Source organism: Nocardioides solisilvae, from assembly GCF_003194625.1.
GTDB lineage: Bacteria > Actinomycetota > Actinomycetes > Propionibacteriales > Nocardioidaceae > Nocardioides > Nocardioides solisilvae.
Genome location: NZ_QHKX01000004.1, coordinates 336,005 through 391,004, shown reverse-complemented (window position 1 = coordinate 391,004; position 55,000 = coordinate 336,005). Strand labels below are relative to the sequence as shown.

At 74.0% G+C, this 55,000-nt stretch carries 56 protein-coding genes, 1 tRNA gene, 3 pseudogenes and 4 riboswitches (1 of these 64 only partly in view); of the genes and pseudogenes, 38 read left to right on the top strand and 22 right to left on the bottom strand.

Annotated features, from left to right (window positions below; genetic code table 11):
- The first annotated feature begins 51 nt into the window (after window positions 1-51).
- The 9 genes and pseudogenes from DNK53_RS17155 to bluB all read left to right on the top strand — a co-directional run bounded on the left by DNK53_RS17155 (window position 52) and on the right by bluB (window position 6,157).
- Window positions 52-125, top strand: a tRNA-Pro gene (locus DNK53_RS17155).
- A 225-nt stretch (window positions 126-350) separates the two neighbouring features.
- Window positions 351-581 (top strand): helix-turn-helix transcriptional regulator, encoded by a 231-nt coding sequence (locus DNK53_RS17150; protein WP_239456616.1) that lies wholly within the window; start codon window positions 351-353, stop codon window positions 579-581.
- Window positions 582-587: 6 nt separating this feature from the next.
- On the top strand, window positions 588-962 hold the full coding sequence (locus DNK53_RS17145) for a hypothetical protein (RefSeq protein ID WP_110183518.1): 375 nt from the start codon (window positions 588-590) through the stop codon (window positions 960-962).
- Window positions 963-1,049: 87 nt separating this feature from the next.
- Window positions 1,050-1,292, top strand: a pseudogene (locus DNK53_RS17140) (transposase); the annotation flags it as partial.
- A 171-nt stretch (window positions 1,293-1,463) separates the two neighbouring features.
- A riboswitch (cobalamin riboswitch) is annotated at window positions 1,464-1,660 on the top strand.
- A gap of 61 nt (window positions 1,661-1,721) precedes the next feature.
- Entirely contained in the window at window positions 1,722-2,567 is an 846-nt protein-coding gene (locus DNK53_RS17135) for a nitrite reductase (RefSeq protein WP_110183517.1), read from the top strand.
- Window positions 2,564-3,244, top strand: coding sequence for a precorrin-8X methylmutase (locus DNK53_RS17130; protein WP_110183516.1), 681 nt, complete (start codon window positions 2,564-2,566; stop codon window positions 3,242-3,244). The genes DNK53_RS17135 and DNK53_RS17130 overlap by 4 nt, the downstream gene beginning before the upstream one ends.
- The gene (locus tag DNK53_RS17125; RefSeq protein ID WP_239456614.1) at window positions 3,241-4,770 is read left to right on the top strand and encodes a precorrin-2 C(20)-methyltransferase; all 1,530 of its coding nucleotides are present in this window, start codon (window positions 3,241-3,243) and stop codon (window positions 4,768-4,770) included. The genes DNK53_RS17130 and DNK53_RS17125 overlap by 4 nt, the downstream gene beginning before the upstream one ends.
- A complete protein-coding gene (locus DNK53_RS17120; RefSeq protein WP_204163991.1) occupies window positions 4,767-5,537 on the top strand; it encodes a cobalt-precorrin-4/precorrin-4 C(11)-methyltransferase in 771 nt (256 codons plus the stop codon). The genes DNK53_RS17125 and DNK53_RS17120 overlap by 4 nt, the downstream gene beginning before the upstream one ends.
- Window positions 5,537-6,157 (top strand): 5,6-dimethylbenzimidazole synthase, encoded by a 621-nt coding sequence (gene bluB / locus DNK53_RS17115; RefSeq protein WP_110183515.1) that lies wholly within the window; start codon window positions 5,537-5,539, stop codon window positions 6,155-6,157. The genes DNK53_RS17120 and bluB overlap by 1 nt, the downstream gene beginning before the upstream one ends.
- A 36-nt stretch (window positions 6,158-6,193) precedes the next feature.
- On the opposite strand, the gene cbiE is transcribed toward bluB, so the two are convergent.
- On the bottom strand, window positions 6,194-7,426 hold the full coding sequence (gene cbiE / locus DNK53_RS17110) for a precorrin-6y C5,15-methyltransferase (decarboxylating) subunit CbiE (RefSeq protein WP_239456613.1): 1,233 nt from the start codon (window positions 7,424-7,426) through the stop codon (window positions 6,194-6,196).
- 53 nt (window positions 7,427-7,479) lie between these two features.
- A riboswitch (cobalamin riboswitch) is annotated at window positions 7,480-7,618 on the top strand.
- Window positions 7,619-7,642: 24 nt separating this feature from the next.
- On the opposite strand from cbiE, the gene DNK53_RS17105 reads away from it, so the two are divergent.
- From DNK53_RS17105 to cbiB, 5 genes are read left to right on the top strand one after another with little or no spacing between them, the layout of a single operon-like run.
- Window positions 7,643-9,772: a VWA domain-containing protein gene (locus DNK53_RS17105; RefSeq protein WP_338041061.1), complete on the top strand. Its 2,130-nt coding sequence runs from the start codon at window positions 7,643-7,645 to the stop codon at window positions 9,770-9,772.
- Window positions 9,772-10,539, top strand: coding sequence for a uroporphyrinogen-III C-methyltransferase (gene cobA, locus DNK53_RS17100; protein WP_110183513.1), 768 nt, complete (start codon window positions 9,772-9,774; stop codon window positions 10,537-10,539). The genes DNK53_RS17105 and cobA overlap by 1 nt, the downstream gene beginning before the upstream one ends.
- Window positions 10,539-11,153, top strand: coding sequence for a cob(I)yrinic acid a,c-diamide adenosyltransferase (gene cobO / locus DNK53_RS17095; protein ID WP_110183512.1), 615 nt, complete (start codon window positions 10,539-10,541; stop codon window positions 11,151-11,153). Before cobA ends, cobO begins: the two co-directional genes overlap by 1 nt.
- Window positions 11,154-11,163: 10 nt before the next feature.
- A complete protein-coding gene (locus tag DNK53_RS17090; protein ID WP_110183511.1) occupies window positions 11,164-13,641 on the top strand; it encodes a bifunctional hydrogenobyrinic acid a,c-diamide synthase/histidinol phosphate aminotransferase CobBC in 2,478 nt (825 codons plus the stop codon).
- On the top strand, window positions 13,638-14,573 hold the full coding sequence (gene cbiB, locus DNK53_RS17085) for an adenosylcobinamide-phosphate synthase CbiB (protein ID WP_110183510.1): 936 nt from the start codon (window positions 13,638-13,640) through the stop codon (window positions 14,571-14,573). The genes DNK53_RS17090 and cbiB overlap by 4 nt, the downstream gene beginning before the upstream one ends.
- On the opposite strand, the gene DNK53_RS17080 is transcribed toward cbiB, so the two are convergent.
- Genes DNK53_RS17080 through DNK53_RS17065 form a run of 4 tightly spaced genes read right to left on the bottom strand, consistent with a single transcriptional unit; the run spans window position 14,547 to window position 18,074 of the window.
- Window positions 14,547-15,239, bottom strand: coding sequence for a (2Fe-2S) ferredoxin domain-containing protein (locus DNK53_RS17080; protein WP_110183509.1), 693 nt, complete (start codon window positions 15,237-15,239; stop codon window positions 14,547-14,549). The genes cbiB and DNK53_RS17080 overlap by 27 nt on opposite strands.
- A complete protein-coding gene (locus DNK53_RS17075) occupies window positions 15,236-16,054 on the bottom strand; it encodes an ABC transporter ATP-binding protein (protein ID WP_110183508.1) in 819 nt (272 codons plus the stop codon). The genes DNK53_RS17080 and DNK53_RS17075 overlap by 4 nt, the downstream gene beginning before the upstream one ends.
- Complete coding sequence (locus tag DNK53_RS17070; protein WP_110183507.1) at window positions 16,051-17,097, bottom strand: FecCD family ABC transporter permease; 1,047 nt, start codon at window positions 17,095-17,097, stop codon at window positions 16,051-16,053. Before DNK53_RS17070 ends, DNK53_RS17075 begins: the two co-directional genes overlap by 4 nt.
- Window positions 17,094-18,074: an ABC transporter substrate-binding protein gene (locus DNK53_RS17065; protein WP_420846512.1), complete on the bottom strand. Its 981-nt coding sequence runs from the start codon at window positions 18,072-18,074 to the stop codon at window positions 17,094-17,096. Before DNK53_RS17065 ends, DNK53_RS17070 begins: the two co-directional genes overlap by 4 nt.
- 43 nt (window positions 18,075-18,117) lie before the next feature.
- A riboswitch (cobalamin riboswitch) is annotated at window positions 18,118-18,305 on the bottom strand.
- Window positions 18,306-18,346: 41 nt separating this feature from the next.
- Between DNK53_RS17065 and DNK53_RS17060 the strand changes: the two genes are divergently transcribed.
- Both DNK53_RS17060 and DNK53_RS17055 read left to right on the top strand, forming a co-directional pair.
- Window positions 18,347-18,574 (top strand): CbtB domain-containing protein, encoded by a 228-nt coding sequence (locus DNK53_RS17060; RefSeq protein ID WP_110183505.1) that lies wholly within the window; start codon window positions 18,347-18,349, stop codon window positions 18,572-18,574.
- A 14-nt stretch (window positions 18,575-18,588) separates the two neighbouring features.
- Entirely contained in the window at window positions 18,589-19,362 is a 774-nt protein-coding gene (locus DNK53_RS17055; RefSeq protein WP_110183504.1) for a CbtA family protein, read from the top strand.
- On the opposite strand, the gene DNK53_RS17050 is transcribed toward DNK53_RS17055, so the two are convergent.
- From DNK53_RS17050 to cobN, 4 genes are read right to left on the bottom strand one after another with little or no spacing between them, the layout of a single operon-like run.
- Window positions 19,363-20,088 carry a cobalt-precorrin-6A reductase gene (locus DNK53_RS17050; RefSeq protein WP_110183503.1) on the bottom strand — a complete coding sequence of 242 codons (726 nt, stop codon included), beginning with the start codon at window positions 20,086-20,088 and terminating at the stop codon, window positions 19,363-19,365. It abuts the gene before it with no gap.
- On the bottom strand, window positions 20,085-21,581 hold the full coding sequence (locus DNK53_RS17045; RefSeq protein ID WP_110183502.1) for a cobyric acid synthase: 1,497 nt from the start codon (window positions 21,579-21,581) through the stop codon (window positions 20,085-20,087). The genes DNK53_RS17050 and DNK53_RS17045 overlap by 4 nt, the downstream gene beginning before the upstream one ends.
- Window positions 21,578-22,330 (bottom strand): precorrin-6A synthase (deacetylating), encoded by a 753-nt coding sequence (cobF, locus tag DNK53_RS17040; RefSeq protein WP_239456612.1) that lies wholly within the window; start codon window positions 22,328-22,330, stop codon window positions 21,578-21,580. The genes DNK53_RS17045 and cobF overlap by 4 nt, the downstream gene beginning before the upstream one ends.
- A complete protein-coding gene (gene cobN, locus DNK53_RS17035; protein ID WP_110183501.1) occupies window positions 22,327-25,953 on the bottom strand; it encodes a cobaltochelatase subunit CobN in 3,627 nt (1,208 codons plus the stop codon). The genes cobF and cobN overlap by 4 nt, the downstream gene beginning before the upstream one ends.
- Before the next feature lie 37 nt (window positions 25,954-25,990).
- Window positions 25,991-26,102, bottom strand: a riboswitch (cobalamin riboswitch).
- An 80-nt stretch (window positions 26,103-26,182) separates the two neighbouring features.
- On the opposite strand from cobN, the gene DNK53_RS17030 reads away from it, so the two are divergent.
- Window positions 26,183-26,779, top strand: coding sequence for a histidine phosphatase family protein (locus DNK53_RS17030; RefSeq protein ID WP_110183500.1), 597 nt, complete (start codon window positions 26,183-26,185; stop codon window positions 26,777-26,779).
- A gap of 314 nt (window positions 26,780-27,093) precedes the next feature.
- On the opposite strand, the gene DNK53_RS17630 is transcribed toward DNK53_RS17030, so the two are convergent.
- Both DNK53_RS17630 and DNK53_RS18450 read right to left on the bottom strand, forming a co-directional pair.
- A complete protein-coding gene (locus DNK53_RS17630) occupies window positions 27,094-27,867 on the bottom strand; it encodes a glycosyltransferase (protein ID WP_162599994.1) in 774 nt (257 codons plus the stop codon).
- Window positions 27,868-27,944: 77 nt separating this feature from the next.
- A complete protein-coding gene (locus DNK53_RS18450; protein ID WP_275425770.1) occupies window positions 27,945-28,076 on the bottom strand; it encodes a hypothetical protein in 132 nt (43 codons plus the stop codon).
- Between the two features lie 46 nt (window positions 28,077-28,122).
- Between DNK53_RS18450 and DNK53_RS17625 the strand changes: the two genes are divergently transcribed.
- From DNK53_RS17625 to DNK53_RS18555, 3 genes are all read left to right on the top strand, one after another.
- A complete protein-coding gene (locus DNK53_RS17625) occupies window positions 28,123-28,290 on the top strand; it encodes a hypothetical protein (protein ID WP_162599993.1) in 168 nt (55 codons plus the stop codon).
- A 73-nt stretch (window positions 28,291-28,363) separates the two neighbouring features.
- A complete protein-coding gene (gene lysS, locus DNK53_RS17020; protein ID WP_110183498.1) occupies window positions 28,364-29,866 on the top strand; it encodes a lysine--tRNA ligase in 1,503 nt (500 codons plus the stop codon).
- A gap of 182 nt (window positions 29,867-30,048) precedes the next feature.
- A complete protein-coding gene (locus tag DNK53_RS18555) occupies window positions 30,049-30,144 on the top strand; it encodes a heavy metal-binding domain-containing protein (RefSeq protein ID WP_338041060.1) in 96 nt (31 codons plus the stop codon).
- Window positions 30,145-30,365: 221 nt separating this feature from the next.
- Here DNK53_RS18555 and DNK53_RS18445 read toward each other — a convergent pair whose 3' ends face one another.
- Window positions 30,366-30,512 carry a hypothetical protein gene (locus DNK53_RS18445; protein WP_275425769.1) on the bottom strand — a complete coding sequence of 49 codons (147 nt, stop codon included), beginning with the start codon at window positions 30,510-30,512 and terminating at the stop codon, window positions 30,366-30,368.
- Between DNK53_RS18445 and DNK53_RS18440 the strand changes: the two are divergent.
- The 4 genes and pseudogenes from DNK53_RS18440 to DNK53_RS18530 form a co-directional block, all read left to right on the top strand.
- Window positions 30,487-30,837 (top strand): annotated as a pseudogene (locus tag DNK53_RS18440) (P-type ATPase actuator domain-containing protein); the annotation flags it as partial. The gene DNK53_RS18445 and the pseudogene DNK53_RS18440 sit on opposite strands and share 26 nt — an antisense overlap.
- A gap of 124 nt (window positions 30,838-30,961) precedes the next feature.
- Window positions 30,962-31,330, top strand: a complete 369-nt coding sequence (locus DNK53_RS18245; RefSeq protein WP_239456611.1) for an MBL fold metallo-hydrolase RNA specificity domain-containing protein — start codon at window positions 30,962-30,964, stop codon at window positions 31,328-31,330.
- Between the two features lie 63 nt (window positions 31,331-31,393).
- Entirely contained in the window at window positions 31,394-32,314 is a 921-nt protein-coding gene (locus DNK53_RS17005; RefSeq protein ID WP_110183496.1) for a carbamate kinase, read from the top strand.
- A 166-nt stretch (window positions 32,315-32,480) separates the two neighbouring features.
- Window positions 32,481-32,813: pseudogene (locus DNK53_RS18530) on the top strand (DUF2254 family protein); the annotation flags it as partial.
- A gap of 111 nt (window positions 32,814-32,924) precedes the next feature.
- On the opposite strand, the gene DNK53_RS16995 reads toward DNK53_RS18530, so the two are convergent.
- Entirely contained in the window at window positions 32,925-33,809 is an 885-nt protein-coding gene (locus DNK53_RS16995; RefSeq protein WP_110183495.1) for a phosphatase PAP2 family protein, read from the bottom strand.
- Window positions 33,810-33,874: 65 nt separating this feature from the next.
- On the opposite strand from DNK53_RS16995, the gene DNK53_RS16990 reads away from it, so the two are divergent.
- Entirely contained in the window at window positions 33,875-34,807 is a 933-nt protein-coding gene (locus DNK53_RS16990) for an NAD-dependent epimerase/dehydratase family protein (protein ID WP_110183494.1), read from the top strand.
- A 21-nt stretch (window positions 34,808-34,828) separates the two neighbouring features.
- Here the strand turns inward: DNK53_RS16990 and DNK53_RS16985 are convergent, their stop codons facing one another.
- Both DNK53_RS16985 and DNK53_RS16980 read right to left on the bottom strand, forming a co-directional pair.
- Window positions 34,829-35,305, bottom strand: coding sequence for a hypothetical protein (locus DNK53_RS16985; RefSeq protein WP_110183493.1), 477 nt, complete (start codon window positions 35,303-35,305; stop codon window positions 34,829-34,831).
- Window positions 35,306-35,377: 72 nt separating this feature from the next.
- The gene (locus DNK53_RS16980; protein WP_110183492.1) at window positions 35,378-36,274 is read right to left on the bottom strand and encodes a class I SAM-dependent methyltransferase; all 897 of its coding nucleotides are present in this window, start codon (window positions 36,272-36,274) and stop codon (window positions 35,378-35,380) included.
- 202 nt (window positions 36,275-36,476) lie between these two features.
- Here DNK53_RS16980 and DNK53_RS16975 point away from each other — a divergent pair, with 202 nt between their 5' ends.
- Entirely contained in the window at window positions 36,477-37,154 is a 678-nt protein-coding gene (locus DNK53_RS16975) for a winged helix-turn-helix transcriptional regulator (protein WP_110183491.1), read from the top strand.
- Between the two features lie 16 nt (window positions 37,155-37,170).
- Here the strand turns inward: DNK53_RS16975 and DNK53_RS16970 are convergent, their stop codons facing one another.
- Window positions 37,171-38,214 carry a DNA polymerase IV gene (locus tag DNK53_RS16970; protein ID WP_204163989.1) on the bottom strand — a complete coding sequence of 348 codons (1,044 nt, stop codon included), beginning with the start codon at window positions 38,212-38,214 and terminating at the stop codon, window positions 37,171-37,173.
- A 34-nt stretch (window positions 38,215-38,248) separates the two neighbouring features.
- Between DNK53_RS16970 and DNK53_RS16965 the strand changes: the two genes are divergently transcribed.
- Window positions 38,249-40,252 carry an endonuclease/exonuclease/phosphatase family protein gene (locus DNK53_RS16965; RefSeq protein WP_110183490.1) on the top strand — a complete coding sequence of 668 codons (2,004 nt, stop codon included), beginning with the start codon at window positions 38,249-38,251 and terminating at the stop codon, window positions 40,250-40,252.
- A gap of 14 nt (window positions 40,253-40,266) precedes the next feature.
- Here the strand turns inward: DNK53_RS16965 and DNK53_RS16960 are convergent, their stop codons facing one another.
- The 4 genes from DNK53_RS16960 to DNK53_RS16945 form a co-directional block, all read right to left on the bottom strand.
- Window positions 40,267-40,926 carry a methionine ABC transporter permease gene (locus tag DNK53_RS16960; RefSeq protein ID WP_110183489.1) on the bottom strand — a complete coding sequence of 220 codons (660 nt, stop codon included), beginning with the start codon at window positions 40,924-40,926 and terminating at the stop codon, window positions 40,267-40,269.
- Window positions 40,926-42,017, bottom strand: coding sequence for a methionine ABC transporter ATP-binding protein (locus tag DNK53_RS16955; protein ID WP_110183488.1), 1,092 nt, complete (start codon window positions 42,015-42,017; stop codon window positions 40,926-40,928). Before DNK53_RS16955 ends, DNK53_RS16960 begins: the two co-directional genes overlap by 1 nt.
- Window positions 42,018-42,022: 5 nt before the next feature.
- On the bottom strand, window positions 42,023-42,973 hold the full coding sequence (locus DNK53_RS16950) for a MetQ/NlpA family ABC transporter substrate-binding protein (protein ID WP_110183487.1): 951 nt from the start codon (window positions 42,971-42,973) through the stop codon (window positions 42,023-42,025).
- A 125-nt stretch (window positions 42,974-43,098) separates the two neighbouring features.
- Entirely contained in the window at window positions 43,099-43,737 is a 639-nt protein-coding gene (locus DNK53_RS16945; protein ID WP_239456610.1) for a trimeric intracellular cation channel family protein, read from the bottom strand.
- 92 nt (window positions 43,738-43,829) lie between these two features.
- On the opposite strand from DNK53_RS16945, the gene DNK53_RS16940 reads away from it, so the two are divergent.
- On the top strand, window positions 43,830-44,507 hold the full coding sequence (locus DNK53_RS16940; RefSeq protein WP_110183485.1) for a DUF2238 domain-containing protein: 678 nt from the start codon (window positions 43,830-43,832) through the stop codon (window positions 44,505-44,507).
- Between the two features lie 10 nt (window positions 44,508-44,517).
- The gene (locus DNK53_RS18435) at window positions 44,518-45,264 is read left to right on the top strand and encodes an acyltransferase (RefSeq protein ID WP_275425768.1); all 747 of its coding nucleotides are present in this window, start codon (window positions 44,518-44,520) and stop codon (window positions 45,262-45,264) included.
- 67 nt (window positions 45,265-45,331) lie between these two features.
- Here DNK53_RS18435 and DNK53_RS16930 read toward each other — a convergent pair whose 3' ends face one another.
- Window positions 45,332-46,822 (bottom strand): gamma-glutamyltransferase, encoded by a 1,491-nt coding sequence (locus tag DNK53_RS16930; protein ID WP_110183484.1) that lies wholly within the window; start codon window positions 46,820-46,822, stop codon window positions 45,332-45,334.
- A gap of 10 nt (window positions 46,823-46,832) precedes the next feature.
- Entirely contained in the window at window positions 46,833-48,344 is a 1,512-nt protein-coding gene (locus DNK53_RS16925) for a sulfatase family protein (RefSeq protein ID WP_110183483.1), read from the bottom strand.
- Between the two features lie 204 nt (window positions 48,345-48,548).
- On the opposite strand from DNK53_RS16925, the gene DNK53_RS16920 reads away from it, so the two are divergent.
- The 9 genes from DNK53_RS16920 to ftsR form a co-directional block, all read left to right on the top strand.
- Complete coding sequence (locus DNK53_RS16920; protein WP_110183482.1) at window positions 48,549-49,940, top strand: hemolysin family protein; 1,392 nt, start codon at window positions 48,549-48,551, stop codon at window positions 49,938-49,940.
- Window positions 49,937-50,983, top strand: coding sequence for a hemolysin family protein (locus DNK53_RS16915; RefSeq protein ID WP_110183481.1), 1,047 nt, complete (start codon window positions 49,937-49,939; stop codon window positions 50,981-50,983). The genes DNK53_RS16920 and DNK53_RS16915 overlap by 4 nt, the downstream gene beginning before the upstream one ends.
- 83 nt (window positions 50,984-51,066) lie before the next feature.
- Complete coding sequence (clsA, locus tag DNK53_RS16910) at window positions 51,067-51,672, top strand: cardiolipin synthase ClsA (protein WP_110183480.1); 606 nt, start codon at window positions 51,067-51,069, stop codon at window positions 51,670-51,672.
- Complete coding sequence (locus DNK53_RS16905; protein WP_110183479.1) at window positions 51,669-52,574, top strand: DUF881 domain-containing protein; 906 nt, start codon at window positions 51,669-51,671, stop codon at window positions 52,572-52,574. Before clsA ends, DNK53_RS16905 begins: the two co-directional genes overlap by 4 nt.
- Window positions 52,571-52,903, top strand: coding sequence for a small basic family protein (locus tag DNK53_RS16900; RefSeq protein WP_110183478.1), 333 nt, complete (start codon window positions 52,571-52,573; stop codon window positions 52,901-52,903). The genes DNK53_RS16905 and DNK53_RS16900 overlap by 4 nt, the downstream gene beginning before the upstream one ends.
- Window positions 52,896-53,630, top strand: a complete 735-nt coding sequence (locus DNK53_RS16895) for a DUF881 domain-containing protein (RefSeq protein WP_110183477.1) — start codon at window positions 52,896-52,898, stop codon at window positions 53,628-53,630. The genes DNK53_RS16900 and DNK53_RS16895 overlap by 8 nt, the downstream gene beginning before the upstream one ends.
- Window positions 53,631-53,685: 55 nt before the next feature.
- A complete protein-coding gene (gene gcvH / locus DNK53_RS16890) occupies window positions 53,686-54,066 on the top strand; it encodes a glycine cleavage system protein GcvH (RefSeq protein ID WP_110183476.1) in 381 nt (126 codons plus the stop codon).
- Between the two features lie 108 nt (window positions 54,067-54,174).
- Window positions 54,175-54,690: an FHA domain-containing protein gene (locus tag DNK53_RS16885; protein ID WP_110183475.1), complete on the top strand. Its 516-nt coding sequence runs from the start codon at window positions 54,175-54,177 to the stop codon at window positions 54,688-54,690.
- A gap of 14 nt (window positions 54,691-54,704) precedes the next feature.
- A protein-coding gene (gene ftsR / locus DNK53_RS16880; protein ID WP_338041059.1) for a transcriptional regulator FtsR crosses the window boundary here: on the top strand, window positions 54,705-55,000 show its start. 448 nt of this gene lie beyond the right edge of the window; only the first 296 of its 744 coding nucleotides appear in the window; its start codon is at window positions 54,705-54,707; its stop codon lies off the right edge, out of view.

The window sequence follows — 55,000 nt, the reverse complement described above, 5'->3', positions numbered from 1 at the left end:
CCCCGCCGCCGCCTGGGGTAAGGTTCCTCCCGGTCCTCCTCGGAGGGCCATCGGGCTGTAGCGCAGCTTGGTAGCGCACTTGACTGGGGGTCAAGGGGTCGCAGGTTCAAATCCTGTCAGCCCGACCGATCAAATCCGGCTCTGACCAGCAAACATGCTGGTCAGAGCGGGTTCGGGTCTCGGAGAGTCGCGGGTTTCCGCTCAGGAAAGACTCGAAGATTTGAACCCCTCTCCACAAACTCTCCATCAACCCCGTCCCTGGGCCTCTCGTCCGGCTGACCCGGGTGCCTGCTGCGGACCGCTCACGGACCCCTCCGGTCGTCTTGGACGGCTCTGCCCACCTGAGGGGTATGACCACCGAGACCTCTACCGGACGCGGCCTGGAGCCGCTGATGAACATCGAAGAGCTCGCCGAGTACCTCGGTGTGCCCGTTGCCACGATCTACGACTGGCGAGTCGCAGGCAAAGGCCCGTGCGCCATCCGGGTAGGCCGGTCGCTGAAGTTCGCTGTCGGCGACGTCCGCGCCTGGCTGACCGACCATCGCGAAGAATCGCCGGGGCACCCGCCCGCGGATCGGTAGCGACCCGTGGCTAGGCCCCGAACGCCGATCGGCACCTTCGGGGAGATCGACTTCAGGTCCAATCCGAACGGCAGCGTGCGGGCCCGGACCCGTTTTCGCGACGACGATGGACAGCTGCGCCCCGTCGAAGCCACCGCGGCCACGCGCAAGGCCGCGGAACGGAAGCTCAAGGAGAAGATCGCTCGACGCGGCCGTTATGCGAGCGGGATGGGCGAACTCACTCCCGACACCACATTCGGCAAGTTGGTCGAGGTCTGGCTCGAGGACCTCGAGCTCGAGGACCGGGTAGCGGCCAGCACCCGTGAACTCTATGAGCGTGACATGCGCACCCTCGTGTTGCCGGCCCTTCGAGGTACGTCCCGTGGAGTGGTGGGGAATTGAGGTCCGGCGAGGCTGCGTGAAGTAGGCGGTCATCGGCGGGATCTTCGGTGTGAAACGACCAAGTGACACACTGAAGGAGACCCGCCGATGACCTTGTCCCAGTCTGCCCTGTCCGAGCTGCTCGACGCGTTTCGTGCTGGTGACGGCGTGGATCTGATCCGTGAATCGGTCCGCCTGGTTCTTCAGGAGCTGATCGAGGCCGAGGCCGCCGAGGTCATCGGTGCGGGTCGCTACGAACGCACAGACAAGCGGGTCGCCGAGCGCAACGGATCACGCCCGCGTCTGGTCGCCACCCAGGCCGGCGACGTCGGGTTGCGGATCCCGAAGGTTGGCCCGTGAAGAGTATGCGAGTGGCTGCAGGTTCTACGAGTCCGGCACTTCGGTGCCCCGACGGATCTCCTCCCGTCTGGCGACGTCCACTGGCGCCAGGACGGTCGACTGGACAAGACGGCAGTGCTTGCCCTGGGCCGGGGGGTGTCATGTGGACGACGGGGGTGCGCGGTAGCCTCGCTCCCAGCCAGTCGTGCTCCGCCACAACGGAGTCAGGGAATCCGGTGCGAATCCGGAACTGACGCGCAGCGGTGAGGGGACGGGAAGGACACGCCGGCAACGGCAGCCACTGGGGTCTTCGGACCCTGGGAAGGCGTCCTCTCCCGGATGATCCGAGTCCGAAGACCTGCTGGCCCTGACGACACCCGTCGTCGGGTCAAGGTGGGTCCCGCGTACGGGCCCGGACTCAGAACAAGGTGAACGACTCCCGTGAACCGGCATCGACCAGACCGTTGCCCCGGCGCCCTGCGCCCCTGGCCCGCCGACGACGGGCTCCTCGTGCGGCTGCGGCTCCCAGGGGGCAGGGTGGCCACGTCCGCGCTGGCGCGGCTCGTCGGCGTGGCTCAGGAGCACGGCGACGGGAAGGTGCACGTCACCACCCGCACCAACCTCCAGGTCCGGGCGATGCCCGCCCTTCCAGGCACAAAGGTGCTGCCCGACGAGGTGTTGTCCGCCCTCGAGGGCACCGGCCTGCTCCCCAGCCGCGCCCACGAACTGGCCCGCAACATCATGGCCTCGCCCCGCACCGGAGTGGCGGGTGGGCGCGCGGACCTGCGGCCGGTCGTCGACGCCCTGGACGCGACGATCTGTGCCGACCCGCACCTGGGACGGCTCCCGGGTCGCTTCCTGTTCGTCCTGGACGACGGCAGCGGGGACCTGCGGAACCGGTCCTGCGACCTCGGCCTCGTCGCCCTGGACCCCGACCGAGCGCAGCTCCGGGTGGGGGAGGGGTGGGGTCAGGTCGTCCCCCTGGTCGAGGCCCACCTGCACCTCGCTGGTCTTGCCCGCCGGTTCCTCCAGCTTCGTGGCCGAGGCCGCGAGGCGCCGTGGCACGTCCGGGAGCTCGACATCCCCCTCGTCGAGGAGCGCCTCCCGCACCGTGACCTACCGCCGCCGTCGCCGGCACCGCCGTACGGGTCCGTCACCGGCGGGCGTCACCTGCCCGTCCCGCCCGAGGGCCTGGACCACGCAGCGGTGGCCGGCCTGCTCGATGCCGCCCCCACCGTCGTCGTCACGCCCTGGCGTGGCGTGTTCGTCCCCGAGGAGACCCCATGACCCAGACCACCACCGCCGGTCCCCGGCGCCCGCGACGACACTACGACTACGTCGACCGCGGTGCCGCCATCTACCTCGACTCGTTCGCCACCATCAGGCGCGAGTCCGACCTCCGCGACGTACCGGCGCAGGCTGAGAAGCTCGCCGTGCGGATGATCCACGGGAGCGGGCAGGTGGACCTCGTCCGGGACCTCGTCGTCGACCCGCGCCTGGTCCCGGCCGCCCGCGCCGCCCTCGAGGCGGGCGCGCCGATCCTGTGCGACGCCACCATGGTCGTCAAGGGCGTCACCCGCAGCCGGCTGCCCGCCGACAACGACGTGGTGTGCACGCTCAACGAACCCGAGGTCCCGAGCCTGGCCGAGGAGTGGGGGACCACGCGGACCGCCGCCGCCGTCTCGCTCTGGGAGCCGCGCCTGGAGGGTGCCGTGGTCGCGATCGGCAACGCGCCCACCGCCCTCTTCCACCTGCTGGAGATGCTCGTCGACGGGGCGCCGCGACCCGCGGCGATCGTCGGGTGCCCGGTCGGCTTCATCGGGGCGGAGGAGTCCAAGGAGGCGCTGGTCGCCTTCCGGGACGACCACGGCATCGACGTCCCCTTCGTGACGGTCCGGGGCCGTCGCGGCGGGTCGGCCATGACGTCGTCCGCGCTCAACGCGATCGCCCAGGAGGCGGAGTGAGCACGGCGGCGGTGTCCCGGCTCACCGGACGCTTCTCCGGCGTGGGCGTCGGACCCGGTGACCCTGAGCTCATCACGCTGAAGGCGGCCCGGCTGATCGAGACCGCCGACGTGGTCGCCTACCACTGCGCCCGCGGCAAGGAGTCCAACGCCCGGCGGACCGCGGCCGGCCTGTTCCCCGCCGGCGTCCTCGAGGAGCGGCTGGTCTACCCGGTGACGACGGGGACCACCGACCACCCCGGCGGCTACACCGGCGTCCTGGCGGAGTTCTACGAAGAGGCGGCCTCGCGGCTCGCCGCTCACCTGGAAGCCGGCCGGGACGTGGTGCTGCTGGCCGAGGGCGACCCGCTGTTCTACGGGTCCTACATGTACATGCACGACCGGCTCTCCGACCGGTTCCCCACGGAGGTCGTGCCCGGCGTCCCGGCCTTCCTCGCCGCCACCGCCACCACCGCCAGCCCGCTGGTCCGGCAGACCGACGTCCTCACCGTGCTGCCCGGGACCCTGCCCGAACCGGAGCTCGCGCGACGCCTCGCCGACACCGACGGGGCGGTGATCATGAAGCTCGGCCGCACGTTCCCCGCCGTACGGCGTGCGCTCGCTGCCGCGGGAAGGCTGGACCACGCCCTCTACGTGGAGCGCGCCTCGATGCCGGAGGAGCAGTGGCGACCGGTCGCCGAGGTGGACGAGACCTCGGTGCCCTACTTCTCGCTGATCGTGGTGACGGGGGACAGCCTGAACGGGCGCCGTTCGCGCACCGGCTCTGAGTCGATCGTCTCGGCCGCCCCGGCGTCCGAGCAGGCCGAGGTGCTGGTCGTGGGCCTCGGTCCCGGACCGGAGCACTGGCTCACCCCTGAGGTGAGCGCGGCGCTGGAGCAGGTGGACCACGTCGTCGGCTACGGGCCCTACGTCAACCGGGTCCCGCAGCGGGAAGGTCTGACCCGGCACGCCTCGGGCAACACCGTGGAGGTGGACCGGGCCGCGTACGCCCTCGACCTCGCCCGACGCGGCGAGCGCGTCGCCGTGGTCTCCGGGGGCGACGCCGGCGTCTTCGGCATGGCCGCCGCGGTCTTCGAGGCTGCGGAGGACCCGCGCTTCGCCGACGTCTCCATCCGCGTGCTGCCGGGGGTCAGCGCCGTCCAGGCGGTCGCTGCCCGCGCGGGGGCACCGATCGGCGCGGACTTCGCGGTGATGAGCCTCTCGGACCGGCTCAAGCCGTGGGAGGTGGTCGAGAAGCGGCTCCGCGCCGTCGCCGAGGCCGACCTCGTCGTGGCCCTCTACAACCCGGCCTCCCGCAGCCGCACCGAGCAGGTCGCCTGGGCCCGCAAGACCCTGCTGGAGCACCGCGACCCCGGCACCGTCGTCGTGGTGGGTCGGGACGTCGGTCGTGCCGAGGAGTCGCTCACCGTGACCACCCTGGGCGCCCTCGACCCGGCAAGCATTGACATGAAGTGCCTGCTCATCGTGGGGGCGACGTCGACACGCGTGTCGGCGGCGGGGGTCTGGACCCCGAGGTTCGTGCGGTGACGGTGCACTTCGTCGGGGCTGGTCCCGGTGCCGCCGACCTGCTCACCGTGCGGGCCACCCGGCTGCTCGCCGAGGCCGACCTGGTGCTGTTCCCCGGCACCTACCTCGACCCTGACGTCCTGTCCCACTGCGGCCCGCGCGCCCGGCTCGTCGACACCCAGCACCTGGACCTGGACCAGATCACCGGCCACCTGGTCGAGGGTTCCCGGGCGGGGGGGCAGGTCGTCCGGCTCACCTCGGGTGACCCGTCGCTCTACTCTGCCCTGCACGAGCAGACCAGGCGGCTCGAGGCGGCCGGGGTCGCGTGGCGGGTCGTGCCCGGTGTTCCGGCGTACGCCGCCGCGGCCGCGGTCGTGGGCAGCGAGCTGACGGTGCCGCTCGTCGCGCAGTCGGTGGTGCTCACCCGCACCAGGGCCCGCTCGACCCCGATGGGCCAGGGGGAGTCGCTGACCGACTTCGCGGCGACGGGGGCGACCCTGGTGCTCCACCTGGCGATCACCCGGACCAGGGAGCTGATGGCCGAGGTCGCAACCGAAGTCGGCGGGGACTGCCCGGTGGTCGTGGTGCACCGCGCCAGCCAGCCGGACGAGCTGGTGCTGCGCGGCACGGTCGCCGACATCGCCGACCGCGTGGAGGAGGCCGGGCTGCGTCAGGCAGCGGTGATCCTGGTGGGGAGGGCGCTCGCCCCGGTGGGACTGCGCGAGGGCGGTGAGTCCTACCTCTACAGCGCCGACCGGGACCGGTCCACCAAGCGGTGGGCACGTTGATGGACCTCTACGAGGCGATTGCCAGGCGGCGCGACACCCGGGCGGAGTTCACCGGGGAGCCCGTCCCCGAGGAGGTGCTTTGGCGCGTCCTCGAGGCCGCCCACCGCGCTCCGAGCGTCGGCATGTCCCAGCCGTGGGTCTTCGTCACCGTGCGCGACCCGGACGTGCTCGCGACGTTCCGGGACCACGTGGCGACGGAGCGGCAGGTCTTCGCCGGCTCGTTGTCCGGGGAGCGCGCCGAGACGTTCGCCCGGATCAAGGTGGAGGGGATCGTCGAGTCGGGCCTCGGGGTCGTGGTCGGCCACGACCCGACCACCGCCGGGTCGCAGGTGCTGGGGCGACACGCGATCGCGGACACCGGCCTGTACTCGGTGTGCCTGGCGATCCAGAACCTGTGGCTGGCCGCGACGGCCGAGGGGATCGGCGTGGGCTGGGTGAGCTTCTACCGTGAGGAGTTCCTGCGGGACCTGGTCGGCTTCCCCGCGCACGTCCGCCCGGTCGCCTGGTTGTGCGTCGGTCCGGTCGCGGACGTGCCGGAGGTTCCCGACCTGGAACGCCTCGGGTGGCGCGGCCGGGCCCCGTTGGGATCGGTGCTTCACGAGGAGCGCTTCGACGGCTGAGGGTTGCCGGCCGCCCGCCCGGCGCCGGGGGAGAGGTCAGCGGGTGAGGCTCCACTGGGTGACGGTGCGCGCCGGGGTCCAGCCGGTGAAGGTGCCGACCGGGGCCGTCGTCTCCACGGCCAGGCGGGTCAGCTCCCCGCCGTGGGTCCGGTAGGCGTCGGCGAGCAGGGCCTCGGTCTCCAGGGTTACCCCGTGCACCACTAGACGCCCGCCCTCGCGCAGGGCGTCGAGGCAGGCGTCGAGCACGCCGGGACGGGTGGCGCCGCCGCCGAGGAAGACGGCGTCCGGCGGCGTCAGCCCAGCGAGCGCCGCGGGCGCGCGGCCCTCGACCACGCGCAGGTCCGGGACGCCGAGCCGGGCGGCGTTCCGGCTGATTCTCGCGGCCCGCTCGGGGTGGGCCTCGACGGACGTCGTCCGGCAGGTGGGGTGCGCGCGCATCCACTCGATGCCGACCGACCCCGCTCCTGCGCCGACGTCCCAGAGGTGCTGCCCGGGCGCTGGGGACAGGCGGGCCAGGGCGGAGGCGCGGAGGTCGCGCCTGGTCAGCTGGCCGTCGTGCTCGAAGGCGTCGTCGGGGAGGCCGGCGGTCCAGGCCGACCGCCAGGGCCCGGCGACCGGGACTTCGACGGCCAGCACGTGCAGGGGTGGCACCTCGGCGGCCGGGACAGCGAGCCACTCGCGCGCCGGACGCGTCACCCGGGACTCGTCCTGACCCCCGAGCTCTCCCAGCACCGTCATGGGAGCGTCGCCGTGCCCGGCGGCGCCGAGGAGGTCGGCGACCACCGCGGGGGTGCCGGACCCGGAGGTCAGGAGCAGGAGCCGCCGGCCGGGCGCGAGCTCGCGCAGCAGCCGGGCCTCGTGCCGCCCCACGAGCGTGACCACCACCGACTCCTCGGCCGACCAGCCCATCCGCGCCCTGGCCAGCGCGACGGACGAGACGGCCGGGACGATGCGCACGGCGTCGGCGCCCAGCGCCCTGACCAAGGTCGTCCCGACCCCCGAGAGCGTCGGGTCCCCGGAGGCGAGTGCCACGACTCGGCGCCCGTGCACCTCGGCCAGGAGCCGGTCCAGGTTCTCGGCCAGGGGTGAGGGCCACACGACCTTCCGCTGCCCTTTCACCTCCGGGACGAGGGCGAGGTGGCGGCGGCCTCCGAGCAGCACCTCCGCGTCGCGGACGAGCTCGGCCACCGCGGGGTCCAGGACACCGTCGGCGTCGACTCCCACGACCGTCAGGACGTGTCCAGCACTGGGGTCAGTCGCGTCGGCCACGGGACGGGAGGCTATCGTGCGGTCCAGCGTGAGGTGCCCTCGCGCCCCAGCCATCGGAGACGGTGGGGACGGGCAACGGGGAGAATCTGGGAAGCCGGTGAGAGTCCGGCACAGGCCCGCTGCGGTGAGTCGAGCACTCCACCAGGAGTGACCCGACGAAGTCCGAAGACCGGCCTCGCGCAGCCACTGCAATGGCCTAGCGAGCGGGAGCCTCACGTGCCAACGAAGTACCCCTTTTCTGCCGTCGTCGGCTGCGACTACGACCCCACGACGGGCTCGGGACTCGACGACATGGGTCTGGCCCTCGTCCTGACCGCCCTCAGCCCCGAGATCGGCGGCGTCCTGGTCCGCGGGGAGAAGGGCACCGCGAAGTCGACCACCGTCCGTGGGCTGGCCGAGGTGCTGCCCCGGATCGAGGTGCACGAGGGCGACCGGTTCTCGGTCGACCCCCGCGACCCGGCCGCGCAGTCGCCGGACGGTCCGTTCGCGGGCGAGGCGGTGACTCGGCCGGTGCGGCTGGTCGAGCTGCCGGTCGGCGCCACCGAGGACCGGGTCCTCGGCTCCCTGCACCTGGAGAAGGCGCTCACCACCGGAGCCGTCGAGTTCGAGCCGGGACTCCTCGCCCGCGCCCACCGCGGCGTGCTCTACGTCGACGAGGTCAACCTGCTCCACGACCACCTGGTCGACCTGCTGCTCGACGCCGCTGCCACCGGCCAGGTCAGCGTCGAGCGCGACGGGGTGTCGCTCGGTCACGCCGCGAGGTTCGTGCTGATCGGCACGATGAACCCGGAGGAGGGCGAGCTCCGGCCGCAGCTGCTCGACCGGTTCGGTCTCACCGTCGAGGTGGCCGCGTCCCGCGACCCCGCGTCGCGGGTCGAGGTCGTGCGCCGACGCCTGGCGTTCGACCGCGACCCTGCCACGTTCGCCGCCGCCTACGCGTCGCGTCAGGCGGCCCTGACCCGGCGTATCGCGGAGGCCCGTGGCCGGGTCGCGGAGGTGCTGCTCGGGGACGGCGCGCTGCTCAAGATCGCCGAGGTCTGCGCCGCTTTCGAGGTCGACGGCCTGCGCGCCGACATCGTCACCGCCCGGGCGGCCGTCGCCCACGCGGCATGGGCGGGACGCCGGCACGTCACCCGCGCCGACATCCGCGCGGCGGCGCTGCTGGCCCTCCCGCACCGGCGCCGGCGCAACCCGTTCGACGCCCCCGGGCTGGACGAGGACCTCCTCGACCGGGTGCTGGGCGACGACGAGCTGCCCGAGCCCCCGCCTGACCCGTCCGGCGGGGAGGACGACGGCGACGAGGCTGGCCACGACGAGGCTACCGACGCCGGCCATGACGCGTCCGGACCGCCCGCGGACGACCCGAGCGGACCGAGCGGCGAGGACGTCGAGGAACCGGCGGCCCGGTCGGAGGAGGCCGATGGCCAGCCCGAGACGGATGGCGAGGGCGGGACCGGGAGTGAGGATCCCGAACCCGAGCTGGGGCACGAGCCGAGACCCGCCCACGGAGCCCCGCCTGCCGGCGAGGGGACCGTCCACCGTGCCGCGACGCCGTACCGTCCGAGGCTGCTCACCGTCGACGGGGTGGGACAGGGAAGCCCCGGGCGTCGCAGCCGCGCCCTGGGGTCCTCCGGACGCCGGGTGGGCAGCGGAACCGGCACCGGCTCCCTCCACCTCGTGCAGACGCTGATGGCCGCCGCGGAGCGCCACGCGTCCAGCGGGAGGGCTGATCGCACGGGCCAGCGGGTGGTGCTCGAGGCCGGTGACCTGCGCACGGCGGTCCGGGAGGGGCGGGAGTCCAACCTCCTGGTCTTCTGCGTGGACGCCTCCGGGTCGATGGCGGCGCGCCGCCGCATGGTGCAGGTGAAGACGGCGGTGCTGTCCCTGCTCACCGACGCCTATCGACGTCGCGACCGGGTGGCGCTGGTGAGCTTCCGGGGCGGGGCCGCGGAGCTCGTCCTGCCTCCGACCGGGTCGGTCGAGATCGCCGCGCGGCTGCTCGACGAGCTTCCTGCCGGGGGACGCACCCCGCTGGCCGAGGGGTTGCTCGAGGCCGACCGGGTGTTGCGCCGCGAGCGGCTGCGCGACCCGCGGGTCCGACCGCTGCTCCTCCTCGTCACCGACGGCCGCGCCACCTCCGGTCCCGATGCGGTGGAGCGATCCAGGTCCGCGGCGGCGCACGTGGCGGCACTCGGTGTCCCGTCGGTGGTGGTGGACTGCGAGCAGGGCCCCCTGCGGATGGGCCTGGCCAGGACCCTGGCCGGTCACCTCCGCGCCGAGCACCTGCCGGTCGGTGAGGTGAGCGCCGACGGACTCGTCGACGTCGTCTCCGGGCGGGTGGCGTGATGGGGACCCTCGCCGAGCTGCGGCCCGGCACGGTGGTCCTGGTGGGCGGGGGGCCCGGGGACGCCGGGTTGATGACGGTCGCGGGCCGGGCCGCGGTCGAGCAGGCCGACGTCCTCCTGGTCGACCACCTCGCCCCGGCCGACGCGCTGGCGTGGGCGCGCCCCGAGGCGGAGGTGGTGGACGTCGCCAAGCTGCCACGGGGAGCCTTCACCCCCCAGGAGCGGATCAACGAGCTCCTTGTCGAGCACGCTCGCGCGGGCCGCCGTGTCGTCCGCCTCAAGGGTGGCGACGGGTTCGTCTTCGGTCGCGGCATGGAGGAGCTGCAGGCCTGCGCGGCGGCCGGCGTCGACGTGCGGGTGGTGCCGGGCGTCAGCGCTTCGGTGGCTGTCCCCGCGCTCGCCGGCATCCCGGTCACCCACCGGGGCCTGGTCCAGGGGTTCACCGTGCTCTCCGGCCACGTGCCCCCCGACCACCCGGCGTCCACCCTCGACTACGCCGCCCTCGTCGCCTCGCGCACCACCCTCGTCGTGCTGATGGGGGTCGCCAACCTGCACGACATCGCGGACCGCCTCCTTGCCCACGGCATGGCCGCCGACACGCCGGCCGCCGTGGTGGCGCGCGGGGGCCACCCCGACCAGGAGGTCATCAGCGCCCCCTTGCGCGACATCGCCCAGCGCGCGGCGGGGATCGCCCCGCCCGCCGTCACCGTCATCGGGGAGGTGGCCCGATTCGCCGCCTCCCACCCACTGATCGAGGAGACCGTCTGATGCCCCAGGGACAGCCGCTGACCGTGCCCGACGACGGGCTCACCACCCGCCAGCGCCGCAACCGTCCCCTGCTGATGGTCCACACCGGCGACGGCAAGGGGAAGTCGACCGCCGCGTTCGGCCTGGCCCTCCGCGGGTGGAACCAGGGGTGGAACGTCGGGGTCTTCCAGTTCGTGAAGTCCGCCAAGTGGCGCATCGGCGAGCAGACCGTGCTCGAGCGCCTGGGGCGGCTGCACGAGGAGACCGGCGAGGGCGGCCCAGTCGAGTGGCACAAGATGGGAGCCGGGTGGTCGTGGACCAAGAAGCAGGGCGACACCGAGGACCACGCCCGCGCCGCGGCCGAGGGCTGGCAGGAGATCAAGCGCCGCCTCGCCGCCGAGACCCACGACCTCTACGTGCTGGACGAGTTCACCTACCCCATCGCCTGGGGATGGGTGGACCTCGAGGACGTCGTGTCCACGCTGCGTGACCGTCCCGGCCGCCAGCACGTCGTCGTCACCGGCCGCCGGGCCGCGCCCGAGCTGCTCCAGGTGGCCGACCTGGTGACCGAGATGGGCAAGGTGAAGCACCCGATGGACGCCGGCCAGAAGGGCCAGCGGGGCATCGAGTGGTGAGGACGTGCCGATGAGGCTGCCGAGGGTGGTCGTCGCGGCCCCGTCCACCGGGCAGGGGAAGACGACGATCGCGACCGGGTTGATGGCCGCGCTGCGCGACCGGGGGTTGGCGGTGTCGGGCCACAAGGTCGGTCCCGACTACATCGACCCCGGCTACCACGCCCTGGCCACCGGGAGGCCGGGCCGCAATCTCGACCCGCACCTGGTGGGTGAGGACCGGGTCGTCCCCCTGCTGCTCCACGGTGCCCGGGCGGCGGACGTCGCGGTCGTCGAGGGCGTGATGGGGCTGCACGACGGACGGATCGGCGCGAACGGCTTCGCCTCGACCGCCCACGTGGCCCGCCTGACCCGCACCCCAGTGATCCTGGTGGTCGACATCGCCCGGATGTCGCGGTCCGTGGGTGCCCTCGTGGCCGGGATGGCCGTCTACGACCCGGGGGTCGAGGTGGTCGGTGTCGTGCTCAACCGAGCCGGCTCCCCTCGCAACGTCGCCGAGGTGAAGCGCTCCCTGCGTGTCCCGGTGCTCGGGGTGGTGCCGCGCGACGAGTCGATCTCCGCCCCCTCCCGGCACCTCGGGCTCGTCCCCGCAGCCGAGCGGGACGGTGCCGCCGAGGTGGTGGCCCGGTTGGGCGAGCTGGTGGCCCGGCACGTCGACCTCGACGCGGTGCTGGAGGTGGCGGCCAGCGCCCCCGACCTGGACGCCGAGCCGTGGGACCCTCGCCGGGAGGTCGGCGTCGTCGCCGAGGGGGCCCCGGTGGTCGCCGTGGCCGCCGGACGGGCGTTCACGTTCTCGTACGCCGAGACCACCGAACTGCTGACCGCCGCCGGGTGTGCCGTGGCCACTTTCGACCCCCTCCGCGACCCGGCGCTGCCGTCGGGCACCCGGGCGCTCCTGCTCGGCGGTGGCTTCCCCGAGGTCCATGCCGCGGAGCTGGCCGCCAACACGAGGCTGCTCGCCCAGGTGGGCGACGCCGTCCGCGACGGTCTGCCCACCGTGGCCGAGTGCGCGGGTCTGCTCTACCTGCTCGACTCGCTCGACGGCACGCGGATGGCGGGGGTGATCGGAGCCGAGGCGGCGATGTCCGAGCGGCTCACGCTGCGCTACCCGGTCGCCCGGTCGGCAAGCGACAACCTCCTCACCCGACAGGGGGAGGAGGTGCGCGGGCACGAGTTCCACCGCACCGCGCTGACCCGGCCCGCCCGCGGCTGGGCGCCCGCCTGGGACCTGGACGGGGAGCTGATCGGCGCCACCTCGGCCACGCTGCACGCCTCCTACCTGCACCTGCACTGGGCGGGACACCCCGTCATGGCCGAGCGGTTCGCCCGCGCGGCCGCCGCGGCGCGACCGCTCGTCGACCCACCCACGCCCGTCCCCGGCACGGACCTCGTCGTCACCGACCCGGATCCCGTCCCGGTGGCACCCCTGCTCCACCACGGCGACCGAGAGGTCGGACCCGGGCTGCTGGACCTCGCGGTCAACGTCCACCCGGAGCCCCGGCCGGCGTGGCTCGAGTCCGCCCTGGAGGCCGGCCTCCGGGAGTCGATCGCCTACCCCGACGTCGCGCCCGCCCGGGAGGCCATCGCCGACCTCCACCACCGGCGTACCGAGGAGGTGCTGGTGACGGCCGGGGCGGCCGAGGCCTTCGACCTCGTCGCCCGCTACAAGCCGTGGCGCCACGTCGTGGTCGTCCATCCCCAGTTCACCGAGCCCCACGCCGCCCTCGAACGGGCCGGTCACCGGGTCACGGTCGTCCACTGTCGACCCGAGGACGGCTACCGGCTGGACCCGGACTCCGTGCCAGAGGACGCGGACCTGGTCATGCTGGGCAACCCCACGAACCCCACCGGGGTCCTCCACCCCGCGGCCGACATCCTTCGCCTCCGCCGGCCCAAGCGGGTAGTGGTCGTGGACGAGGCCTTCATGGACACGGTGGAGGACGAGCGCGAGTCCCTCGCCCGCGACCGCCGCCGAGGACTCCTGGTGGTGCGCAGCCTCACCAAGCAGTGGTCGATGCCCGGCGTCCGACTCGGCTACCTGCTCGGCAACGACCGCAGCATCGCCGGATTGGCGGCCCAGCAGGTGCCGTGGTCGGTCTCGACCCTCGCCGTGCGCGCCGCGGTCGCGTGTGCCACCCCCCGGGCCGTCGCCGAGTCGGCCCGCCGCGCCGCCCGGGTGGTGCAGTGGCGCGCCGTCCTGGTCGAGGGGCTCACCGCCCGCGGCGTCGACGTGGTCGGCTCGGAGGCCTCCTTCGTGCTCGCCCGCCTGGGCCCCGGGGTGCGCACCCGGCTCCGTGAGCGTGGCATCGCGGTGCGGCGGGGGGACACGTTCCCGGGCCTGACCGCCGACATGGTCCGGATCGCGGTGCGCCCGCCGGAGACGACCGTGAGGCTGCTCGACGCGCTCGACGCGCTCGACGCGCTCGACACGCTGCCCGCCGGGACGGCCGGTGCCGGCCGCTGCTCCTCCGGTCGGGTGAGTCCCCGATGAGCCGCGCCCGGGCGCTGGGCTTGCTGGTCGGGTTCGCGGCCGACCGGGCGTGGGGCGACCCCCGCCGGGGGCACCCGGTCGCGCTCTTCGGCAGCCTCGCACGCCACGTGGAGAACGGGTTGCACGGTGACTCGGTGCCGCGTGGCGTCCTGCACGCCGCCACGCTCGTGGGCGGCGCGGCGCTGCTCGGGGTGGGCGTGGAGAGGGCGACGTGGAACCGGCCGGTGCTGCAGGCGGCGAGCACGGCAGTGGCCACGTGGACGGTGCTGGGTGGGCGGAGCCTGGAGCGCGAGGCGCTCGCCGTGCACCGGTACCTCGCGGCGGACGACCTGCCGGGAGCCCGTCACCGTCTCACGCACCTCGTCGGCCGGGAGACGTCGTCGCTGTCGTCGGAGGAGGTGGCGCGTGCAGTCGTTGAATCCGTGGCCGAGAACACCTCCGACGCCGTCACCGCCGCGCTGTTCTGGGGTGCGGTCGCGGGGGTGCCCGGTCTGCTCGCGCACCGGGCAGCGAACACCCTCGACGCGATGGTGGGTCATCACAACGCTCGGTACGAACGGTTCGGCAAGGCCTCCGCCCGGCTGGACGACCTGCTCAACCTGCCGGGCTCCCGGTACGCGGCCGTGCTGGTGCTCGCGGCGGCTCCGCAACGCGCCAGGGACGCCCGTCGCGCCTGGCGCCGGGACGCCCGCGCGCACCCCAGCCCGAACGCCGGCATCGTGGAGTCGGCGTTCGCGGGGGCGCTCGGAGTGACCCTCGGCGGCGTCAACCGGTACGGCGACCGCGTCGAGCATCGGCCGACGATGGGCGACGGGCGGGGAGTCGAGGCGAGAGACGTCCCGCGCGGCACAGCGCTGGCGCGGCGCGTCGGGTGGGCCGCCGTCCTCGGCGCCGCCGGGTTGGCCTCACGGCTCCCGACGCACGCGCGCTAGCCGCAGCGCCTCGACGGGGGAGCCCCCGGCGAGGTGGTCGGCCACCAGCTGGTCGGCGGCCGGTGGGTCGACGCGGCCGTACCAGACGTCGTCCGGCTGCACGGTGACCACCGGGGCGTGGTTGCACGGGAACTGGCAGCCGGTCTGCGTCACCAGCACGTCGTCGTCGCCGAGCCCCGCGCGCATCAGGGCCAGCACGAGGGCGGTGGAGGTCTCCTCGGCGCCCGCGGCGCTGCAACGGGGACCACGGCACACCAGCACCTGGTGGCGGTGACCGGGGACGTCCTCCCAGGCGGCGGAGGTGAGCCCGGGTCCGCGGTGCGTGATCGGACGCGCCAGGTCGCCCAGCGGTCCCCACTCGGACTCCGCAGCCATGAAGGCCGGCGCGGTCGCCACCTCCGGTGCTCCCTCGCCGCGGTCGCGCCACCAGTGCGCCGCGATCCGGCGCAGCCACGAGACCCCGGGTCCGCTGGTCCCCCCGCTGACGCCGACGAGGACCAAGCGCTCGGCCCCGGCGTCGGCGAGCTGGGTGAGCCGGGTGGTCAGGGCGGGGGATGCCAGCTGCAGAAAGGCGAGCTCGGCACCGAGGCGGTGGGCCAGACCGGCGAGCTCGGTGCGGCGGGCGGCGTCGGCGGGGGAGGTGCCGACGAGGACGTGGACGGTCATGCGGTCTCCTCGACGTGGCCGTCCCAGACCAGGTGGTGCCGGTCCAGGCGGGGGTGAGGATCGAGGGACGCCTCGACCCGATAGACCTCCCGCAGCAGCGGGGCGGTCAGGGTGGTGTCGACCGGGCCCTGGCCGCGGACCCGGCCCCCGTCGAGCACGACCACGTCGTCGCAGAACGCCGTGGCGAGCTCGAGGTCGTGCAGGGCGGCGACGGTGGTGAGTCCCAGCTCGCGGGCCAGGGACAGGAATCGCAGCTGCTGCCCGAGATCGAGGTGGTTGGTCGGCTCGTCCAGGAGCAGCACCTCGGGCTGCTGGGCGAGGGTGCGGGCGAGGTGGGCGCGCTGGCGTTCGCCGCCGGAGAGGGTGGTCCAGCCGCGGTCCGCGAGGTGGGTGAGCCCAACGAGGCCGAGGACGTCGTCGACCACCCCGGCACCCGGGTCGCTGCCCGGCCCGCCGAGCATCCGCCGGTGCGGGAGACGGCCGAGGGCTACCACCTGGCGCACGGTCAGGTCGGTGGTGGTGGCGGCGTGCTGCTCGACGAGGGCGATGGTCCGCGCGCGGCGTCGGTGGGACAGGGTGCGGACGGCGACGTCGCCGACCAGCACGGTGCCTCGGTCGGGCCTGCGGAGTCCGGCCAGCACGTGCAGGAGGGTCGTCTTCCCGGAGCCGTTGGGTCCGAGCAGTCCGGTCACCCGGCCGCCCTTGGCGAGCACCTGCACGTCGTCGAGGACGGTGCGGTCGCCGAGTCGGACCGAGAGCCCCTCGGCGCTCAGGTCGGGGGTGGCCCCGTGGACACATCGGTCGCGGTGGGTCATGTGCGTGGCCTCCTCGCCATCAGCCAGATCAGGACGGGCACGCCCAGGAGGGCGGTCAGGGCGCCGATGGGCACTTCCTGGCGGTCCACCAGCGAACGCGCGGCGGTGTCGGCCCACACGAGCAGGACCGCCCCGCCCCACGCCGAGGCGGGCAGGACGGCCACGTGTCGGTGCCCCACCAGGGGTCGGACGAGGTGCGGGACGACCAGGCCGACGAAGCCGATGACGCCGGCGTAGGCCACGGTGGTCGCGGTGACCAGGGCCGTGGCGACCATGAGGACCCAGCGCGTCGCGGTGACCGGCACCCCCAGGGAGAGGGCGGAGACCTCGCCGAAGGTGAAGGCGTCCAGCCGCTCGGCGTACGCGCTGAACCAGACGAGCGCCACCGCTGCCGCGGCCAGCAGCACGAGCGTGCTCTCCCAGCGCAGCCCGGCGAGCGAGCCGAGCGTCCAGCTCAGCACCCGGCGGGCGGCGTCGCCCTCGCCATGCATGATCACCACGACGGACGTGTAGGCGCTGCACAGGTAGGCCACGGCGACGCCGGCCAGCACGGTGCGGTGCGGGCTCAGCCCCCGGCCGCCGGCCGCGGCGATGAGCAGCACCACGGCGAGGGCGGCCAGCGCACCAGCGAACGCGGCGGTCGACACGGCCGTGCTGGCCACCAGCCCGCCAACGCCGATCCCCAGGACCATGACGGTCACGGCACCGACGGTGGCCCCGCTGGAGACACCGAGGAGGAACGGGTCGGCCAAGTCGTTGCGGGTCAGCGACTGGAGGACGGCGCCGCACAGCGCGAGCACCGCCCCCACCGCGACGGCACCCAGGACCCGGGGGAGCCGCAGCTGCCAGACGAGCTGGTCCTCCAGGACGGTGACGCCACCGCCGTCGCCGCCGAGGCGCCGCACCAGCACCGCCAGCACCCGGCTCAGCGGGACGTCCACCGAGCCGAGGGCCAGCGCGACGGCCGCGCTGGCCACGAGGGACAGCACGGCGAGCGTCGCCACGAGGAGGGACCGGCCCGCCGTACGGCGAGCCGGGCTCACCCCTGGAGCCCGAGGTCGGCCAGCTGGCCGGCCACGGCGGCCGCGCCGTCGACCATCCGCACCCCCGGCGTGGACTCGGAGTAGGCCACGGTCACGAACGCGCCCTCCTGCACCGCGGTCAGCTCGCTGAGCACCGGGTCCTTCTCGAGGTAGGCGCGCTTCTCGGCGGCCGAGGACCAGCTGGCGTCGGCGAGCACGATGACGTCGGGGTCGACGGCCAGGACGTCCTCCCAGCTGCCCTCGCCCCAGCCCCGCTGCACGTCCTCGAACATGTTCTCCGCGCCGACAGCGTCGAGGATCAGCTGGGGCCCGCTCAGCCCGCCGCCGACCAGAGGCGTCTTGTCGCCCGAGTCGTACCACAGGGCGGTGAGCCCGGCACCGGCAGCCTCCTCGCTGACGGCGTCGAGGGTCTCTCGCTGCTCGGCCACGACCGACTGCGAGCGGTCGGGCTCGCCCAGCAGGGCGGCGACGTCGTGCAGCTCCTGCCACACGGCGTCGAACGTCGGGTCGGGGCGCTGGTCCTCCTCGGGGCACCCGAAGGGGGACAGGTACGACGCGGTCCCCGAGCCCGCCAGGGCGGAACGGTCTCCGGCGACGCCCTTGTCGAAGGCGGAGGCGTAGGAGGCGTACACCAGGTCGGGCTCGGCCTCCAGGACGGCCTCGTGGGTGGGGTACTCCTCGGCCAGCACCGGGACCTTCTCGTACTCCGCGGCCCAGCGCTCGGAGATCGCGTCGTCGAGGTAGGCGGTGCCGGCGAGGCGGTCGCCGAGCCCGAGCGCGAGGACCACCTCGGTCGCGCCCTGGTTCAGGGTCACCACCCGCTCGGGGGCGGACTCGACGACGACGTCGTGGTCGCAGTTGTCGACGGAGACGGGGAAGCGGGCGTCGGGCTCGGCGGCCTCCGACTTCGCCTCCGGGGCACCGGCACAGCCGGCGAGGAGCAGGACGGCGCCGGCGGCGAGGGACGCCACGGGCATGACGGTACGGCGAATCATGGGATCTGTTCTCCAAGGACCTCGTGGATGCGAACGCGCCGTGGCCGGTCTCCTGGCTCGCGCATCGACACCCAGCGACCGACCTTCCCAGGCATGCACCCAGTGGTCCCGACACCGGAGTGTCGGTGAGGTCGCGGAGCTCCGCGCTCACAGTGGCGAGGGCCGCGCCGGCTTCGAACCGGCTTCCCGTGCACCACGGCGAGGGCAACGTACCACCCGGTGGTCCGACATCCGCACGGGCCTGAGGAGGACACATGTCGCACGCTGCTGCGGCGCCGGTCGCCGGCGCCATCCCCACCGTCGAGATCCCCACGGTCGACCTCCGCGAGCTGGCGCCCTGGGCGCTGTTCGTCGGCCTGCTCGGCCTGCTCGTCATCTTCTTCGTCAGCGCCGACCAGGGGGCGATCTCGATCCCGGCCGGCACGGCGATCCACGAGTGGGTCCACGACGGCCGGCACCTGCTCGGCTACCCCTGCCACTGAGCGGGGTCGGACACATGACTGCACGCACCTTCCTGGTCCGCGGCCTGCTCGCCGGCCTGTTCGCCGGCCTCCTGGCCTTCGCCGTCGCCTACACGGTGGGGGAACCGCCCATCGACGCCGCCATCGCCCTGGAGGAGTCCGCGGCGCCTGCACCCGCCGCCGAGGCCGCCCACTCCCACGGTGACGGCGAGGCGGCCCACACCCACTCCCACGACGAGGAGGAGGGCGGGATCAGCCGCACCACGCAGAAGACCTCCGGGCTCGCCACCGCCACCCTCGCCGTCGGCGTGGCGCTCGGCGGGATCATCGCCCTGGTGGCCGCGGGGGTCGCGGGGCGCCTCGGACGACTGGGCGTCGTCGGCTCCACCGCCCTCGTCACCGCGCTGGGCTTCGTCGCCTACGCCCTGGTGCCCTTCCTGAAGTACCCCGCCGCCCCGCCGGCGGTGGGCAGCGGGGACACCATCGGGGAGCGCACGGCCTACTACTTCGCCTTCCTCCTGGTCTCCGTCGTCGCGATGGTGGTCGCGGTGGCGCTCGGGCGTCGGCTCGCGGCCGTCATGGGGGCCTGGACCGGGGTGGTGGTCGCCGGTGCCGCCTACGTGGCGGTCGTGGCCGCGGCGGCGGTCGCCATGCCCACGGTCAACGAGCTGGGCGACTTCCCGGCCGACGTCCTGTGGGAGTTCAGGGTCTCCTCGCTCCTCACGCTGGCCACCCTCTGGGGGACGCTCGGCGTGGCCCTGACCTGGCTGGTCGGCCGGCTCGAGACCCCGGTGGCCGCGCGGGCCTGATCAGCGGTGCGCCAGCACCCACGCCACGGCCGGACCCACCTCGTGCACGACCGGCACGCGGGGGTCCGGCCTCGGTCGGGCGACCACGACGACCGGCACCTGCAGGCGTGCGGCGGCGTCCAGCTTGGGCCAGGTGTGGGACCCACCGGAGTCCTTGGTCACCAGCACGTCGGAGCGGTGCTCGCGGAGCACGGCCAGCTCGCCGTCGAGCGTGTAGGGGCCCCGGCTGGCCAGCAGCTGCCAGGCCGCGGGGAGGGCGAGGTCGGGTGGGTCGACGACCCGTGCCAGCACGGCGGCGTCGCGGAGGGGAGTCACGAACCTAGCCAGCTCCTGGCGCCCGACGGTCAGGAACGGCCGCTCGCCCAGGGCGGCGGCCGCGGCAGCAGCCGCCTCGTGGGTCTCCACGTACCGCCAGGCAGGGTCCGGGGTCCACGCCGGTCGCTCGAAGCGCAGCAACGGGACGTGCTCGGCACGGCAGGCCTCGGCGGCGTTGGCGCTGATCCCCCGGGCGAAGGGGTGCGTGGCGTCCACCACGAGGTCGAACTCCTCCAGCGCGGCCCGCAGCCCCAGAACCCCGCCGAACCCGCCGATGCGCACCTGTCCCACGGGCAGCCGCGGACGCGTCACCCGTCCGGCCAGCGACGAGGTGACGTCGATACCGGCGTCGACGAGCCGGTGGGCGAGGTCGCGGGCCTCCGCGGTCCCGCCGAGCAGCAGCACCTTCATCGCGTGCCCTCCACGGGGCCTCGCGTGAGCGACAGCAGGGGCAGGTCCGGCGGCGACCCGGCACGGGCCATCGTCAGGAGTGCGTCCACGTCGAGGTGCTCCTCGACGAGGTCGCCGAGCAAGTCGAGCCGCCGTTCCCGAGCGTCGGCGAACCCCACGCCCGAGGGAGCGAGCCCGGCGACCTCGGCGAGGAAGGCGGCCCGGAAGGCGTCGCCCTCGAGACTGCCGTGCCACATCGTGCCGAAGACCTGCCCGGTCCTCGCACCGCCGAGGAACTCCTCGGCACCCGATGCGCGGGTGACGCGACCGTGGTGGATCTCGTAGCCGGTGCTGGTGGCGCCCAGGGCGCGACCCTCCGGGAGGCGCAGGACCTTCTCCGCCGCGAAGGTCGTGGAGACCGGCAGCAGGCCCAGCCCCTCGGCGACGGTGCCCCGGGGCCCCTCGACGCCCTCGGGGTCGCGGACCTCGCGGCCGAGCATCTGGAAGCCTCCGCAGATGCCGAGGAGAGGCCGACCGGCCGCGACGTGCGCGGTGAGGGCGGCGTCCAGGCCGCGGGAGCGCAGCCACGCCAGGTCGGCGAGCGTGGCCCGGGTGCCGGGGAGGACAACCAGGTGGGCGTCGGCGAGGTCCCGCGGGTCGGAGACGAAGACGACGTCGAGCTCGGGCTCAAGGCCGAGGGCGTCGACGTCGGTGAAGTTGCTGATCCGGGGGAGCCGCACCACCGCGACCCGGACCGTGGCCCCCTCGGCGCTGCGGCGACCTTCGAGGTCGAGCGCGTCCTCGGAGTCGAGCCACAGGTCCGGGTGCCAGGGGAGCACCCCGTGCACGGGCCTCCCGGTGATGCGTTCCAGCTCGTCCAGGCCCGGTCGCAGGAGCCCGAGGTCGCCGCGGAACTTGTTGACCACGAAGCCGGCGAGCAGGGCCTGGTCGGCCGGCTCGAGCAGGGCGAGGGTGCCGAGCATGGACGCGAAGAGGCCGCCGCGGTCGATGTCGCCGACCAGGACGACGGGCAGGTCGGCGTGGCGGGCGAGGCCCATGTTGACGTAGTCGCTGGCCCGCAGGTTGATCTCCGCCGGGCTGCCCGCACCCTCCGCGACGATGACCTCGAAGCGACCGGCGAGCTCGTCGTACGCCTCGTGCGCCGCCTTCGCGAGGTGCCGGCGGCCGGTGGCGAAGTCGGTCGCCGAGACCTCCCCGGCCGGGTGACCCATCACCACGACGTGGCTGCGCCGGTCCGACCCGGGCTTGAGCAGCACCGGGTTCATCGCCGGCTCCGGAGTCACCCGGGCGGCGAGCGCCTGCACCCACTGCGCCCGGCCGATCTCGGCCGGCCGCCCGTCGGGGCCGTGGCAGACCATCGAGTTGTTGGACATGTTCTGGGCCTTGTAGGGCGCCACGGCCACGCCGCGACGGGAGAAGGCCCGGCACAGGCCGGTGGTCACCACCGACTTGCCGGCGTCCGAGGTGGTGCCGGCCACGAGCAGTCCGGTCACCGCGCCTCCTCCTCCGCGGCGCGAAGGAGGTAGGTGTCCATCACCCAGCCGTCGACGGAGCGGGCTGCTTGCCGGGCCCGGCGGACGTCGTCCAGCACCTCGGCGACCCGGCCCGCGACGAGCTGCTCCCCGGGGGCGCCGAGGTTGGCGCCCCACCAGAGCTGCCACGCCCCCAGCGGCTCGAGCGCGTCGAGCTCGCGGTCGGAGCCGAGCATCACCAGGACGTTGCGCTGCCCCTGGGCGAGCGCCTCCGGCAGTCGGCGCGCGGCGGTGACGTGCACCGGCGCCCCGACGGGGTGCAGCACCATCCGGTGCCGGGCGGCGAGGAGCTGCGGTGCGCTGATCCCAGGCACGACGTCCCAGGTGAGTCCGGCGAGGTCGCCGCGCGCCGCGAGCCCCTCGACGACCCGCAGCATGGAGTCGTAGAGCGACGGGTCACCCCAGACCAGGAACGCGGCAGTTCCGCCCCGGGCGACCAGCTCGGTGGCGAAAGCATCCACCCGGGCGTCGTGCCAGGTCCGCACCGCGGTCGGGTAGTCGGCGGGGTCGTCGCGGTCCCTTATCGGGTCGGGGATCTCGACCAGCTCCACGTCGTGGGCGGCGCAGATGCGGCGCCGCACCTCCAGCAGCTCGTCGTCGGGCCCCTTGCGCACCGCGATGGCGTAGTCGCTGGCGTCCAGGGCGGCCACTGCTTCACCCGTCAGGTGGTGCGGGCCCATCCCGAAGCCCACCACGCGCACGTGGGTCACCGCGGCGTCCCGGGCCCGGCCTCGTCCTCCAGGTCGCCCTCGACCTCCAGGTAGACCTTCTGCAGCTGGGCCAGGGTCTCGGCGTCGGGCTCGGCCCACAGGCCACGCTCGGCCGCCTCGTGCAGCCGTTCCACGATGCCGCGCAGGGCCCACGGGTTCGACCGGCGCAGGAACTCCTGGTTGGTCTCGTCGAGGACGTAGGAGCTCGCCAGGGACTCGTACATCCAGTCGTGCACCACGCCGGCGGTGGCGTCGAAGCCGAAGAGGTAGTCCACGGTGGCGGCGAGCTCGAAGGCGCCCTTGTAGCCGTGGCGCTGCATGGCCGCGATCCAGCGCGGGTTGACCACGCGCGCCCGGAAGACCCGGTTCGTCTCCTCCTGCAGCGAGCGTGTCCGCACCGCGTCGGGCGAGGTCGAGTCGCCGACGTACGCCTTGGGGTCGGAGCCCGTCAGCGCCCGCACCGTGGCGACCATCCCGCCGTGGTACTGGAAGTAGTCGTCGGAGTCGGCGATGTCGTGCTCGGCGGAGTCGACGTTCTTGGCTGCCACCTTGATCCGCCGGTACGCGGTGCGCATGTCGTCGGCGGCGGGGGCCCCGTCCAGGCCGCGGCCGTAGGCGAAGCCGCCCCAGGCGGTGTAGACCTCCGCGAGGTCGGCGTCGTCGCGCCAGGAACCCGACTCGACCACCTGGAGGATGCCGGCGCCGTACGATCCGGGCTTCGAGCCGAAGATCCGGGTCGTGGCCCGCCTGGCGTCGCCGTGCTCGGCCAGGTCGGCCCGGGCGTGGGCGCGGACGAAGTTCATCTCGTCGGGCTCGTCGAGCCCGGCGACGAGCTGCACGGCGTCGTCGAGCATCGCCACGACGTGCGGGAAGGCGTCGCGGAAGAAGCCGGAGATGCGGACCGTCACGTCGATGCGCGGGCGGCCCAGCTCTGCCAGGTCGACGACGCGCAGGTCGTTGACCCGGCGCGACATGTCGTCCCACTCCGGGCGGACGCCCAGCAGGGCGAGCACCTCCGCCACGTCGTCGCCCGAGGTCCGCATCGCGCTGGTGCCCCACACCGACAGGCCGACCGAGGCGGGGTACTCCCCGGTCTCGTCCAGGTAGCGCTGCACCAACGACTCCGCCATCGTCTGCCCGGTCTGCCACGCGAGCCGCGACGGGATCGCGCGCGGGTCCACGGTGTAGAAGTTGCGGCCGGTCGGCAGCACGTTGACCAGCCCGCGCAGCGGGGACCCCGAGGGCCCGGCCGGGACGTACCCGCCGTCGAGCGCGTGCAGCAGCACGTCCATCTCGTCCGTGGTGCTCGCCAACCGGGGCACCACCTCCGTCGCCGCGAAGGCCAGGGCCGACCGGACGGCGGGGTCCTCGTGCAGGACGTCGACCGCCGACGGGTCCCACCCGGCCGCGGCGAGCGCCTCCACGAGCCGGCGGGCCTCGGCCTCGAAGGCGTCGACCTCGGCGGTGCTCGCACCCTCCGACAACCCCAGGGCTGCGCGCAGGCCCGGCACCGCGTTGCCGACGCCGCCCCACACCTGGGAGGCGCGGAGCACGGCGAGCACGAGGTTGACCAGTGCCTCGCCGGCCGGCGCCTGGCCCAGGACGTGCAGGCCGTCACGGATCTGCACGTCCTTGATCTCGCACAGCCAGCCGTCGACGTGGAGCAGGAAGTCGTCGAACTCCTCGTCGTCCGGCCGCTCCTCCAGTCCCAGGTCGCGGTGCATCTCGGCGGCCTTCATCAGCTGCCAGATCTCCCCGCGGATCGCCGGCAGCTTGGCTGGGTCCATCGCGGCAATGTTGCCGTACTCGTCGAGGAGCTGCTCGAGCCGGGCGATGTCGCCGTAGGTCTCCGCCCGGGCCATCGGCGGGATCAGGTGGTCCACGATCGTCGCGTGGGCGCGGCGCTTCGCCTGGGCCCCCTCCCCGGGGTCGTTGACCAGGAACGGGTAGAGCAGCGGCAGGCTGCCGAGGACGGCGTCGGGCCCGCACTCCGCGGAGAGGGCGGCGTTCTTCCCGGGCAGCCACTCCAGGGAACCGTGCTTGCCGACGTGGACCACGGCGTGCGCGCCGAAGCCGCCCTCGGCGGGCGACGCCTCCAGCCACCGGTAGGCGGCCAGGTAGTGGTGGGTGGGCGCGAGGTCGGGGTCGTGGTAGATCGCCACCGGGTTCTCACCGAAGCCGCGGGGCGGCTGGATCATGACCACCACGTTGCCCGCGACCAGTGTGGCGATGACGATCTCGCCGGCGTCGTTGACGAACAGCCTCCCGGGGGCCTCGCCCCACGCCTCGGTCATCCGGTCGCGCAGCGCCCGGGGCAGGTGCGCGGTCCAGCGGCGGTACTGCTCGGTGGTGATCCGGACGTGGGCGTCCGTGAGCTGGCCCGACGTGAGCCACTCCTCGTCCTGCCCGCCGGCGGCGATCATGGCGTGGATCAGGGCGTCGCCGGCCTCGGTGTCGTCCTCGAGGTCCAGGCCCGGCACGGCACCCGGGGCCCCGAGGTCGTAGCCGGCGTCCCGCAGGCGGCGCAACAGGCGGATGGTCGAGACAGGGGTGTCCAGGCCCACGGCGTTGCCGATGCGGGAGTGCTTCGTCGGGTACGCCGAGAGCACCAGCGCGACCTTCTTGTCGGCGTTCGGGACGTGCCGCAGGCGTGCGTGGTTGACGGCGATGGCCGCGACCCGGGCGCAGCGTTCGGGGTCCGCGACGTAGCGGGGGAGCCCCTCGGCGTCGACCTCCTTGAACGAGAACGGCGCAGTGATGACCCGGCCGTCGAACTCGGGGATGGCGATCTGGTTCGCGGAGTCGAGCGGGGTGACGCCGTCGTCGTTGGCCTCCCACTCCTCGCGGCTGCTGGTGAGGCAGAGTCCCTGGAGCACGGGGATGTCGAGCGCGGCGATGCGCTCGACGTCCCAGGTCTCGTCGTCCCCGCCGGCGCTGACGGAAGCCGGGACGCTGCCGCCGGCCGCCAGGACGGTGACGACCAGGGCATCGAGCCCGCCGAGCGCCTCGAAGAGGTCGTCAGGAGCGCTGCGCAGCGACCCGGCGAAGATCGGGACGCCGACCGCCTGTCCGGTGGCGTCCACCGCGTCGGCCAGGGCGTGCGCGAAAGCGGTGTTCCCTGAAGCCTGGTGAGCGCGGTAGTACAGGATGCCGACCCGGGGGAGGCCGGTGCCGTCGACGGCGTCCCGCTCCGCGAAGCCCCAGGCCGGGACCGGGGCAGGCGGCTCGAACCCCTCGCCGGTCAGCAGCACGGTGTCGGACAGGAAGGCGTGCAGCTGTGCCAGGTTCTCGGGTCCACCCTCGGCGAGGTAGCGGTGCGCCTCTGCGGCGACGCCGATCGGCACGGTGCTGAGCTCCATCAGCTCGGCGCTGGGCTGCTGCTCCCCGCCCAGCACGACGAGCGGGGTGCCGCCGGCGCGCACGGCGTCGAGGCCCTGCCACAGGTCGTGCGGGGATCCCAGGTGCCGCACGACGACGAGGTCGGCGCCCTCCACCACGGCGTCGAGCTCGGAGCCGGTGCTGCGGCTCGGGTTGGCCAGCGCGTAGCTGGCGCGGCTCGCCCGGGCCGAGAGCAGGTCCGTGTCGGACGTGGAGAGCAGGCAGATGAGTGCGGACGCGGCCATGGCCGAAGTTCCTCCTCCGGGGTTCTCGCCCCGTGTGACGGTGGGATCACCCGCGGCCAGTGTCTGGCTGTCCTCGACGGAGGAATCACAGTGGCGGAACCGCCCCGGAATGGCACCGGGTTCCTGGAACCGTGGGTCCTCGGAGACTACGCCACCTGACGACGGCCCCCGGAGCCGGATCGACCGGCGAGCAACCGGAAAGACGCCAGGCGGGGCATCATGAGCCTCCGTGACCGCACCCGTCCTTCTCGTCCGCCACGGCGAGTCCGAGTGGAACGTCGCCCGCCGGACCCAGGGCCAGACGCACCATCCGAGACTCACGGCGAAGGGGCGCGAGCAGGCCGCGTCGGCGGCGCGGCTGGTGGCACAGCTCCTGAGGGACCGGCGCACCACGGAGGCGCGAGTGGTGAGCAGCGATCTCGTGCGAGCGAGTGAGACCGCCGACATCGTCGCCGACCGTCTGGACGCTCCCGTGGCAGAGGATCCCCGGCTGCGGGAGATGGCGCTCGGAAGCCTCGAGGGGCTGGGCTACGAGGAGACCTGGCGGGCGGGGGAGCAGCACGACTGGTCGGACATCGACCTCCCGATCGCTGGGGGCGAGAGCCCCGCCCAGGTGGGCCGGCGCATGCTCGCGGTGCTGACCGAGGCCTTCGTCGCCGCTACCGCCGGCACCGCGGTCGTCCTGGTCACGCACGGCGACGCCGTGCGGTACGCCGCCCAGGCGCTGCGTGGGCCGACGGCCCCGCCGACGGAATGGCTGGACGTGCCCAACGGCGCGGTCCTGCTCGTCGACCCCGAGCGTCGGGCCGTCGAACCCGTGGGCTGAAACCCTGCGGTCGCCGACGACGAGCTGAAACCGACGGGCGCACGGCGCAGTGGCGGCAGGGGCTCTCCTTCGAGGACCAACGGGGAACGCCGGTGCTGATGAAGAAAGGCGCGGGTCCTCCCCATGGCGCGACCCTGCAACCCTCCATAAACCCTCCACAAACGATCGGCTGGGGCCGGTCTCGGCCGGCTATCATCGGAGGTGCCCGCGGGGCCGAAAGCCCCATTCCACGCGGGTTTCGACGTTTTTCCGAACTTTTCGGTACTGCCAGAAATGGGCCTGATTCCTCCAAGGGATCGCAGGTTCAAGTCCTGTCAGCCCGACCGAATTTCAGGCTCGGAGATCGCCGATCTCCGGGCCTGAAAGCGTTGGAGGGGTCGACTGGGTCGTCGAGCGAGCCACGGCGCGTTGGGCGCTAGGACGCCGTCCCGTCCTGGAGCTCGTCCAACAGATCGGCGTACTGGGTCAGGTGACGGTCGGGGCAGGTACTGGTCCCGAACCCGCCGCGCTGCCGCCGCGCCCAACCGCGAGGCGAGCTCGTCGTCCTCGAGCACGCTGGTCACGGGGTCCGCGAACCGGTCCAGGTCGGTCGGGTCCTCCAGGAGCAGGCCGCTCACCCCGTCCACGATCTGGTCTCGCACACCGCCGACCGCCGAGGCGACCACTGGGCGGCCCTTCCACATGGGCTCGGTCACCGTCAGGCCGAAGCCCTCGACGAGGCTCTTCTGCACGACGACCGCCGCATGCCGCTGCAGGGCGTTGACGAGGTGGGCGTTCTCGCCGACGTCGTCCATGGGCAGCGAGACGAGGTGCGAACGCCGCTGGGCCGCGGGGGGGGGCAGGCTTCTCCAGAGGTCCACGCACTCGAAGAGGACCTCCGCGCCCTCGGGGTCGTCGCCCACCCCGAGCACGTCGGGTCCGACCAGCACCAGGTGCGCGTCGGCAGACCACCTCGAGAGGTGGGTGCCGAAGCCGTTCAGGACCCCCGCCATGTCCTTGAGCCGGTCCCAGCGGCTGACCTGCAGGACGACACGCGCGTCCGAGGGCACGATGTCTCCCGCCCCCACGAGGTTGGTGTGGGGTCGCACGGTGCCGGTGGTGCCGTCCCGCCGCGCGAAGCTGATGCTGCCCCTGACCGCCGGCCGAGCCACCAGTCCGGTCCGGCTCAGGGTCGCGTCGACGTCGGCGGGGCGAGTGCGGCGTTCTTGGCGCTGAACGGGTCCAGCGAAAGGGCGATGACCCGGACGCGGCGGGGGTCCATCCAGGTGGGGGCGTACGCCGCGCGGGAGAAGACCACGAGGTCCGCGGCGTCGACGTAGGGCCTGAGGAACCTCCCATCCGCGATGAGCGCCGAGCTGGCGGTGCTCGACTCCCAGCTCGGGGTGCTCGAGCGTGCGTGCCCCGTGGAGGCGTGGAGCCGGCATTGGGATCGGGTCCGGGAGTCCGTCCTGCACGCGGCCGACGAGCAGGCCCCGAGGGCGCCGGACCCGGGGGATGACGGGCTGGCGTAGGCGGACGATTCGCCCGACGGGACGCGAGACCCGGCCCGCTTTCGCACCGGAGCGGTCCGTAGCATGGCGTCCCATGAGCAACGAGTCGGTCATTGACGGCGCCGAGGGCCTCGCCTCGCAGGAAGCGGTCCGGGCCGCGAAGCGGGCTGCGCTCCTCGAGACCGGTCACGACCCCTACCCCGTCGCGGTCGCGCGCACCCACAGCCTGGCCGGGGTGGTGGCCGGGTGGTCGCACCTGGCCACCGGCGAGGAGACCGACGACACGGTGGGAGTCGCCGGGCGCGTGATGTTCATGCGCAACTCCGGCAAGCTCTGCTTCGCCTCCCTCCAGGAGGGCGACGGGACCCGGCTGCAGGTGATGGTGTCCCTGGACGGCGTCGGCGCCGACGAGCTCGAGCGCTGGAAGCGGTACGTCGACCTCGGGGACCACGTCCTCGTCGAGGGTCGGGTCATCTCGTCGCGGCGCGGCGAGCTGTCCGTCCTCGCCACGCGCTGGGAGATGGCGTCCAAGGCGTTGCGGCCGCTCCCGGTGCTGCACAAGGACCTGTCCGACGAGACTCGTGTGCGCCAGCGGTACGTCGACCTGATCGTGCGCCAGGAGGCGCGGGACATGGTGCGCACCAGGTCCGCCATCACCCGTGCGCTGCGCAGCACGCTCGAGGCGCAGGACTACATCGAGATCGAGACCCCGGTCCTGCAGTCCGTCCACGGCGGTGCCAAGGCACGTCCGTTCCGGACCCACATGAACGCGTTCGACCAGGAGATGACCCTGCGGATCGCGCTGGAGCTCAGCCTGAAGAAGGCGGTGGTCGGAGGGGTGGACAGGGTCTTCGAGCTCGGTCGCATCTTCCGCAACGAGGGTGTCGACTCGACCCACTCGCCCGAGTTCACCATGCTCGAGGCCTACCAGGCCTACGGTGACCAGCACAGCATGGCCGTGCTGACCCGCGACCTCTTCCTGGCGGCCGCGGACGCCGTCGGCTCACGCGTCGTCGACACTCCCGCCGGGCCGGTGGACCTGGATGCGGAGTGGAGGTGGCTCCCTGTCCACGAAGCCGTCTCCGAGGCCGTCGGCGAGGAGGTCACCCCGGAGACGCCGGCCGAGCGCCTGCGCGAGCTGCTCGCCGCGCACGAGCTCGAGGGCCACCCCGACTGGGACGCGGAGAAGCTCGTCCTCGAGCTGCTCTCCGAGCTGGTCGAGCCCACGCTGGTCCAGCCGACCTTCCTGTGCGACTACCCGCCGTCGGCCCAGCCGCTGGCTCGGCCGCACCGGTCGAAGCCGGGACTCATCGAGGCGTGGGACCTCATCATCGGCGGGATCGAGCGCGGCACGGCGTTCTCCGAGCTCGTCGACCCGGTGGTCCAGCGCGAGGTGCTGGAGGCGCAGAGCCTGCTCGCCGCCGGCGGCGACCCGGAGGCCATGCAGGTGGACGAGGACTTCCTCCGCGCCCTGGAGTACGGCGCGCCCCCCATGGGCGGCCTGGGCATCGGCATCGACCGGATGATCATGCTGTTCACGGGCACCGGGATCCGCGAGACCATCCTCTTCCCCCACGTGCGTCCCGAGGCGCGCTGAGCGACCGACGGACCCCGGGGCTCGGTCTCTCGACCGGTTCCCCCTCGACGCCATCCGTGGTGGCGTCCGCGGAGCCGTGCCCGGAGACCCTTGACAGGGTACCCCCATGGGGTATGCCATGAAGGCATGTCCAGTACCCGTTCCGTCCATGACCGGGCCTCCGACCAGACGGTGGAGTACACGTGCCCGATGCACCCGGAGATCCGTCAGGACGGCCCGGGACCTGTCCCATCTGCGGGATGGCGCTGGAGCCCGTCGTCGTCACCGCGGACGCCTGACCCTCGGCAGAGCTCAGCGACATGACCCGTCGCTTCTGGGTCGGCGTGGCCCTGTCCGTCCCGGTCGTGGTCCTCGGGATGGGCCGTGACCTCGTCCCGTGGCTGCACGACGAGGTCACCCCGACGACCTCCGCGTGGACGCAGCTCGCCCTGGCCACGCCGGTCGTGCTCTGGGCCGGCTGGCCCTTCTGCGTCCGCGGGTCGGCGTCCGTGCGGACCTGTCACCTGAACATGTTCACGTTGATCGCGATGGGCACCGGCGTCGCCTGGCTGTTCTCCGTCGTCGCGACTGTGGCACCCGCGATCTTCCCCGAGGCGTTCCGCGAGGACGGGGCCGTCGAGGTGTACTTCGAGGCGGCCGCCGTCATCACCACGCTCGTCCTGCTGGGGCAGGTCCTGGAGCTCCGGGCCCGCGAGGCGACCGGCCGAGCGCTCGAGGCGCTCCTCGACCTGTCCCCGAGGACCGCACGCCGGATCCGCGAGGACGGCACCGAGGAGGAGGTCACGCTCGACCAGGTGCGGATCGGGGACCTGCTGCGCGTGCGGCCCGGCGAGAAGGTCCCCGTCGACGGGACCGTGGAGGACGGCCGGTCCGCGGTGGACGAGTCCCTCGTCACGGGAGAGTCCATGACGGTCACCCAGGCGGTCGGCGACGCCGCCATCGGCGGCACCCTCAACTCCACCGGTGCGCTCGTGCTGCGCGCCGACGCCGTCGGGCGGGACAGGATGCTCGCCCGGATCGTGAGCATGGTCGCCGAGGCCCAGCGCTCGGCTCAACGACCCGCAGCACCCCTGCATCGAGGTCTCCGCCTCCGGCATGGCCGCGCGCGGACGCGTGCTGCACCACCTGGAGCACCAGCTGCCCCAGCGGCGCAACACCGTGATCCTCACCGGCTACCAGGCGATCGGGACGCGCGGCCGGGCGCTGGCCGACGGCGCCAGGGCGGTCAAGATCCACGGCCGCTACGTCCCCGTCCGGGCGCGCGTGGTGAACCTCCAGGGTCACTCGGCCCACGCCGACAGCGGACAGCTGGTCGACTGGCTGCGTGCGTCCCCGCCCCCGCGGACGGCGTTCGTCGTGCACGGTGAGCCGGAGGCCGCGCAGGCGCTCGCGGACCGCCTGGCCGACGAGCTCGACTGGAACGCCGTGGTGGCGCGCCACGGGGAGAAGGTCCTGGTCGACTGATCCCCGAGCCTGGAGCACGTACGGTGGGACGGCCGGCAGGACCCGGGGGATCGGAGGTGGGGCGTGCGCCTCGTCGTCGCGCTGGGCGGGAACGCGCTGCTCCGGCGGGGGGAGCTGCCCGACGCCGCGGTCCAGCAGCGCAACGTCCGCGCCGCCGTGCGCGCGCTCGCCCCGCTCGCGCGGGAGCACGAGCTCGTGGTCACCCACGGCAACGGCCCGCAGGTCGGGGTGCTCGCCCTCCAGTCGGCCTCCAACCCGCACCTGACCACGCCCTACCCCTTCGACGTGCTGGGCGCGCAGACCCAGGGGATGATCGGCTACTGGCTGCTGCAGGCGGTGCAGAACGCCGTGCCCGGCCGGCAGGTCGCGGCCGTGCTCAACCAGACCCTCGTGGAGGCCGCGGACCCGGCGTTCGCCGATCCCACGAAGTTCGTGGGCGAGGTGTACGACGAGCAGACGGCCCGTGCGCTGGCGCGGGAGCGCGGCTGGGCCGTGAAGCCCGACGGCCCCGGGTGGCGCCGGGTGGTCGGGTCGCCCCGCCCTCGTGAGGTGGTGGAGACGCCGCTGATCCGGCTGCTGCTCGACAACGGCGTCGTGGTGGTGTGCGCGGGCGGTGGGGGCGTCCCGGTCGTCCGCGACCCCGACGGCACGCTGCGCGGCGTCGAGGCGGTCGTCGACAAGGACTTGACGAGCGCGGTGCTCGCCCAGGCCCTGGGCGCCGAGGTCCTGCTGGTGCTCACCGACGTCGCCCACGTCGAGCGGCACTTCGGCACCGACCGGGCCGAGCCCATCCGTCGGGCGACGCCCGCCCAGCTGCGTGCCGAGGAGTTCGCGCCGGGCTCGATGGGGCCCAAGGTGGACGCGGTGTGCCGCTTCGTGGAGGCGACGGGCGGCACTGCTTCCATCGGACGCCTGGAGGACGCCGTCGCGCTCCTGGCGGGCACCGCCGGCACCGTGGTGACGGGCTCCGCGGGCGCCCCCTAGGCCTGCCTTCGACCCGCCCCGCGCGGCCCGGCCGTGGCGAGGGTCCCGGTGACGTCGGGACGGTGCTGCGCGCCGTCCGTGGCGGGGACGAGGGACGGGTCCCGCAGGTGGCGGTGACGGTCTCCCTGCTCTACGTGCTGGTCGCCGTGGGCATGTTCCTCGCTTCATCCGCCACATCACCGCGATGGTGCAGGTGACCCGGACGATGGCCGACGTCCGTCGGCGCACCGTCGCCGCGGTCCGCCGCCTCGCCGCAGAGGAGGGGCCGGCCTGCACGTGGTCACCGGCCCCCGGTCTCTCGCACGTCGCCTTCGGCGTGGACGACCGCTGCGGCTACGTCACCGGCCTCGACCGCAGCCGGCTCCTCGCGAGCGCCCGCCGGCTCGGCGGGGTCGTCCAGCTGGACCTGACCCCCGGCGAGCACGTCGCTCCCGGCCAGCAGGTCGGTCGGGTGTGGGGCGTGACCGAGCTGCCCGCCGAGGCCCGCCAGCAGCTCGCGGCTGCCGTGCGTGGGCGACGGGGCGCGACCCGTCGCCGTACGCCGTCGCGGACGACGCCGTGGCCGTGGTCTACCGCCCGCAGCGCTACGCGCAGGTCCTCGAGGCCGCGGTCAGCGAGCTGGCCCGGCACGCCGCGAAGGACACGCGGGTGCTGGACCACCTCCGGGCGGTCCTGGAGGAGCTGGCCGCGGTGGCGGGGCCGGAGCGCCGGCCGTCGACCCTGGCCGTGCTGGCGCGGTTGCCGCGGTCGGACGGCTGAGCCGGAGATGCCCCGGACGCCTGCGGTCCGGGCCCGGGAAGGCCAGCAGCGCCAGGCCGAGCAGCAGGACCGCCACGGCCCCGTCGAGCAGCCAGTGGTTCGCCGTCACGGTCACCACGACGAGGGTGGTGGCCGCGTGCGCGCCCGTCAGGCGTGCCGCCCACCGCGGTCCGCACCGCGACACGACGACGGCGAGGAGGACGGCCCACCCGACGTGCAGGCTGGGCATGGCGGCGTACTGGTTGGCCACCGCCGCGCTGGCGCCGTCGTACGCCGAGGGGCCGTGGACCGACATCGTGTCGACGAAGCCGAGGTCGGCGAACATCCGCGGCGGGGCGAGCGGGAAGGCGACGTGGATGCCCGCGGCCAGGCCCGTCTGGACGACCAGCAGGTTGCGCGCCCAGAGGTAGTCGGCCCGCGGGCGGAGGAGGTAGAGCCACGCCAGGAACGCCACCACCGTGGGGAAGTGGACCGCGACGTAGTAGACGTTCGCCAGCTCGAGCAGGCCGACCGAGGGCACCAGGGCCTGCAGCACCGCCTCCGAGGGCAGGCCGACCGCCTGCTGCAGGTCGTGGACGGCCCGGGCGTTCGCCAAGGCCACTGCCTCACGGTCCAGCGCGACGACCCTGCCCCACCGGTAGAGCAGGTAGAGCCCTGCGACGAGACCGAGCTCGAGGAGCGCGGCACGCCAGCCCGCGAGGCGGGCCGGGGCTGGGGCGGTGCGGACGTCGGTCATGGGCGGCTCCTGCGCCGATCGTGGCACAGCGACCCTGCCCGGGGCAGCCGGAATACGGTGGGGACATGTCATCCCCCACCCGCCCCGTCGTCGTCACCGGTGCCAACGGGCTCGTCGGCAGCCACGTGTGTCGCGCCCTGTCGGAGCGGGGCGCGCGCGTGCGCGCCGTCGTCCGCCGCCCCGGCACGGCCCCCGCCGTGCCCGGCGTCGAGGAGCGGGTGGGCGACTTCACCGACGCCCGCTTCGCCACCGAGGTCGTCTCCGGCGCCGGCGCGCTGGTCACCACGGTCCACCCGCTCGACGGGGACGGCGAGGCGCAGCGCCGGGTCGGGTACGACGGCACCCTGACCGTCGCCCGCGCCGCCACCGCCGCGGGGGTGCCGCTCCTGGTCCACCTCTCCACGGCCGCCGTCCACGACCGACGTCCGGGCGTGGGCGACGTGGACGAGCGCGCCGCCCTCGTCCCCGACGACGCGGGCGACTACCCGGTCGTGAAGCGCGACCTAGACGCCGCGCTGGCCGAACTCGACGACACCACCAGGGTGCTGCTGCGGCCGCCGGCGATCCTGGGGCCGGGGGAGTCGTCGGTGTGGAACACGCTCCGGCCGCGCGACGTCCTGGCCGACGAGGCGGAACGACGGGCGGTGCGGCACCGGTCCTGGCCGTGGGTGCACGCCACCGACCTCGCCGCCCTCGCTGCCGACGTGACCGTCGGGGCGATCCAGCCGACGGACGACCCCGAGCGAGGACCCGTCGAGGGGGCCTGCACGCCGGTGAACGTCGCGGCCGGCCCCGCCACCTGGGGGGACTACCTCGGGACGGTCGCGGAGGCGCTCGGTGTCGAGCCGGTGTGGGAGGACGCCCCGGCCTGGACCGGCCGGGTGCTGGCCGGGCGGGCCCACCGCTGGGGCTGGGCCCCGGCGGTGGACCTGGACGCGGCGCTGCGCGAGCTCCACGACGGGCTGGTCCGGGCGCGTGGCGGGGGGCTCGACCGTTGATCCCGCCCAGTCCGGGTCAGCTCAGCGGATCGACGGGACCGAGGGGACGGCCTTCTTGAGCTTCTTCTTCGACGACTTCACCCCGGACTTGACCGTGCCGAGCAGCCCCTGGGTGAGCAGGGTGGCGCCGGCTCCGACCAGCCACACGTCCTTGGCCACCCCGATGCCCTCCTGGCTGGGGCGGATGCCGTCGTCGAGCGTCATGCCGGGAGTCTTGAGGTACATGCCGACCAGGCTGGCGCCGAAGCCGGTGAGGGCGGCGCCCGCCACGGTCGCAGGGACCATCGGCGCCAGCAGGGCGGCGCCGACCGCGATCTCGCTGTAGGCGAGGAGCTGGGCGAAGCTGCTCGGCTTCATGTCCTTGAAGGCGGGGTAGGCGTTGGCGGCGGCGCCGTGCAGGTACTGCGCCGTGCCCTCGTCCGCTCCCAGCTTGGAGATGCCGGAGTTCAGGATGAACGCGCCGGTGGTCACGCGAAGCGGGACGTGGGTCGGGTGCATTGCTTCTCCTTCGTGGGGGGAGGCGAGGCAGGCGTGCCTCGCCTCCGGTCCCGTTCCCAGGCGTCGCCCGGTTCAAGCCTCGGGCGTCCCGGCCCGGGCCCCCCCGGTCCCGCCCCGACGCCGCGCGGTCAGGAGCAGGTACTCCCAGTGCATGGTCCCGTTGTCGCCCAGGTGCCGGTCGCCGAGGTCCGCGAGCGCCGTGTCCAGGGCTTCGACCCGGTCGGGCTGCCCCGCGAGAGCGCGGTACACCGCGATCGTGGGCCCGTAGCGCTCCTTGAAGAAGTCGCGGAACTGCGCGCCCGTGCTGAACGCGTCCACCACGAGCTGCTCGCGCTGCGTCCCGACGTCCTCCACGCCGTCGCCGAGCAGGCCGAGCACGTGCCCTTCGTCGCCCCAACGAGGCGCCGGGGTGGCTCCGGGCGGCGGCGCCGGCGCGTAGGGCTTCATGGCCGCGAACATCTGGCCGATGAAGCCCTCCGGGGTCCAGGCCACGAGACCGAGGCGTCCACCGGGACGGAGCACTCGCAGCAGCTCCCCGGCGGCCCGCTCGTGGAACGGCGCGAACATCACGCCGACGCAGGAGAGCGCGACGTCGAACTCGCCGTCCCCGAAGGGCAGCGCCTCCGCGTCGCCCACCTCCCAGGCGAGGTCCAGACCCTGCGCGTCCGCCTCCGCCCGTCCGGTGGCCAGCAGCTCGGGCGTCAGGTCGCTCGCCACGACGTCGGCGCCCGCCCGGGCCGCCGGGAGCGAGGCGTTCCCCGACCCGGCCGCGACGTCGAGGACCCGGTCGCCCGGGCCGACGCCGGTGGCGGCCACCACGCGCTCGCCGAGGTCGGCGATGATCCGGCTCGCCACGGAGGGGTAGTCACCCAGGGCCCACATGGCGCGGTGGCGCGCCTTGAGCTCGTCCTGCGCCGGCGGAGCCCCCGGCTCGTTCCGGCGCCTGTCGGTGATCGTCTGGTCGGTCATCTCGTCTCTCCTGTCCGCGAAGTGCCTGTGGCTCCAGCGTGGGCCGGCCGCGCGCCCTCCTCCAGTGCCAGATCTGAACCACCGGCGGTTCACGATCTGTACCGGTCGGCTCCCCAGTCCGGGGTCTGGTGCCGGGCCCGACGGAGGCGTCTACTGGCACCAGGCACCAGGCACCCAGGCACCAGTCACCCGGGAGGGCGCGATGACGGCGTACGGCCAGTTCTGCCCGGTCGCCAAGGCCATGGAGGTCCTGGACGAGCGGTGGACGATCCTGGTGGTCCGGGAGCTGATGGCGGGCAGCACCCGGTTCAACGAGCTGCGGCGGGGGAACCCGAAGATGTCCCCGGCGCTGCTCACGAAGCGGCTGCGGACCCTCGAGCGCGTCGGCGTCGTCCAGCGGGTGGAGGACGCAGCGGGACGGGCCAGCTACCGGCTGACGCCGTGCGGTGAGGAGCTGCGCCCCGTCGTCGAGCAGCTCGGGGCCTGGGGGATGCGCTGGATCGGGGAGCTGGGCGTCGAGGACCTCGACCCGCACCTGCTGATCTGGGACATCCGCCGGACCGTGCCGCTGGAGCTGTGGCCGCGCGGACGCACCGTGGTCTGCTTCCGGTTCGGCGACCAGCCCCCACGCACGCAGCAGTGGTGGCTGTGCGTCCAGGGGGACGAGGCCGACGTCTGCGACGTCGATCCCGGCTTCGCCGTCGACGCGGGCGTGGAGACCACGCTGCGCACGATGGTCGAGCTGTGGCGCGGCGACCGCCGGTGGTCCGACGCGCTGCGCGCCGAGGAGCTGCGCGTCGACGGTCCGTCGTCGGTCGCGCGCGAGCTGCCCCGGTGGCTCGGGCAGATGACCTTCGCGGCGGTGCCGCGACCGGCCTGAGCTCCCGTCGTCGACGTCAGCCCGTCTCGGGGGGCACCATCTCCGCCCGGACCCCGAGCAGCCGGACCGGCCGGTCGTCGCCGAGCGCCTCGTAGAGGGAGAGCGCCGTGGCGGCGACGGTGCCCGCGTCGTACGTCGGCTCGGCGAGCTTGCGCACCCGGGTCGTAGTGAAGAACGGGGCGAACCGGACCTTCAGCCCCACCCGGGCGCAGGGACGACCCTCGCTGCTGATGTCGGCGACGACCTGCTCCGCCAGCTCCCGGAGCGCCGCGCGGACCTCCTCGGGGTCCGCGAGGTCCCTCTGGAACGTCGTCTCGCGGCCGTGGGCGCGCGGCACCCAGGGCGTGTCGTCCACCCGGGCCCGGCCCTCCCCGCGCCCCACCCGGCGGTAGTGCGGACCCATCGTGGGGCCGAGCTCGTCGACCAGCGCCGCCTCGTCGGCCACCGCCAGCTCGGCCACCGTCGTGATGCCGAGCCGCTCGAGCCTGGTGGCGATGCGCTTCCCGACGCCCCACAGGGCGGTCGTGGGACGCGCCCCCATCACCTCGGCCCAGTTCTCCCGGGTGAGCCGGAACGTGCCGCGCGGCTTGCCGAAGTCGGTCGCGATCTTGGCGCGCAGCAGGGTGTCCCCGATGCCCACGGAGCAGTGCAGGGCGGTCGCGGCGAGCACGCGGCGCTGCACGTCGGCAGCGGCCGCCTCGGGATCGACGGTGCGCAGCCCGACGAAGGCCTCGTCCCAGCCGAGGACCTCGACCACGGCCCCGGGGGTCGCCCGCAACGTCTCCATCACGGTCTGGGAGGCGGCCTCGTAGACCGGCCGGTCGACCGGGAGGAAGACCGCCTCGGGGCAGCGCTTGAGCGCGGTACGCAGCGGCATGCCGGAGCGGACCCCGAAGGCGCGAGCCTCGTACGAGGCGGTCGAGACCACGCCGCGCTCCGTCGGGTCGCCGCGGCCCCCGACGACGACCGGGAGGCCCGCCAGCTCGGGACGGCGCAGCACCTCGACCGCCGCCAGGAACTGGTCCATGTCGACGTGCAGCACCCACTCCGTGCCGGACATGTCGGCACCGTAGCCGCCTACGGTAGAACGGACCATGGCCAGCAGTCCTCGCGCGGACGGACCCGTCGCCCTCCTGCTCCCGGTCCTGGCCCTCGGCACGGCGTGGTGGCTCTTCGTGGAGCTCGCGGCGGTCTGGGGCGCCTCGCTCATCACCGTCTTCGGGCAGGCGGCCCAGACGCCGCCCGAGCTGATGGGGCTCTTCGCGCTCGGCTGCGTCCTCGCCGCGTTCCCCGTCCACCTCCTCACCCGTCGTGGGCGCCTCCCCGTCCTCGCGCTGGTGGCCGCCCTCGTGGCGCGTGTCGGCCTGGCGCCGGCGCCCGGCGGGCAGGTGCAGCTGTGGGCGGCGAGCGTCGGGGTGGCCTGCTGCCTGGCCTGGCTGGCCCACCTCGTCGCAGCCAGACCCAGGTTCGTGGCCCCGGGCCTCGCCTGCGGGTGGTTCCTCCAGGCAGGCGTGGTCGCGGCCTCCGGCACCTGGCTGCCCGTCTGGCAGGGCGGACCCGCGGGTGCCGTCGTCCTCGCCGTGCTGGTCGCCGCGGCGCTCGCCTCCGCCCCGGCCGGCCGGCACTCGGGCGGGGAACGGCTGTCGCGCAGGGTCGCGTGGAGCGTCCTGCCGCTCACGCTGGTCGCCGGGGTCGCGGTGGTGAACCCCGGCCGGGCCTCGGTGGTGGACCCAGGGCTCGGGCCGCTGCTGCTGGTGGTCGGCTGCGGCCTGGCGCTGCTCGTGCTGGGGTCCGTGGCCGTCGCGGGGGCACCGGACGCCGGTCGACCGTACCGCCTCGCGGGCGTCGTCGCGGCGGGAGCGGCGGTGCTCTCCGTGGCCGGCAGCCTGCTGGTCACGGGCTCCCGGGACGGCGTCGCCGGCGCGCTCCCGGCCTGGCTCCTGCCGCTCCTGCTCCTGGGTCCGACGGCGCTCGGCTGGGTCCTGCTGCCCTCGCCCACGTCCGTGCCCGTGCTGCCCGACGACAGGGGCGACGACAGGGGCGACAGGGGCGACAGGTCGGGGGCCGCCGGGCCGAGCGTGCTGGGCGGCGGGGTCCTGTGGGTCGTGCTCTTCTTCGCCTACTACGCCGGCTACGACCTCGGCTACCGGGCCGACTGGCTGCTGGTCCTGGTCACGGCGGTGCTGGTCGCCCCGCTGCTCGTCGCCCCGCTGCTCGTCGCACCGCAGCGCGTCCTCCCGGGGAGAGGACCGGCGGGCGCGGGTGCGGGACCTCGGGGTGGCGTACGGCGCGCCCTGCTCGGGACGGTCGTCGTCGGCACGGCGTTGGCCGGCGCAGGGGCCGTGCTCCACCGGCTCCCCGACCCCGCCCCGGACGCCGACGGTCCGGCGTCCGGCGGCCGGCTCGAGGTCCTCGCGTGGAACCTGCGCATGGGCTACGGCACGGACGGCCGGTTCGACGCCCGCGAGGTGGCGCGGGTGCTGGAGGGGGCCGACGTCGTGCTGCTCAGCGAGGTGGACCGCGGGTGGCTGCTGAACGGCGGCCAGGACCAGCTCGCCGTGCTGGCCCGGCTCACGGGGCTGCGCGCGGTCTTCAACCCGGCGGCCGACCCGGTGTGGGGCGACGCGGTCCTCACCCGGCTCCCGGTGCGGGAGGTGCGGGGGGTGCCGCTGGAGCCCCACGGCGCGGTGACGGGGGCGGGGGCGCTGGCCGTCAGGCTGTCCGCGCCCGGGGAGGACGCGTGGTTCGTCTCCACGCACGTGCAGCCGACCGCTGCGCGCGCCGACGGGACCCTCGACCAGGCGCGCGAGCTCGCCGCCCTCGTCGCGGACCTGCACGCGGACGGCACCCCGGTGGTGCTCGGTGGCGACTTCAACTTCGAGCCGGGGAGCGCATCGTTCGAGGCCGTGCTGGACGTCGGGCTCCGCGACGGGCTCGCCCGTGTCCGCCCGCTGCCCACCGCCCGCACGGAGGACCCCGACGAGCAGATCGACCACCTCTTCGTCACCGACCGGTGGTCGGTCGCCCGCGCGGGGACGGTCGCGTCACGGGCGTCGGACCACCTGCCGGTGCGCGCGGAGCTCGGGCTGGCGGACTGAGCGGGGCGGGGGCGTCAGCGGCGCATGATCCTGCGGGCCAGGCGGTTGCCGGCGAACTGCGCCAGCTGGACGAAGGCGATGATCATCAGCACCGCCGCCCAGGTGACCACCGGCTCGTACTGCCGGTAGCCGTAGGTCAGGGCGAAGGCGCCCAGACCGCCGCCGCCCACGACGCCGGCGACCGCCGCCATGTCGACGATCGCCACGAGCGCGAACGTGTAGCCCAGCACCAGCGGCCCGAGAGCCTCGGGGAGCAGCACCGTCAGCGTGGTGCGGAGCCGTCCGGCACCCATCGCGCGCGACGCCTCGAGGACGCCGGGGTCGACGGAGACCAGGTTCTGCTCCACGATCCGACTGATCCCGAAGGTGGCAGCGATCGAGAGGGCGAAGATCAACGACTTGTTGCCGATGCCGGTGCCCACGACCAGCCGGGCCGCGGGCTGCGCCGCGGCGATGAAGACGATGAACGGGATGGGCCGGAAGAAGTTGACCAGCACGTTGAGCGCCACGTGGACCAGGCGCTGCGGCGCGATGCCGCCGGGGCGGGTGGTGTGCAGCAGCAGCCCGAGGAGCAGGCCGCCCATGCCCCCCAGGACGAGCGTGGTGAAGACGATGTAGAGGGTCTGGAGGCTCGCGTCCCAGAAGAGACCCTCGAGCTCGAGCAGGCGGTCCATCAGGCGTTCCCTCCGGCGTCGTCGCGGGTGGCGTGCTCCGTGACCTCGACCAACGTGGCGACGCGGGCCACCGCGTCGGCGACGGCCTCGTCGGCGCCGGTCACGGTGAAGGTCAGGTGCCCGAAGGTCCGTCCGCGGACGTCCTCGACCCCGCCGTGCACGAGCTCGAACTGCACGCCCCGCTCGACGAAGACCGCGAAGACGTCCGCGGGCGAGGCGTCCTGCTCGCGGAAGGAGAGCGTGACCATCCGGCCGGGGTGCCGCTCCCGCAGCCGGTCCAGGGCGCGCGCGGGCGGGCCCTTCTCGACGAGCGTGTCGACGAACCGCCGGGTCGCGGGGTGGCCGGGCCGGGAGAAGAGGTCGTAGGTGTCGCCCTGCTCCACCACGCGGCCCGCCTCCATGACGGCCACGCGGTGCGCCAGGGAGCGGACGACGTCCATCTCGTGGGTGATGAGGACGATCGTGATCCCCAGCTCCTCGTTGACCCGTCGCAGCAGGGCCAGGACCTCCGAGGTGGTCTGCGGGTCCAGCGCGCTGGTCGGCTCGTCGGCCAGCAGGATCTGCGGGTCGGTCGCCAGGGCGCGGGCGATCCCCACGCGCTGCTTCTGGCCGCCGGAGAGCTGCTCGGGGTGGGCGTGCGCCTTGTCCGCGAGCCCGACGAAGTGCAGGAGGTCGGAGATCCGTCGCCGGTGCTCTGCCTTGGGCACGCCGGCGACCTGGAGGGGATAGGCGACGTTGCCCCAGACCGTGCGTGAGGAGAAGAGGTTGAACTGCTGGAAGATCATCCCGATGTCGCGGCGCACCGTGCGCAGCTCGCGCTCGGACAGCGCGCTGACCTCGCGCCCGGCGACGGTCACCGTCCCGCTGGTGGGACGGTCCAGCGCGTTGACGAGGCGCAGCAGCGTGGACTTCCCGGCGCCGGAGTAGCCGACGACGCCGAGGATCTCGCCGGACGCGACGTCGAGGTCGACGCCGTCGAGCGCCCGCACCTCGCCGCCGCCGCGCGCCGGGAACGCCCGGACGACGTCGCGCAGCCGGATCAGGGGCTCCGACCCGGCTCCCGGGCGTGCCCCGGCAGCCGGGTCGGTCATCGCCGTCAGTCCTGCTCGGCGCGGGTGTCGGCCTCGACCTTGTCGAGGGAGGCCTGCAGCTCCTCGACCGGCGTCGTCAGCATGACGGCGGTGCCGCCGGAGACGTCGAGGACGCCCTGCTGAACCTCCTCGGTCTCCTGGTAGATCTCGACGAGCCTGCGGTACGTCGGGTTGTCCAGCTCGTCGGCCGGCGCGGCGAAGATGTTGGCGTAGGGCAGCGCGTTGGGGTCGCTCGGGTCGTCCTGGGCGAGGGCGGCGTCGAAGTCCAGCCCGGCCTTCTCGACGAAGTCGTTGTTGACCACCGCGCCGGCGATGTCGTCCAGCGAGGTCGCGGTGAGGGAGGCGTCGAGGGCCTTCACCTCGACCCGCGAGGCGTCGGTGTCGACGTCGGCCAGGTCGGAGAAGATCGTGCCGCCGGACTTCAGGGTGATCAGCCCGGCCGACTGCAGCACCGCGAGGGCGCGGGCCTGGTTGCTGGCGTCCTCCGGCACGGCGACCGTGGCGCCGTCGGGGATCTCCTCGACGGAGTCGTACTGCTTCGAGTGCAGGCCCAGCGGGTAGATCGCGGTCGCGCCGATGGGCTGCAGGTCGTCGCCGCTGGAGACGTTGTAGTCGGCCAGGAAGACGATGTGCTGGAACTGGTTGAGGTCGAGCTCGCCCTCGGAGACGGCCGGGTTGGGCTGGTTGTAGTCGCTGAAGTCGACGACCTCGACGTCGATCCCCTCCTCCTCGGCGGCCGCGGCGAAGTCCGCCCAGTAGGGGTCGCTGGCGCCGACGACGCCGATCCGGACGGTCTCGCGGTCCTCGTCGCCACCCGTGAGGGCGACGACCAGGCCGGCGACGAGCGCCAGGGCGACCAGGCCGCCGAGGAGCCAGGGCCACCGGGCGCGCCGGGGGGCGTCGATGAGCTCGGGGGAGGAGCCGGGGGCGGGGGAGGAGGACGAGGGTGTGGACACCGGGGACGACCTGTTCTGACGGGAGGGACGGACGGCGGGCGCGCGGGAGCGCTGGCGTCCCGAGGCCCGATGAGGTTCAACGGGTCCGGGCCGCAGGTATTCCCCGGCGCTCCCGGACGTCCGGCTCAGGCGTGCCGGGAGCCCGGCGGGAAGGGGGCGTCCAGGTGGAACCGCAGGCCCACCATCCTGATCCCGAAGCAGACGCCGGCGGCCACGACCGCCGCGGTGACGCCGTACACGCCGGTCCGGTCGGCCACCGTGACCACCAGGGCGCCGGCGAGCGCCGGGATCGCGTAGAGCTCGCTGCGCAGCACCACCGGCACGCGGCCGAGCATCACGTCGCGCAGCGTGCCGCCTCCTACGGCCGTGACGGCGCCGAGGATGACCGCCTGCACCGGCCCGATGCCGTCGGCGTAGTTGAGCGCCTTGCTGGCGCCGGCGACGGCGAAGAGGCTCAGGCCCAGGGCGTCGGCGACCAGGATGGTGCGCGGGACCCGGTCGAGCTGGCGGCCGAAGAGGAAGGCGACCAGGCTGCCCGACGCCGCCACCGCGAGGTACCGCCAGTCGCTGAAGGTCGCCGGGGGCAGCGAGCCCAGCATGACGTCGCGCAGGATCCCGCCGCCCAGCGCCGTGAGCATGCCGAGGGTCAGGACGCCGACCAGGTCGAGACGGGCCACCCGGGTGGCGACGAGGGCTCCGTTGACCGCGAACGCGAACGTCCCGGCGAGGTCGAGGATCAGGAAGAGCTCGAACGGGGTGGCCACCCGCCATGTGTAGCACCCGACGGCCGCGGCAGGCGGCGCCGCTCGCGCGGGGATGCCGGTCGCCGCCACGAGGACGGGTAGCATCCGGCCGAGTGAGCGTCGAGCCGAACCCCAGCACCCCGCCGCCCGGGGCCCCCGTGGCCGCCACGGGTGTGGTGCGGCACCTCGACGTCCTGCTCAAGGGCCTCCTGCTGCTGATGCTCGCGTTCACGGTGATCGACCCCGCCTGGGCCAACCTCGAGGGCAAGGCCGCCGAGGCCCGTTCGATCGTCTACCCCCTGCTCGCCTTCACCGTGCCGGCGTTGTGGTGGGGACTCTGGCGGGAGAGCCGGCCGTTCCCGTGGCTGGCCGACCTCCTGGTCACCATCACCTGCTTCTCCGACATCCTGGGCAACCGCCTCGACCTCTACGACCGGATCGTCTGGTTCGACGACTGGATGCACTTCGTCAACCCGGCGCTCATCGGCGCGGCGGTGGTGATGCTCACCCTGCCGGCCGGGACCTCGGTGGGCCGGTGCCTGGAGCGCTCGCTGGCCGTGGGGTCGACCGGGGCGATCGCCTGGGAGGTGGGCGAGTACTTCGCCTTCATCTCCGGCTCGGAGGAACGCCGGTTCGCCTACGTCGACACCCTCGCCGACCTGGGCCTGGGCGTGGTCGGAGCCGTGGTCGGGGCGTTGGTCGTGCACCGTCGGGGCTCCGAGGGACCCCACCGCGCGCCCGCGCCCGTCGAGGTCGCGAGTTCCGCGGCGTCCCGCGCTACCAACGGGTAGTCTCCGCGCGGTGACCACCCTCCAGCGCCTGGTGAACCGCGTCCTGCACCGCGCCCACGAGCTCGTCGAGTGGTACGGCGCCATCGCGCCCGGGACCGACAAGGGCGACGCCTTCGGCTCGCTCGGCGAGGGCGCCTGCATCGCCTTCCCGCCCGGGTCGCACATGGGGACCTCCTCCATCCACGTGGGGGAGCGGACCCTCGTCGGCCGCGGGTGCACGCTGTCCGTGGGCTACACCGCCGACGACCCGCACCGCCCCGCGCGGGGGCTCGTCATCGGCGCCCGCTGCGTGGTCGGGGCCCGCTCCACGCTGACCGCCCACGAGTCGATCGTCCTGGGTGACGACGTCTGGCTGGGCCAGGACGTCTTCGTCTCGGACGCCTCGCACGGCTACCAGGACCCGGAGACCCCGATCGGCCTGCAGCTCGGCGCCCACCAGCCCGTCAGGATCGGCTCGGGGACCTGGATCGGCCACGGGGCGATCGTGCTGCCCGGCGCCCAGGTGGGCCGCAACGTCGTGGTGGGCGCCGGCTCGGTGGTCCGCGGCGTCGTCCCCGACCACTCGGTCGTCGTGGGCGCCCCCGCCCGGGTCGTGCGTCGGCTGGAGCCCGGGGTGGGGTGGGTCTCCACCGACGGCAGCGGCGACGTGCGCCCGGCGCTCTCGGCCGACGAGCTCGCCGCTGAGCTGGCGACGCTCGAGGAGTCGCACCCGGCGCGCACCCAGCTCCGCGACCGGCTGCGCGCCGTCGCCGGCTGATCCCGGCGCGACCGGACGCCACGTCCGGACGCCATGACGGGTCGCCGCGGCAGGTCGCCGCGGCAGGTCAGCCGCGGGCGGCCGCGCCGCCGGTGACGGTCCGGACGGCCCCCTCGCGCCGCGGGTCGGCGGCGGCGAGCAGCCGACCGTCGGGGTGGGCCAGCGCGACGCCGACCCCGCCGAAGTACATCGACAGCACGGTCTCGACCTGCACCTCCTCCTCGGGCGTGCCGGCGCGGTGGACGTGCACCCGCGGGTGGCGCACCGCCTCCTCCAGCGACATCCCACCGACGTAGCCGGCCAGGACCTGGACCACCGCCGTCGAGATCCTGCTGGCGCCCGGGGATCCGACGGCCAGGACCGACCCGTCGTCGTGCCGGGCGACGGTCGGCGCCATGTTGGACTGCAGCCGGGTGCCGGGGGGTGCGGCGTGCAGGCCGCGGGCGTTGAGCTCCTGCTCGCCCAGGCTGTTGTTGAGCCACACCCCGGTGCCGGCGGCGACCATGCCGGAGAAGTAGCCCGACGAGACCGTGACGGCGCACGCGCGGCCGTCGCTGTCGGCCGTGGAGACGTGGGCCGTCGAGCCGGAGCCCGGCAGCTCGCCCCCGTCCGCCAGGAGCGCGAGCAGGTCGCGCGCCGCCCCCTCGGGGTCCTCGGCCCGGTCGAGGTGGGCGTGCCGGTGACCCAGCACGGCGCGCTGCACCTCCACCAGCCTGGCCACCTCGGCCTCGTCCCAGCCGCCCCGCGGACGGCCGTCCAGGAGCCTCAGCATCGCGGCGACGCAGACACCGCCCACCGAGGGCGAGGGCGTGGTGGAGAGGCTCCACGGGCCGGTGCGGTGGAGGATCGAGGGGCGGGTCACGGTCCGGTAGCCGGCGAGGTCCTCGGGGCCGAGCAGCCCGCCGCGGGCCCGGACGTCGGCGCCGATCGCCCGGCCGAGCTCCCCGGAGTTGAGGGCGTGCGGACCCGTGCGGGCCAGGGCCTCCAGGGTGTCCACGAGGCCCGGGACGACGAGCGGCTCGGTGGTGACCGCGCCGGTGGGGTCGTGGACCGCCGCGGAGCTGACCGGGTCCCAGCCGAAGATGCTGTCGTGGACGTGCTCGAGGTAGTAGCGCGACGCGGCGCCGAGGCGGAACCCGCCCCGCGCGACCTCGACCGCCGGGGCGACGAGCTCGGCCCAGGGCAGCGAGCCCTCCCGGGCGTGCGCCTCGCCCAGTGCCAGCAAGGCGCCGTGGACCGCGACCGAACCGGGACCGATCGTGATGTCGACGCCGCCGCCGTAGGAGGTGTGGACGTCCCAGGTCCCCGTGCCCGGCGGGACGTCGAGCCCGCGCCCCGGCATGTCCATCCACCCGTCGACGGTCCACGCCGGTCCGCTGCCGGGCGGCTGCACCGTGACGAAGCCGCCCGAGCTGAGCGAGACCAGTCCCACCTCGTTGACCATCGTCACGAGCACGGCGGCCACGGCGGCGTCGACGGCGTTGCCGCCGGCCAGGGCCGCCCGCTCGCCGGCGTCCGCCGCGGCCTCGTTGGGTGCGGCGATCGCGACGTCGGGCATGGGCCGAACGCTAGCCGGTGCCCGGCTCCGGCACCGGGCCGAACTCCCGGTTGCAGGACGGGCCCGCGCACGTGAGGAGCGCTTCGCGGCGCCGGGAGAGCTCGGCGCGCACGGCCGAGTACGCCGGGTCCCCGGCGCGGTCGACCAGCTGGAACGGGTCCCGTCGGAGGTCGTGCAGCACCTGACCGCTGCCGTCCGGAGGGGCGGCGAAGAGGTACCGGGAGGTGCGGACGCCGCGGAGGTCCCAGCCGTCGCCCTCGGTGCGTCCCGTCTGCACGAGGACCGTGTCGCGGGCGGCGACGGCGGACCCCTCGGGGTCGGCCCCCCGCAGCAGCGGGACCAGGGAGACCCCGTCCTGGAGCCGCTGCGGCCTGACGTCGGCGAGGGCGGCGAAGGTGGCCGGCAGGTCGACCAGCGTGACGGGCACGTCGGAGACCGAACCCTCCGGGACGCCCGGCCCGGCGACGAGCAGCGGGACCCGCAGCGCCTCCTCGAGCAGCAGGTTCTTGCCCACGCGGCGGTGCTCGCCGAACACGTAGCCGTTGTCCGAGGTGAAGAAGAGGTAGGTGTCCTCCCACTCGCCGGTCTCCTGCAGCGTGTCGACGAGGCTGGCCACCGCGCGGTCGACCGCCTGGAGGCTGCGCACCCGGGCGCGGTACTCCGCGGCGAGGCGAGCCCGGTGCCGCGGGGGGCGCCGGACCTCGACCCTCCCGCGGGCGTCGGTCTGCTCGCGGTCGAAGCTTGGCTTGTCGAAGGCCGGAGGGCGCGCGGAGGCGAAGCGTCCGCGGTCGGCGGCGGCCGCCGGAGGCGGGGTGCGCCGGCCCCGGTCGTCGAAGCGGTAGTGGGGGGCCAGGTGCCAGGAGAGCACCAGGAACGGGTCGCCGGTGGCCGCGAGCTCTCGCACCGCCTCGTTGGTCTTCTCCTCGACGACCTCCGTGACGTAGGAGTCGCGGTGCCGGTCGAGGCCGTCGCGCTCCACGAAGGTGAAGTCGCGGTAGCTGTAGGTCCCGGCGCCCAGGGCGGACCAGCGGTCCCAGCCGGGCTGCGGACCGTGCCCCACGCCGTACTTGTTGAGGTACTTGCCGACGAAGGCGGTCCGGTATCCCGCTGCGGAGAACCACTCGCCCAGCGTCCGGTCCGGGTCGAGAGCGTCGACCCCGCCGTGCGGCCCGTTGTTGTGCAGCACGCCGTTGTTCTGGGCGTACTGCCCGGTGACCAGCTCGGCGCGGGCGGGGCAGCAGAGGGGGTGGGGGGAGAGCGCCTGGGTCAGTTCCATGCCGCCGTCGGCGAGGGCGCGGCGGGTCAGCGGCATCCGGTCGAGCTCGTCGACCGTCTGGTCGTCGGTCATCACCAGCACGATGTTGGGGCGTTCGGCTCCTGCACCGCCCCCTGCACCGGGAGCGTCGCCGCCCCGGACCGGGCGGTCCCCGACGTCGCCCAGCAGCGAGGCGCCGAGCGCGCCGAGGGCCACGACGAGTGCCAGGACGGCGGCGAGGACGACCGGTCTCCGGGACGTGGGCATGACGAGGTGGAGCTCTCCCTCGGGCGTGGGCGCGTGCGACGACCCGTGCGGCAGCCGGGCCGGACGCCCAGCCTACGGCCGGGTCGCTAGAGTGGGCGCATCGTTCAGCCGACCGAGAAGGAACACCGCACAGCTCATGGACGGGCCTCAAAGTAGTAGCCATCCGTCAGCGCGTCCCGACGCGCCCGGCCCTCGGAGCGGCCGGTGACTCCCTGGATCCTCCTCGGCGTCTCCCTCCTCCTGATGGTCGCGTGCGGCCTCTTCGTCGCCGCGGAGTTCTCGCTGGTCACGGTCGACCGCCACGAGGTCGACGGCCTCGTCGAGGAGGGTGACGGCGGCGCCGCGGGCGTCCAGCAGGCGCTGCGCACGCTCTCGACCCAGCTCTCGGGCGCCCAGGTCGGCATCACGATCACCAACCTCGCGATCGGCTTCCTCGCCGAGCCGGCCGTCGCCCAGCTGGTCGACGGACCGCTGCTGGCGGCCGGTGTCCCCGACTCCTGGGTGACGCCGTTGGCGGTGGCCCTCGGCCTGGTGCTGTCCACCTTCTTCACGATGCTCGTCGGCGAGCTGGTCCCCAAGAACCTCGCGATCGCCGTCCCCCTGGCGACCGCGCGGGCGACCCAGGGCTTCATGCGCGGGTTCACCACGGTCATGGGGTGGCCCATCCGCGGCCTCAACGGCTCCGCCAACGCGATCGTGCGGCGGCTCGGCGTCGAGCCCCAGGAGGAGCTGCGCTCGGCGCGGAGCAGCCAGGAGCTCGCCTCGCTGGTGCAGCGCTCGGCCGACGAGGGCACCCTCGACGCCGAGACGGCCGAGCTGATGGAGCGCTCGGTGGAGTTCGGCACCCGCACGGCGGGCGAGATCATGACGCCGCGGGTGCGCACCGCCAGCCTCCAGGCGTCCGACCGGGCCGCCGAGGTGATCGACCTCGCCCGCCAGACCGGCCACTCGCGGTTCCCGGTGCTGGACGCCGAGGACGCCGTGGTCGGCACGGTCCACGTCAAGCACGCGGTCGCCCTGCCCGTCCACGAGCGACCCACGACGCGGATCAAGCACATCATGGTGAAGCCCATCGTCGTGCCCGACTCGCTGCGCCTCGACCCGCTGCTCGCCCTGCTGCGCCAGGACGGCTTCCAGATGGCCGTCGTCCTCGACGAGTACGGCGGCCAGGCCGGCATCGTGACCCTCGAGGACGTGGTCGAGGAGATCGTCGGCGACATCTCCGACGAGCACGACCGGCTCGGCGACCGCGCCCGACGGCGCCGGGACGGCACCTGGTCGCTCTCCGGCCTGCTGCGGCCCGACGAGGTCGAGGACGCGACGGGGATCGAGCTGCCCGAGCACGAGGACTACGACACGATCGCCGGCCTCGTCGTCCGGGAGCTGGGGCGGGTGCCGAGCGCGGGCGACGCGGCGACGGTCCTGGTGCCCGTGCGCGACGCGGACGGAGAGCTGGAGGAGCGGAGCGTGACCCTCACGGTGGAGCGGATGGAGGGGCTGCGCGTGGACCGCGTCGTCCTCTCCGGCCCGGAGCCGGCCGGCGGGACCCCGACGGCGAGCGGCCCGGCCGCGCAGACGCAGGGGAGCGCCACGTGAGCGACTTCGTGGCCATCGGCCTGGCCGTCGTCCTGCTGGCCCTCAACGCCTTCTTCGTGGGGGCCGAGTTCGCGCTGATCTCCGCCCGCCGCAGCCAGATCCAGCCGCGGGCCGAGGCGGGCTCCGCCATGGCCCGCACCACCCTGCGGGCGATGGAGCAGATCTCCGTCGTCATGGCCGGGGCGCAGCTCGGCATCACCATCTGCTCCCTGGGCCTGGGCGCCGTGGGCGAGCCGGCGATCGCCCACCTGCTCGAGCCGGGCTTCAGCCGTCTCGGGGTGCCCGAGGACCTCGTCCACCCCGTCGCGTTCGTGATCGCGATGACCCTGGTCGTCTACCTGCACGTCGTGCTCGGCGAGATGGTCCCCAAGAACCTCGCCATCGCGGGGCCCGAGCGCTCCGCGCTGCTGCTGGGCCCGCCCATGATGCTGGTCGTCGCCCTGCTGCGACCGGTCATCGTGACGATCAACGCCTGCGCCAACCTGATCCTGCGCGCGATGCGGATCGAGCCCCGGGACGAGGTCTCCTCCACCTACACCCGGGAGCAGGTGGCGGCGCTGGTGGAGGAGTCGCGGGGCGAGGGCCTCATCGAGGCCGACGAGTACGACCGCCTCGCCGGCGCGCTGGGGTTCACCGAGAAGACGGTGGAGGCGGTGCTGATGCCGACGGAGTCGCTGACCACCGTCCCCCGGGGGAGCACCGTCGCAGGGGTCGAGGAGGTCTGTGCCGCGACCGGCTACTCCCGCTTCCCGGTCTCCCGCGACGGCGACCTCGTCGGCTACCTGCACATCAAGGACGTGCTCGAGTCCGACGAGGAGCGGCGCCAGCGGGTGGTTGACGACAAGTGGGTGCGCCCCTTCGCCACGGTGCGGCCCTCCGACCCGCTGCACTCGGCACTCGAGTCGCTCCAGCGCCGCGGGGCGCACATGGGGCGGGTGATCGCCGAGGACGGCACCCTGCTGGGCCTGGTCACGCTCGAGGACGTGCTCGAGGAGCTCGTGGGCGAGATCCGCGACGCGGCTCACCACGACGAGACGGTGTGAGCTCGCCCGGGCTGGATAGGCTGCGGCACGGCGTACGGTGAGCCCCGACGACGAGGGCCCAGAAAAGAGCAGGGGACTGAGGCGTGACCGACCAGCGCGAGCGTGACCTCGGCGTGTGGACGGTTCCCAACATCCTGAGCCTGCTGCGGCTGGCCAGCATCCCGCTCTTCCTCTGGCTGGTCCTGGGGCCGGAGGCGGACGGCTGGGCCCTGGCGCTGCTCATGCTCTCGGGCGTGACCGACTACCTGGACGGCTACCTCGCCCGGGTGCTCGACCAGCGCTCCTGGCTGGGCGAGCTCCTCGACCCCGTCGCCGACCGGCTCTACATCCTGGCCGTCGTGGTCGGGCTGGCCCTGCGCGACGTCATCCCTTGGTGGGTGGCGCTGGCGCTGCCGCTGCGCGACCTGGCGCTCTGGGGCCTGGTGCCCCTGCTGCGCACGCGGGGCTACACCTCCCTGCCGGTGCACTTCCTCGGCAAGGCCGCGACGTTCAACCTGCTCTACGCCTTCCCCCTGCTGCTGCTGGGGGAGGGGGAGGGGGTGGTGCCCACCCTGGCCGACGTCTTCGGCTGGGCCTTCGCGCTGTGGGGCATCGGCCTCTACTGGTGGGCCGGTCTCCTCTACGCCTGGCAGGTCCGGACCCTGCTGCTGAGCACCCCGCCGCTGCCCCGGTCGGAGCGCGGCCGGTGACCGGCCCGGGACGGCCCGCCGGGCCCGGGGGCGAGGGAGCGGAGCAGCGCGGCCCGCTGCCCCAGCACGTGACGCAGCCCCTCCTCTCCCTGGTCACCGAGCAGTCGATGGACCAGGACTACCAGCACGTCGCCGCGCGCCGGGGCCAGCGGCCGGTCCCCGAGGAGGACGGCGGACGTGGCCGGCGCGTCGTCACGGCCGCGGCGGTCGCGGTCTTCGGGCTGCTCGTGGCGGTCGCCGCGGTGCAGACGTCCCGCAACGCCGACGTGGCCGCCCTGAGCCGTGCGAGCCTCGTCTCGCGGGTCCAGGAGCAGCGTGCCGACGTCCGCGCCCTCCAGGACCGGGCCGGCGAGCTGCGCGCGGCCAACACCACCGCCGAGGAGTCCGCCCGTGCCCTGCGCGAGCGCGAGGAGGAGGTCCGGCAGGAGGTCAGCAGGCTCGGGGTGCGGACCGGCTCCCTGGCCGTGCGCGGACCGGGCATCCGGGTCACCGTCGCCTCCGCGCCGGGCGCGACCGAGCGCCAGGTGGTCCAGGACGACGACCTGCTCTACCTCGTCGACGGCCTCTGGGCGGCGGGCGCCGAGGCGATCGCGATCAACGGCCAGCGCCTCACGACCCTCTCGTCCATCCAGAACTCGGGCGACGCGATCCACGTCAACGTGCGCCCCGTGAACCCGCCGTACGTCGTCTCGGTGGTGGGGGACCCCGACACCCTGGAGGCCCGGCTCCTGCGGACGACCCACGGCGCGGTCTTCTACGCGCTGGCGCGTTCGTTGGAGTTCGAGTTCCGGATCCAGGAAGATGACGAGCTGGAGCTGCCCGCCGCACGCGTGCGACCGTTGCCCCACGCGCGGGAGCACGTCCCGGGACGCTCGTCCAAGGAAAAGGAGCTGGAACCTTGATCGCCGCACTCGGGCTGCTGCTGGGCGTCGTCGCCGGCCTGCTGCTCCAGCCCGACGTCCCGGTCGCGCTGGAGCAGTACCTGCCGATCGCCGTGGTGGCGGCGCTGGACGCCGTCTTCGGGGGCCTGCGCGCCTTCCTCGACGGGATCTTCGACGACAAGGTCTTCGTCATCTCGTTCGTCAGCAACGTCGTGCTGGCCGCCGCCATCGTCTTCATGGGGGACCAGCTGGGCGTGGGCACGCAGCTGCAGACCGGCGTCATCGTCGTGCTGGGCATCCGGATCTTCTCCAACTCCGCGGCGATCCGCCGCCACCTGTTCCATGCCTGAGCCCGACGACGCCCGCGCGCGGGTGCGGGCGGCGCTCAGCCGACCGTCCCGCTCGCAGGTCGTGGTGGCCGTGCTGCTGGCGGTGCTGGGCTTCGCCGGTGTCGCCCAGGTCCGCAGCACGGCCCTCGACGACACCTACGACGGGCGGCGCGAGGAGGACCTGATCGAGATCCTCAACGCCCTGACCGGCACCTCCGACCGGGCACGACGGGAGATCGCGAGGCTGGAGGAGGACCGGCGCGAGCTGCAGACGAGCTCGAACGCCCGGCTGGCCGCCATCCAGCAGGGCGAGGAGCAGCTCGAGACCCTCAACATCCTCGCGGGCGTGGTGCCGGTGAGCGGCCCGGGGATCCGGATCACCGTCACCGAGCAGGTGACGCCGGTGCGCGTCGACCGGCTGCTCGACCTGGTGCAGGAGCTGCGCACGGCGGGCGCCGAGGCCATCGAGCTCAACGACGCCGTCCGGCTGGTCGCCCAGAGCTCGTTCCAGGAGGTCGAGGGGGTGATCGAGGTGGACGGCACCCCGCTGGAGTCGCCCTACGTCCTGGAGGCGATCGGCGACCCCGGCACGCTCGAGGGTGGCGTGCGGTTCCTCAGCGGGCCGGTCGCCGCCCTGGAGAACCAGGACGGCGCCGGGGTCGACATCGACCAGGTCGACGAGGTGGTCGTCGAGTCCGTCCGTCAGCTCCCGCGGGCCGACTTCGCGGAGCCTGCCCAGGGGCAGTAGCCTCGGGAGCACCGCCCGTCGGTCCGTCAGGACCCACACCCGAGGAGACGACGCGATGTACCCGGAGGACCTGAAGTACAGCTCGGAGCACGAGTGGGTGCGGGTCGAGGACGGACGGGCCCGGGTGGGCATCACCCACTTCGCCCAGGACGCCCTCGGCGACATCGTCTACGTGTCGCTGCCCGAGGTCGGGGACCAGGTCACCGCCGGGGAGACCTGCGGCGAGCTGGAGTCGACGAAGTCGGTCAGCGACCTCTACGCCCCGGTCGGCGGCGAGGTGGTGGCGCGCAACGAGGCGCTCGACTCGACGCCCGAGCTGGTCAACAACGACCCGTACGCCGGGGGCTGGCTCTTCGAGGTCGCCGTGACCGACGCCTCGCAGCTCGAGGGCCTCATGGACGCGGCCACCTACGAGCAGAGCCTCGACGCAAGCTGATCCACGCGGTTGCCACAACTGGTAGTTTCGTAGGAACCTTCACCCTCAGTCGGGCCTTGAGAGTTCCGGCGTCAGGTGCGACCCACGGACAACGGAAGCGGAGGACACATGCCGTTCTGCACGGCCTGCGGCAAGCCCAACCCCGATGACGCGAGGTTCTGCGCCCAGTGCGGCTCGCGACTCGCGACCGAGGGCGAGACGGCCGGTCCGGCCGAGCCGTCCGACTCGACGGCCACCATCTCGATCGCGCACGAGCGGGCGGAGAGCTCCGACCGCGCGCTCAGCCCGGTCGACGCCGCGGCGGTGGACGCCCTTCCGACCGGGTCGGCGCTGCTGGTCGTGCAGCGCGGCCCCGGTGCGGGCAGCCGCTTCCTCCTGGACACCGACCTGGTGACCGCCGGGCGGCACCCCGACTCCGAGATCTTCCTCGACGACGTGACGGTCTCCCGCCGCCACGCGGAGTTCCGCCGCGAGGGGGAGCGCTTCCGGGTCAGCGACGTGGGCAGCCTCAACGGGACCTACGTCAACCGCGACCGGATCGACGCCGTCGAGCTGACGGACGGCGACGAGGTGCAGATCGGCAAGTACCGGCTGGTCTTCTTCGCCGGGCACGTGACCGGCTGACGATGGGCGACGGCGTGGCCTCCGCAGCCTCCACCTCCGCCGCCGCGTCGCGGACGAGGATGAACATCGGGCAGGTGCTCGACGTGCTGCGACCCGACTTCCCGGGCATCACCATCCCCAAGATCCGCTTCCTCGAGGACAAGGGCCTGATCAAGCCCGAGCGGACGCCCGCCGGCTACCGGAAGTTCTCCCACGACGACGTGGAGCGGTTGCGCTACGTGCTGCGCATGCAGCGCGACCACTACCTGCCGCTGAAGGTGATCGGGGAGCACCTCGACGCCATCGACCGCGGGCTCGAGCCGCCGCCGAT

Coding starts and splice junctions, on each gene's coding strand:
- DNK53_RS17150 (WP_239456616.1), top strand. CDS start 351: ATGACCACCGAGACCTCTACCGGACGCGGCCTGGAGCCGCTGATGAAC.
- DNK53_RS17130 (WP_110183516.1), top strand. CDS start 2,564: ATGACCCAGACCACCACCGCCGGTCCCCGGCGCCCGCGACGACACTAC.
- bluB (WP_110183515.1), top strand. CDS start 5,537: ATGGACCTCTACGAGGCGATTGCCAGGCGGCGCGACACCCGGGCGGAG.
- cobA (WP_110183513.1), top strand. CDS start 9,772: ATGGGGACCCTCGCCGAGCTGCGGCCCGGCACGGTGGTCCTGGTGGGC.
- cobO (WP_110183512.1), top strand. CDS start 10,539: ATGCCCCAGGGACAGCCGCTGACCGTGCCCGACGACGGGCTCACCACC.
- DNK53_RS17090 (WP_110183511.1), top strand. CDS start 11,164: ATGAGGCTGCCGAGGGTGGTCGTCGCGGCCCCGTCCACCGGGCAGGGG.
- cbiB (WP_110183510.1), top strand. CDS start 13,638: ATGAGCCGCGCCCGGGCGCTGGGCTTGCTGGTCGGGTTCGCGGCCGAC.
- DNK53_RS17080 (WP_110183509.1), bottom strand. CDS start 15,239: ATGACCGTCCACGTCCTCGTCGGCACCTCCCCCGCCGACGCCGCCCGC.
- DNK53_RS17075 (WP_110183508.1), bottom strand. CDS start 16,054: ATGACCCACCGCGACCGATGTGTCCACGGGGCCACCCCCGACCTGAGC.
- DNK53_RS17065 (WP_420846512.1), bottom strand. CDS start 18,074: ATGCCCGTGGCGTCCCTCGCCGCCGGCGCCGTCCTGCTCCTCGCCGGC.
- DNK53_RS17060 (WP_110183505.1), top strand. CDS start 18,347: ATGTCGCACGCTGCTGCGGCGCCGGTCGCCGGCGCCATCCCCACCGTC.
- DNK53_RS17055 (WP_110183504.1), top strand. CDS start 18,589: ATGACTGCACGCACCTTCCTGGTCCGCGGCCTGCTCGCCGGCCTGTTC.
- DNK53_RS17050 (WP_110183503.1), bottom strand. CDS start 20,088: ATGAAGGTGCTGCTGCTCGGCGGGACCGCGGAGGCCCGCGACCTCGCC.
- cobN (WP_110183501.1), bottom strand. CDS start 25,953: ATGGCCGCGTCCGCACTCATCTGCCTGCTCTCCACGTCCGACACGGAC.
- DNK53_RS17625 (WP_162599993.1), top strand. CDS start 28,123: ATGAGCGCCGAGCTGGCGGTGCTCGACTCCCAGCTCGGGGTGCTCGAG.
- lysS (WP_110183498.1), top strand. CDS start 28,364: ATGAGCAACGAGTCGGTCATTGACGGCGCCGAGGGCCTCGCCTCGCAG.
- DNK53_RS18445 (WP_275425769.1), bottom strand. CDS start 30,512: ATGACGGCGGCCGCCTCGAAGTACACCTCGACGGCCCCGTCCTCGCGG.
- DNK53_RS18245 (WP_239456611.1), top strand. CDS start 30,962: ATGGCCGCGCGCGGACGCGTGCTGCACCACCTGGAGCACCAGCTGCCC.
- DNK53_RS16995 (WP_110183495.1), bottom strand. CDS start 33,809: ATGACCGACGTCCGCACCGCCCCAGCCCCGGCCCGCCTCGCGGGCTGG.
- DNK53_RS16990 (WP_110183494.1), top strand. CDS start 33,875: ATGTCATCCCCCACCCGCCCCGTCGTCGTCACCGGTGCCAACGGGCTC.
- DNK53_RS16985 (WP_110183493.1), bottom strand. CDS start 35,305: ATGCACCCGACCCACGTCCCGCTTCGCGTGACCACCGGCGCGTTCATC.
- DNK53_RS16980 (WP_110183492.1), bottom strand. CDS start 36,274: ATGACCGACCAGACGATCACCGACAGGCGCCGGAACGAGCCGGGGGCT.
- DNK53_RS16975 (WP_110183491.1), top strand. CDS start 36,477: ATGACGGCGTACGGCCAGTTCTGCCCGGTCGCCAAGGCCATGGAGGTC.
- DNK53_RS16970 (WP_204163989.1), bottom strand. CDS start 38,214: ATGTCCGGCACGGAGTGGGTGCTGCACGTCGACATGGACCAGTTCCTG.
- DNK53_RS16965 (WP_110183490.1), top strand. CDS start 38,249: ATGGCCAGCAGTCCTCGCGCGGACGGACCCGTCGCCCTCCTGCTCCCG.
- DNK53_RS16960 (WP_110183489.1), bottom strand. CDS start 40,926: ATGGACCGCCTGCTCGAGCTCGAGGGTCTCTTCTGGGACGCGAGCCTC.
- DNK53_RS16955 (WP_110183488.1), bottom strand. CDS start 42,017: ATGACCGACCCGGCTGCCGGGGCACGCCCGGGAGCCGGGTCGGAGCCC.
- DNK53_RS16930 (WP_110183484.1), bottom strand. CDS start 46,822: ATGCCCGACGTCGCGATCGCCGCACCCAACGAGGCCGCGGCGGACGCC.
- DNK53_RS16925 (WP_110183483.1), bottom strand. CDS start 48,344: ATGCCCACGTCCCGGAGACCGGTCGTCCTCGCCGCCGTCCTGGCACTC.
- DNK53_RS16895 (WP_110183477.1), top strand. CDS start 52,896: ATGCCTGAGCCCGACGACGCCCGCGCGCGGGTGCGGGCGGCGCTCAGC.
- gcvH (WP_110183476.1), top strand. CDS start 53,686: ATGTACCCGGAGGACCTGAAGTACAGCTCGGAGCACGAGTGGGTGCGG.
- DNK53_RS16885 (WP_110183475.1), top strand. CDS start 54,175: ATGCCGTTCTGCACGGCCTGCGGCAAGCCCAACCCCGATGACGCGAGG.